This window comes from Cephaloticoccus primus (assembly GCF_001580015.1).
Classification (GTDB): Bacteria; Verrucomicrobiota; Verrucomicrobiia; order Opitutales; family Opitutaceae; genus Cephaloticoccus; species Cephaloticoccus primus.
Window position 1 is genome coordinate 1 of sequence record NZ_LSZQ01000009.1, and the last position, 57,671, is coordinate 57,671.

Here is a 57,671-nt window from a genome sequence, read left to right on the forward strand (position 1 = left end):
CCGCGCGGCCCCGAGTACGGCGGCGCGCAGGCGATCCTCCAGATGGGCGGCAACACCAAGCTGAGCCTGTCCAACCTGCATATCGAAAACCGTGGGACGATTGACTGGGTAGGTGGCGAAGTGGGCCGGGCCAACATCCTGTGGATCGATATGCTGACCTTCAGCAGCTCAGACGCGCAGCTCTTCATCCGCAACTGGTACGAATACGAAGACATCCTGCTGGTGAAGAGAGCCAACTTTAACTTCGCGACCCTCCCGCAAATCATCTTCGAAGGCTATCAGGACTACGAGACAACCTGGAAACCCTACGACAACAACTACATCCAGATAACCCCCTTCGGCGCCGTCCCCGAACCCACCACCTACGGCGCCCTCCTCGGCGCAGCAGGCATCGGCCTGTACCTCCTCCGCCGCCGCCGCCGCTGCCGCAAGTCCTCGAGACCAGCCCTGCGCGGGCGGCGGTGGCGTGGCGCCACGTGCCATTAAATTTGCGATTTTGCCCGTGCGCTGCGCGCCCGAACAAAATCGCAAATTTAACGGGTCATCCCCCTGTCGCGTTGCGACAGGCGGGGAATCCCAAAACGCGAATGAAGCGGGAAACCCATTGGGACGCGGCGGAAAAGTTTACGAGTTAAACTCCCACCTGAGCTCCGATCAGGGATTTCATTCAACTGTGCGGCCTCCGGTCACGGTCGGAGAGTTAACCCGTAAACTAAAAGACCTGCCCCAACGGGTTTACGCTACATTCGCTCTCAGGGAACTTCATTCAAATTTGGGAATCGGGCTCCGGTGCGAAGCGCCGAAGCCGATTCCCAAATTAAATGGCAGGGGACACCGTCCCCCGCTGCCCGCGCAGGGCCGCCCTCCCGCCCAGTGTGACGGCCCGTTCATCATGTGAGCGGTCCGGGCGGCTTGCGTCTTTAGCGGTTGGTGCGGGCGGTGAGGGGCGGGTGGTTCTGGATCCAGTTGCTGGGGTCGTGGCCGAGGGCGATCACGTCGGCGACGATGCGCAGGCTTTCTTTGAGGTGGACGTCGACTTTGGCGTAGGCGCCGGTGTCGTCATCGAGTGGGTCGTCCAGGTCTTCGTCGTCGGCCTCCGGGGAGGCGGTGTCACCTGCGGTTTTGGCATGGGTTGTGCCCGCCGCCCCGGTATCTGCGGCGGCGAGCTGGGCGCCCGACGTGGGTTCTTGAGCGTTTTCGTCGCTGCTGTTGGCCGTGGTGTCGCCTGCGTCGGCGAGTGAAGGCGCATCTTGTTGCGCGGCCTCGGTGGCGCTGCTGCTGGTCGCGGCTTCGGTGCTGGCGCCAATTCGTTCTTCGGGAGGGCTGAGCCAGAATTCGTCGTAAGCGTAGTCGAGCTCGGCCAGGGTCTTGCGTTCGGCGATGAAGGCTTTGCGCAGGGTTTCGTTTTCTTCGCGTTGCCGGCGGCGTTTTTCCAGATTTACGGAGACGAGTTTTTCTTCCTGCCGTTGTTTGAACCAATCGACGTTGCGCCGTAGGTAGTCGAATTCGGGCAGGGCTTTTTGCCGCTCCAGGCTCTCGCTGCGCAGGGTGTGCAGGAGGTTGTCGTCGATGGGTGCGCCGTCGAAGAAGGAGCTGGGCACCTTATCCCAGGTGAGCGCGCGCGGGAGCTCGGCTTCGCCGATGGGCAGGTGGTCTTCGATGGAGGGCAGGATGATGTCGGGGACGACGCCTTTGAGCTGGGTGGAGTCGCCGCTGGGCAGGTAGTACTTCTGGACGGTGAACTTGGTCGCGCCGGTTTTTACGCCTGCGCGGGCGATTTGCGGGAGGTAGCGGCGGAGTTCTTCGAGGGCCTGGACGGAGCCTTTGCCGTGGGTGGAGCTGTCGCCGACGATGATGGCGCGGCCGTAGTTCTGGAGGGCTCCGGCGACGATTTCGGAGGCGGAGGCGCTGAAGTGATCGACGAGGACGGCGAGCGGGCCTTCGTAGGCGATGCCGGGCGACTCGTCGGAGTTGACGCGGATTTCGCCGGAGTAGCTTTTCACTTGGACGACGGGGCCGCGCGGGATGAACAGGCCGGTGATGTCGATGGCCTCGCTGAGGAGGCCGCCGCCGTTGCCGCGCAGGTCGAGGACGAGGCCCTGGATGCCTTGCTCTTTTAGCTGGCCGATGAGTTTGGCGACGTCGCGCGTGGCGCTGGCGGCGGCGTCTTCGTCGTTAGGGTCGTACTCTTCGGCCGGGCCGTAAAAGGAGGGCAGGCTGATGACGCCTATCGGAATGGTGGTGGCGGTGGGCGCGGCCGCCCCGGCCTGTGCGCCGTCGGCAGTGGCAGCCGCAGCGGCGGCAGTGATGGTGTTTTTATCGGCAACGTTTACGGCTGCTGCCGCGCTCGGTACGTGGAAGAGGCCGGCGTGAGCGCGCGCGGAGTTGAGCTTTACGGTGTCGCGCACGATGACGACTTCGCGGCGGGCGGCGGGGTCGGTGGCGTTGCCGGGCTGGACGAGGAGGCGCACGGTGCTGCCTTTTTCGCCGCGGATCTGGTCGACGATTTTGCGCAGCTTCAGGCCGATGATTTCCAGAAACTCGCCGTCCTCACCTTGGGCGACGGAGATGATTTTGTCGTTGGGCTTGAGCTCGCCGCCGAGCGCGGCGGGGCCGCCGGGCACGAGCTCCTTTACCACGCAGTAATCGTCTTCGACGGTGAGCATGGCGCCGATGCCGACGAGCTCCAGCTTTAGCTGGATGCTGAAGTCCTCAAAGCTGTCGCCCGAGAGGTAGGCGGTGTGCGGGTCGTAGAGGCGGGCGATGGTGGCGAGGTAGAGCTCGCCGATGTCGCTGGCCTCGATCTCGGCGATGTTTTTGAGGAGGCGCTCGTAGCGGGAGCGCACGGCGTCCTTTGCCTCCTCGGGGCTGCGTTTGTTGAGCAGCTCGGCGATGAGCTCGAACTTGAGCCGGTTTAGCCACAGTGCGTCGGCTTCGGCGGCGCTGCGCGGCCACTCGACTTTGCGGCGGTCGATGAGGTGGTGATCATCCGTATCGAGGTCGGCGAGCGCGGCGTCGATGTTTTGGAAAACCCAATCGACGCGCTCCTGCGTGCGCTGCTCGTAGCGGGAGAAGATCTCGTAGGCGGCGTCGATGTTTCCGAGGCGGCTGACGTTCCAGTAAAGGCTGGTGGAGTGTTTTTTCTCAAAAAATATGCGGTCGTCCCTGAGGAAGATCATCCGCTGGCCGTCGAGGGCGCTCATGTAGTCGGGGATGACTTCGGCGTAGTTGGCGCTGCGGACGGCGTCGCGGTTGTAGTGTGCCTGGGAGAGGAGTTGCACGACGATGCGCGCCTCGGTGGCGAGTGCGGGCGTGGTGCTGAATTGGCGGTCGCCTTGGCCGGCGCGTGCGGTAGCGCCGCCGCGGCTCTGGGGATCGGTGCTGCTGCCGCCACTCGCCCGCGCTGCGCCGGAGTTTGTTGCGGCAGTCGTAGTCGCGTTGGTCGCAGGGGCGGCCTTGGCGGCGCGCTGGGCGCTGGCCGGGTGGGGCGCCGCAATGGTGGTGGCGACGACGGCGGCGACCAGAGCGAGGGCGAGCGACAGCAGGGGGCGTGGACGGCGAAGTGCGGGCGAAGTCATGGGAGCTGAGCTGCGGGACGGGGCGGGAGCGGAAGCGGAAGGTGAAAACGGTGCGCAGACTTTGTAACAGGAACTGTGGCGAAAAGTGGCCGCGCTGCGGGGGCGTTTTTTTACGCAGGGTGTGAGCGGTGTTGCTTAGCGGCGGCTGAGCAAATCTTTGGCACTATCGAGGAGTCGTTTTTCTTCGTCGGTCAACGCGCCGAAGCCTTTGGTGTTGATCTTGTCGAGGATGCGGTCGACCTCGGCGCGCAGGTCGGCAGGGTTGCTCATGTTGACGCGGTACTTGGGCGCGCTGGCGCCGCGCGCCGCCGTGGTGAGCCCCGCCTTCTTGTTGCGCCGCTTAAACCACCGCGGCAGCTCAAGGCTCACAGCCCCCCCCCGCCCCGTGCCCCAACGGCGCTCGTGCAGGTAGCGGTAGTAGAGCCAGCCTGTGAGCATCCCGCCTAGGTGCGCTGAGTGCGCGATCCCGAAGGGCGAGGCGGCCCCCATGATTTCGTAAAACAAAAAACCGCAGGCCGAGAGCCCCAGCGCGATAAAGGCGAGGTGCTTCGGCTTCACCGACAGCGGCATTATGAAAAACAGCAGCAGTGTGATTCGCCGGTCGGGGTAAAAGCAGGCGTAGACGGTCAGCAGCCCGTAGACCGAAGCCGAGGCGCCGAGCAGCAAGCTGTAGTCGCGCCCGAGCCAGTGCGTGCCCAGCCACAGCAGCCCGCCCATCACCGTCGCCGCACCGTAGAAAATCAAAAAACGCCGTTCGCCCATGACCGGCAGCAGCTCGCGCCCAAGGAAATACAGCCCGAGCAGATTACCGCCGATATGCAGCAAATTCGTCGGATCGTGCAGAAACGCGTAGGTCAGCAGCGGCCAGACCTGGCCCGCCTTGAAGCCCATCGGGCTCAGCGCGAAAAGCTGCGTAAACGTGCGATTGACGCCAAACCAGCGCGAGAAAACCAGTTGCAGGACGAAGCCCGCGATCACCGCCGCGATTAACCAGACCAGCACCGATGTCTGCCTGTTCCGGTAGCTGCTATCCCGCATGTAAGGCCGGTCGTATAACATGAGCCGCGCAGTTAAGGGCTCCGCCCCGCGCAACACAAGGGGGCTTCGCTGCCTTTTTCGTCGTAGTCGCTGCGCGCGGCTGTTGGGCGGGGGAACTTGGAGGCTGCGGGCCGCGTTTTTGCGGTGCCTTGCGAGGGCGAGCGAGCGGGCGGTCTTCGCGTGGCGCTCCGCGCGCCGAAAATCCAGCAAGACCCAGAAGCCCCCGTTATAGGTGCGACGTAAAAAATAAGCCCGACACGGCTTCTTGAGTGGTTGAGTAGTTGACTCTGCTTAAGCGCTGTTTTTGTGAGTCGCACGACCTATGGCCAACAAAGCAGACAAATGGGAGAACAACGTGGCAGGCGCCTTCTACGTCGATCAGCAATGCATCGACTGCGATTTGTGCCGCGAGACCGCGCCGGATTTTTTTAACCGCTTCGACGAAGGCGGCTACTCCTTTGTCTACAAGCAACCCGAGAGCGAAGACGACATCAGCCTGTGCATGGAAGCACTCGAAGGCTGCCCCGTGGAGGCCATCGGCAACGACGGCGCCGCCGCCTGAGCGGCTCGCCAGAAAGCCGAGTCGAAGACTCCCCCGCGGGGCGGTGGCGGGTCGCCACTTCCATTCAATTTGCGATTTTGCCCGTGCGCTGTGCGCCCGAACAAAATCGCAAATTTAACGGGGCCTCCCCCAGTCGCATTGCGACTGGGAAGAAACTCAAAACGCGAATGGAACAGGAAACCCACTTGGGCGCGGCTAAAAAGTTTACGAGTTAAACTCCCACCTGCTCCAGTCAGGGAGTTCATTCTACTGTGCGGCTTGCTTGGCGGGCGGAACGCCCGACGGCAAGCCGCACAGTAAATGGGTGCAGGCGCCGCCTGCCGCCCCACGCGCAGTGGGAGTCTTAGACCCGTTTTATTGGCCGCGCGTCAGCTCTGCGTGTTCCGCCGTTACGCGGCGAGGCGGATTCGGGGGTTGATGTGGGGTGGGTTTCGGGCTGCGTTGGGCGGCATGCCGACTGAGTGGACGCCCGTTAAAACTTACAGCGATATTGTTTACGAGAAGTGTGCGGAGGGGATTGCCAAGATCACCATCAACCGGCCGGAGAAGCGGAACGCGTTTCGCCCCGAGACGGTCGCGCAGCTTTTCGAGGCGTTTTGCGATGCGCGCGAGGATCAGCGCGTGGGCGTCGTGTTGCTCACCGGAGCGGGACCACACGCGGATGGGAAGTACGCGTTTTGCGCGGGGGGCGACCAGAGCGTGCGGGGCAGCGCGGGCTATGTGGGCGGGGACGGCGTGCCGCGGCTCAATGTGCTGGATTTGCAAAAGCTGATCCGCTCGATGCCGAAGGTGGTGATCGCGCTGGTGGCGGGCTACGCGATTGGCGGCGGGCATGTGCTGCACCTGGTGTGCGACCTGACGATCTCTGCGGACAACGGCGTCTTCGGGCAGGTGGGGCCGCGGATGGGGAGCTTCGACGGCGGCTTCGGGTCGAGCTACCTCGCGCGGATCGTCGGGCAGAAAAAGGCGCGTGAGATCTGGTTTTTGTGCCGCCAGTACGATGCGCAGCAGGCGCTCGACATGGGGCTGGTCAACGCAGTCGTGCCGGTTGCGCAACTGGAGGAGGAGGGGCTCAAGTGGGGACGCGAGATCATGCAGAACAGCCCGCTGGCGATTCGCTGCCTGAAGAGCGCGTTTAATGCGGATGTGGATGGGCAGAGCGGGCTGCAAGAGCTGGCGGGAAATGCGACGCTGCTCTACTACATGAGCGAGGAGGCGCAGGAGTTTCACCGCGCGCAGCGCGAGAAGCGCCCGCCCGATGCGGGGCAGTTTCCCTGGTTGCCATAGCGGCGGGGAGACGGCCGGGCCGCGATAGCTGCGACACCATTTACCGGTGAAAAAAATCCGGCTATAGCGGGAAACCATTAGGCCGGGTTGAAGCAATTTACCGGTAAATCTTCTGCCCGACCAAGGGGCGGGCGTTTCCAACTGTGCAGCTCGTATATCGCGCGGAGCGTGATACGCGAGCCGCACGGTAAATGGGAGCAGGCACTGGCTTGCCGCCCTCCCACTCCCTCGCGCAGTGGTGCTGCCTGAGCGCGCCCGGCAGCTGCTTGTCCTCTCGCGCGGCTTGAAAAAAATCCCCTGCCTTTTCGGTTGCGAAACCGGGTCGTAGAATCTCGATCCTACGTAGGCTCTCTAACCGCAAGTTGCTCGCGCGAGGTGTGGCCCGCCCAGCAACCCATTCGTGAACGCTATCCTTTTAGAACTTCTGGTTATCTTTCTGCTGCTCCTGGCGAACGGCGCTTTTGCGATGGCGGAGATCGCCATCGTCTCCTCTCGCAAGGCGCGCTTGCAGGCACTGGCCGACGAGGGGGCGCCGCGCGCGCGTGCCGCGCTGAAGCTCGCCAGCGAGCCCACGCGCTTTCTCTCGACCGTGCAGATCGGCATCACGCTGATCGGCATTTTGGCGGGGGCCTTTGGCGGGGCGACGCTCTCGGATCACCTCGCGGCGCCGATTGCGACGATCCCGCTGCTTGCGCCTTACGCGAAGGTCTTGGCGATTTTCATCGTGGTGAGCGCGATCACGTATTGCTCGCTGATCGTTGGCGAGCTCGCGCCGAAGCGTATCGCGTTGGGAAACCCCGAAGCGCGCGCGATGCTCGTTGCGGGGCCGATGGCGCGGCTTTCGCAACTGGCCGCGCCGTTTGTCTGGCTGCTCACCATATCGACGAACGGGCTCCTGCGCGTTTTGGGCGTGGGCAAGGAGACGGAGCAGCCGCCTTCGGAGGAGGAAATCGCCAACCTCATCGAGGAGGGGATGAACGCCGGCGTGTTTCACAAAGCCGAGCGCGCGATGGTCGAGGGTGTCCTCAATCTCGACGAGATGCCCGTCACCGAGATCATGACTCGCCGCCCGCAGATGGTGTGGTTGAACGTGGAGGACGAGGACGAGATCAACTGGCGCAAGATCGTCACCAGCGGCCACTCGCAGTTTCCCGTTTACGAAAACACGCGCGACCAGGTGATCGGCGTCGTCACGGTGAAATCGCTTTGGGCAAATGCCGCAATCGGTGTCTCCAACAAACTGCGCGACCACCTCACTACGCCGCTCCTCGTGCCCGAATCGGTGAGCGCGATCCAGCTCCTCGAAACATTTAAAAAGACGGGCCGCCACCTCGCGCTCGTGACCGATGAGTTTGGCGGCATCCAGGGGCTCGTCACGCTGATCGACGTCATGGAAGCAATCGTCGGCGACATGCCGCAGCTCGGTGACCGCAAAGACCCGGGCATGGAGCAGCAGCCAGATGGCTCGTGGCTCGTCGATGCGGCACTCTCGATCGAAGACCTCGACCAGGCACTCGCCCTCCAGGCGGCCTCGCCGACGGCCAGTTACGAGACCGTGGGCGGCTTCATGATTCACCACTTCGGCCACGTGCCGACCGTGGGCGACGCCTTTCTCTGGCAAGGCTGGAAGCTGGAAGTCGCCGAGCTTGATGGGCACCGCATCGACAAGGTCCGCGCCCAGCCACTGGTCGCGCCGACAGCACCCGCGATTGCTGAGCCCTCTGCGCCTGCTGCTGCTGCGCCTGTAAGCGCGCCCAAAAGTATCGTCCCTGCAACGCCTCCCACCTCGGTGAAAGGCCTCTGAGAGTGACCCTACGCGGGTTTGATTGATGGACTTGCAGACACTCCACTACGCGTGGGGCGGCAGGCCGGTGCCTGCACCCATTTACTGTGCGGTTTGCGTGTGCCGTGCGGAACGCACGGCACACGCAAACCGCACAGTAGAAAAAGCCCGCGACTTACCCGTAAATCATTTCGCTTCGCCTAAACGGGTTCCCTCCCTATCTGCGTTTTGGGCCCTGTTTCCTGTCGCAGAGCGACAGGATGCGAAATGTGGGAATCGTGCTTCACTGCCGACGAGCCGCCAGCGAGCGGCTCGCAAATAAAACGGGTCTATGACCCCGCCCCACGCGCAGTGGAGGCTTTGCCTTAGTGAAACTTGGGCTTCAGGCCTTTGCCGCTACTGTGTGAGTTGAGGTGCTGCTTCACGTGGCTCGCCTTGTGGCTGGGGACGTGGTTGCGGTAGTGGTGATGGCTTGGCCGATGGTGGTAATACGGCGGTGCGTAATGGCGCGGGTAGTGGCGGTAGCCGCTGTAGTGCGTGTAGCCTATGCCGATGTGCACCGCCGGATAGCTGCTGTAGTAGTAAGGCGCAGGGGTGACGATGGTGGGCTGGACGACGACGGGAGCGGAGCTGTGAATGACACCACCGCTTACCCAGACGCGCTCAACGTGAGTGACGTAGTGGCCGGGCTCGTAGCGGCGCACGGGGAAGCCGTAGCGATCGTAAGTGGTAATCCAGCGTGCAGGCACCCAAGTCTGGACGGGGCGCTCTTCCCAGTAGCCGCCGGAGCCGCCGCGGGTGACCACGGTTTCGGTAGTGGTGGTGACCGTCTGGGGTGGGGGCGGTGTGGGCACGTTTTCGACGGCGGCGTCTTCAGGTGCGGGCGGCAGCTCACCCGGGACGGTCGTGCGCTCGATGACAACGGTCTCGGTGGTGTGCGTGTGGGTGCTGCCGACCTGGCTGCCGACGATCATGCCTCCGATGAATCCGCCGATGGCGGCAACGCCTTCACCGCCGGCGACTGCGGCGCGCGGGGCAAGCAGCAGGGCGGTGGCTGCGAAAAGGGGGAGTATGTTTTGGGTCTTCATGGGGTCTCCTTGTTGAGGTGAAAGTTCGTCGGCCAAGACGATTCGTTTTGGCGAAGGTTCCAAAAAAATGTTCCGCCCAGAAGATACGAAAAAACGCGCACCAGCAAGCTGATGCGCGTCAGATCTCTGACGGAGAATGAGATGCGGAGCTCTCGGCGGCTTAGCTCGCCAAGGACTTGCGCAAGTCTTCGAGCTGGCCGGAGCTGCCGAGGAAGTCGTTTCGCGAGGCGATGAACTTCGCGTACTCGGCCATGAAGATCTTCCCGGGCGGGCGGAAGTCGAACTGCTCGGGGTTGTCGCGGAAAAACTCGCGGTGGACGCGCGTCCAGACGAGGCGCCCGTCAGTGTCGATGTTGACCTTGGTGACGCCTAGCTTGGCGGCCGGGAGGTACTCGTTGGGATCCACGCCCATCGAGTCCTGGATGGAGCCGCCAGCGGAGTTGATGCGGGCGACTTCGTCCTGAGGCACCGAGGAGGAGCCGTGCATGACGAGCGGAAATTGCGGCAGGCGGCTCTTGATTTGCTCCAGCACGTCGAAGTGCAGCGACTGGCGGCCCTTGAATTTGAAGGCGCCGTGGCTGGTGCCGATGGCGCAGGCGAGCGAGTCGCAGCCAGTTTGTTTCACAAACTCCTCGGCCTCGGCGGGGTCGGTGAGGCAGGCGTTTCCTTCGTCCACCTTGATGTCCTCTTCGACGCCGCCGAGCATGCCGAGCTCGGCTTCGACGGAGAGGCCCTTGGCGTGTGCGCGATCGACGACGCGCTTGGTGATGGCGACGTTTTCCTCGAAGGGATCGTGCGAGGCGTCGATCATGACAGAGCTGAAGAAGCCGGAGTCGATGCAGTCGTAGCAGGTTTGCTCGTCACCGTGGTCGAGGTGGACGGCGAAGATGGCCTCGGGGTAGATCTCCGCTGCGCTGCGAATGATGGCCTCAAGCATGCGCTTGTCGGTGTATTTGCGCGCGCCCTTGGAGATCTGGATGATGAAGGGGGCCTGCGAGTCGATGCAGCCTTGGAACAGGCCCATCGCCTGTTCCGCATTGTTGATGTTGTAAGCCCCTACCGCGTATTTTCCGTAGGCGTGCTTGAAGAGTTGGGCAGTCGTAACGATCATGGAGCACCTAGGCAGGCGCACTCGCCCGTGGCAGACAAGATTATTGTAGGCGTGGCTACGACTGGTGAAGCCGCGCTGCTGGGCCCGAGTAGCCCGAGCGATAGGTAATGGGCGCAGGCAAGCCCTCCCACTGCGCGTGGGGCGGTGGCGTGGCGCCACGTGCCATTTACTGTGCGGTTTGCTTGTCGGGCGTCCCGCCCGACAAGCAAACCGCACAGTAAGGGATGACCGACCTTCGGTCGGGCAGAGATTTACCCGTAAACTTTCTTGCCGCGCTCAAATGGGGTTTTCGCTTCATTCTCGCCCCGCTCTGGGGACAGCTGACGAGCCGCCAACGAGCGGCTCGCCAAATAGAACGGGGCTGCGCTCCTAGCAACGCGACGGGGGAAGTTCCTTAAATTTGCGATTTTGCCCGGGCGCTTTGCGCCCGGGCAAAATCGCAAATTCAATGGAAGTGGTCACTGACCACCGCCCCACGCGCAGTGGAGCCTTAGGTTCTTCTATTGGCCGCAGCGTTGTTGCCGCGGTTCGCGCGCAAAAAAAGCCGCCTCTGACGCGGGGAGGTGTCGCCGAGGCGGCTTTTTTAGAAAACGGAGCAGGGCGGCGCGGCGGGGCTGCAAGTGCCCACGCGCTGCCCTGCTTCGCGTGTGGCTTACGCGCTGGCGAGTGCGGCCTGGGCCGCCGCGAGGCGGGCGACGGGCACGCGGTATGGCGAGCAGCTCACGTAGGCGAGGCCGATCTTGTGGCAGAACTTCACCGACTCGGGGTCGCCGCCGTGCTCACCACAGATGCCGAGCTTGATGTCGGGGCGGGTGCGGCGGGCCTTCTCGATAGCGATTTCCATGAGCTGGCCGACGCCGCTTTGGTCGATGGAGGCGAAGGGGTTCTTCGGCATGATTTCCGACTCTTGGTAAGCGCCGAGGAAGGAGCCCGAGTCGTCGCGCGACATGCCGAGCGTAGTCTGCGTGAGGTCGTTGGTGCCGAAGCTGAAGAACTCGGCGGTCTCGGCGATCTCGTCAGCGGTGAGCGCGCCGCGGGGGACTTCGATCATGGTGCCGACCTGGTAGGAGAGTTTTACTTTCTTCTCCTTCTGGATGTCGGCGGCGATCTCGTGGACGAGCGCGACTTGCTGATCGAGCTCCTTCTTGAAGCCGACCAGCGGGATCATGATCTCGGGCTTGGCCTTGAAGCCTTTTTGCGTGGCCTCGGCGGCGGCTTCGAGGATGGCGCGGATCTGCATGCGCGTGATCTCGGGGTACTTGACGCCGAGGCGGCAGCCGCGGAAGCCGAGCATGGGGTTGAACTCGTGGAGCTCGTGCACGCGGGCCATGACCTTCTCGACGGGCACGCCGATCTTCTTGGAGAAGTCGAGCTGCTGCTCCTTGCTGTGCGGGAGGAACTCGTGGAGCGGCGGGTCGAGCAGGCGGATGGTGGCGGGGAAGCCTTTGAGCGCCTTGAAGATGCCGAAGAAGTCCTTGCGCTGGTAGGGCAGCAGCTTGGCGAGGGCGGCTTCGCGGGCGGCCCGATTGTCGGCGAGGATCATCTCGCGCATGGCGTCGATGCGGTCGCCCTCGAAGAACATGTGCTCGGTGCGGGTCAGGCCGATGCCTTCGGCGCCAAAGGCGAGTGCCTGGGCGGTCTGCTCGGGCGTGTCGGCGTTGGTGCGCACCTTCAGCTTGGTGGCTTTTTTGCACCACTCCATGAGCTGCACGTAGTTTTTGAACTTCTCGGTCTTTTGGGCGGCTTTGTTGTTGTTGAGCAGCCCGTCGATGATCTCGGAAGGCGCGGTCGGGATCTGGCCCGCGTAGACGGTGCCGGCCGTGCCGTCGATCGAGAGGAAGTCGCCTTCGGCGAAGCTCTGCCCCTTCACGGTGGCGATGCGGCGCTCGTAATCGATCTGGATGTCGGCCGCGCCGCAGACGCAGACCTTGCCCATCTGGCGGGCCACGAGTGCGGCGTGCGAGGAGACGCCGCCGCGCGCGGTGAGGATGCCCTCCGCGGCGATCATGCCGCGCAGGTCTTCGGGCGAGGTCTCGATGCGGACGAGGAGGACTTTCTCGCCCTTCTCGGCGGCCTCGACGGCGCGGTCGGCGTTGAAGTAGATCTTGCCGGAGGCGGCGCCGGGGCCCGCGGGCAGGCCGGTCGCGATGGCCTTGGCTTTCTTGATCTCGGCGAGGTCGAAGATCGGCGCGAGGAGCTGCTCAAGCTGATCTGCGGGGTTGCGCTGGACGGCGGTCTTCCAGTCGATCAAGCGCTCCTTCACCATGTCTGCGGCAAACTTGAGGGCCGCTGCGGCGGTGCGCTTGCCGTTGCGGGTTTGGAGCATGTAGAGCGTGCCTTCCTGGATGGTGAACTCGACGTCCTGCACGTCCTTGAAGTGCTTTTCGAGGATCTTGCGGACTTTGAGCAGCTCGGCGTAAGCCTTGGGCATGACGGCCTTGAGCTTGGAAACGGGCTCGGGCGTGCGTACGCCGGCGACGACGTCCTCGCCCTGCGCGTTGACGAGGAACTCGCCGTAGAACTCGTTTTCGCCGTTGGCGGGGTTGCGGGTAAAGGCGACGCCGGAGCCGGAGCTCTCGCCGGTGTTGCCAAAGACCATCGCTTGAACGTTTACGGCGGTGCCCCACTCGGAGGGGATGTTGTACTTGCGGCGGTAGACGATCGCGCGGTCATTCATCCAGGAGCCGAAGACGGCGCCTGCGGCGCCGCGGAGCTGCGCCCAGGGATCGTGTGGGAAGACCTTTCCGGTGCGCTCTTTGACGAGGGCCTTGAAGCGCTTGACGAGCTCCTGCTGGTCTTTGGCGGTGAGGTCGGAGTCCACGATGTCGCGGCCGTAAGCCTCCTGCTTGTAGTGCTCGATGACGCTCTCGAAGGGCTCGTGATCTTCGCCCTCGCGTTTCTGCACGCCGAGGACGACGTCACCATACATCTGGACGAAACGGCGGTAGCAGTCCCAGGCAAAGCGGGCGTTGCCGGTCGCGTTTTCGAGCGAGCGCACGGTGTCGTCGTTGAGGCCGAGGTTGAGGATCGTGTCCATCATGCCCGGCATCGAGTCGCGCGCGCCGGAGCGCACGGCGACGAGCAGCGGGAAGCCCTTTGCATCGCCAAACTTGTGGCCCATGACCTTCTCCATGTTGGCGATGCCAGCCTGCATTTGCGCCTCAAGCTCCTTGGGGTAGCTGCGCTTGTTGGCGTAGTAGTAGGTGCAGACTTCGGTGGTGATCGTGAAGCCCGCAGGCACGGGCAGGCCGATGCGCGTCATCTCCGCGAGGTTGGCCCCCTTGCCGCCGAGCAGCTCCTTCATCGTGCCGTTGCCATCGGCCTTGCCGGCGCCCCAGGTGTAGACGTACTTGGGTGCCTTGGTGGCTTTCGCCTGAGTGCTGCGGGTGCTTTTCTTGGCGGCTTTTTTGGCCGGAGCTTTCTTCGTCGTTTTAGATGCCATGTGTAGTTTTGTAGTTTTTGAGAGAAGGGTGTGTTCGGGAGACGCAGAGCAATGAATGCGCGTCGGGCGCAAAGGGCCCGCGAGTAGAGGGGCGCCCGAGGGACTGTCAACGGTCTGCTTCGCCGAGCTGCTGTGGGGAGGGGGGCGCTGTGTGTGGCTTGCGCTGGCCGATAGGGCGTACTGCGCGCCCCTCGAAGAAAATGTGCATCAGCCGTTGCATTGAGGCGGGCCGCGCGGCAAGGCTGCCGCCTCTTTTGCTCAGCCCCTTCCCACCACTTGAAGAAAGACGAAGACATCTTTTCCGACTCCGCTGCCGAGCCCGAACTCGTGCGCGGAGGTAAGCCGATGGGCTTTTTCGACCACCTGGAGGATCTGCGCTGGACGCTGATCAAGTCCGCTGCGGCGTTCCTCGTTTTTGCGGTGCTGATCGGCCTGTTCATGCGGCAGTTTAACAATGCGCTGCTGTGGCCGCTGCGCTCAGTGCAGGAGGGGCGTCCCGAGCTGGCGCTCGACCTGGGCACGGTGTCGATCATGGAGGGCTTCACGGTCGTGCTTCAGATGTGCTTCATGGGCGGGCTCATCCTCGCCGCGCCATTTATCCTGCTTTTTGTCGGGCAGTTTGTGAGCCCGGCGCTGACGCAGCGAGAGATGCGCGCGGTGCTGCCCCTGTGTGTGGCGGCGCTCGTGCTGTTCTTATGCGGAGCGTGCTTTGGGTACTTCGTCCTCGTGCCGAGCACCTTGGCCGTGTCCGTCGGGCTAAACGAGTACTTCGGCTTCGTGATGCGGTGGACGCCGGGCAGCTACTACGGGCTGCTCATGTGGCTGGTGCTCGGTGTGGGCGCGTCTTTCGAGTTTCCGCTGCTCATCGTGCTGCTGGTTTATATGGGCCTGATGAGCACAGCGACGCTCACCAAGTACCGCCGCCACGCGGTCGTCGCGATCTTCATCATCGCGGCAATCGTGACCCCGACCCCCGATTTTGTGACGCAAACGATCTTTGCCGCCCCGCTATACCTGCTGTTCGAAATCGCAGTCCTCGTCGGCAAACGCGTGGAGCGCAAACGCCACTCCCGCGAAGCCCTGACGGACTAAAAGGTGCCCGGTTTTGGGAGCCGGAGAGGCAATCGCCCTGTGCTTCTAGTCGCTCGCCGAGTTGGAGCAGGGGTGCTTCGTCCTCTTTCAGAAACACGTTTCGAGAGATGAGTTTTAAAAGTCGGTTTTGGTAGTAATGAAGCAGGCGTAGGGCCTCGGGTTTCAGGACTTCGGCGTCGTAGAGGTTGTGTTTCTCGGCGTAAGCACGAAGGGCGATCGCGACGTTGGTGATGTAGGCATAGGCGATATTTGTGTAGGGGGAGGAGGGGCGCCGTGGTACGTTGGGCGCCGCCTCAATATAAAGCGTGCCGGAGGGCTGGCCGCATACATAAGGATCGGGCTCGTGGTAAAACGGCTCCTGCCAGAGTGTTTTCACTGGCGAGAGGATCATCGTTTTGCGCCACGTTTGCTCGGCGACTTCGGCCGAGGTATAGAGTGCTTTGGCCATTTCCCAAGCCTCCTCAATGTGTGCGCTGTATTTATTGATCCCGATCATGCAACCGCCTCGTGTACTGGTGCGACGACCGCCTTTGTGAAAGGCAGGCAGCGGCATGAGCTTGAGTTTCCCACCGAGCTGTGGGTTCTCGATTTTCCAGATGCCCAGCATCCAGTCGGGCACAGTCGTGCCGATGACGAGCCCATCAAGATGCTGGCGGTGCCCCGACCCGTTGAACGGCACATCAATGGCTACACGCCCGGGCCCGGTAATCCATGTAGTGATGGTAGCGAGCGTTTCGGCATTGCGTTCGTTAGCGAAGACAGGGGAGTCGCTCTCATCAAAAATCTGTCCATCGTTTTGGAGAATCAGGATGCTGATCATGTCCTCTCTCATCTCCGAGAGATTGAGCAAGTAGCGGTCGGGCCGCCCATCGCCATCGCGGTCTTCCATCAGTGGGCGCATGAGGCGAAAGTAGTCGTCCCAAGTCTCAATCTGCGACACGTCGATTCCCGCTGCCTCCACAATATCTGCCCGATAGGCGAGTAGAACCGGGTGCACATCGTGAGGGAGTCCGAAGTGCCGCCCACGCGAGATTTGTTGGGAGAACGAAGGCTCGTTGATTTGCTCATAAAGCCCTTCTGCATGGAGCCGGTCGGTGATATCCAAAAAGCCGATCTGCTCAACTGGCCCGAGAAAAGCTTTTGGAAAGACGCCTTCATGAACCTCCAAAAGGTCGCCGACTGGCGTGCCTGAGAGAAATCCCGAGAGCATCCGTTGCTCCAACGCACGATCATGCAGGAGTGACATTACGAAGGGGTTTTGAGGGTGTTTGCGGTTCCACTCCTCAACTTTTTGGATGTAAGAGTCGCGTTGTATAAGAGAGAAGGTCCAAAACTGGATACCCTGCGGCTCATCCGCAGGCAGCAGCGCGACGATCAAGCTCGTTGCCAATGCCCCGACCAAGATGGCAAGTACGCCGGGAGAGCCGAACTTTCGCATGGTCGGAAGAGTGGGTTTACGCGGCGATGATAAACCGCCTTGTTGCAGCTTAAAACTTCATTGTTGTCTGGAGGCGGACGTTGCGGCCAGTGGCAGTTTCGATTCCGCTCTGGGAGAAGCGGCCACCTGAGCCCTTCACATAGCCCTTGTCGTCGGTGAGGTTGTCGACCATCAACCGGAGCTGGTAGCGGCTCCATGTATAAGCCCCACCTGCATTCCATGTTGTGTGACTTGGGACGAAAAAGCTGTTCTGTGTGGCCACGCCAAGTGGGGTGAAATCAACGCTCGGTGTATCGCCCGCCCGTTCGCCTACGTAGCTAAAACCTGTGTACAGGCTGAGCCCTTTAAGGAGACCTTCATTAAAGCGATAATTGACCAAGGCCGCGCCAAGCTGATCCGAAACCGAGCGCACGTGGCGCCCGAGCGAATCGCGCATCCGTAGTCTGGTGAAACTCCCCATAACGGAGAGATTGCGTGTGATTGCACCGTTGATCTCCACCTCGGTGCCGTGGTTACCGAAGTCGGAGAGGAAGGAAGGGGGCTGGCTCAGGTCTCCTGCGTAATACTCTATATTTGGAGTCGAAACATTGGTTTGGTTGATCTCGAAATAAGCGAGGTTCACCGCGAGGCGACGGTTGAAAAACTCCAGTTTTGCGCCCCACTCGTGCTGTTTTCCCTCGCGCCACAGTGGGGTGAAGTTGACCACAGCAGGCTGTGCGTTGGTCGAGTAGCTATAGTAAATGGATGCGGCAGGCGTTACTCGAACGAGGAGGCTTGCCAGGTACATATCTTTCGACTCGTCTAGCACGTCCTGCGGGTTGCTGGTAGCTTTATCGAGCGACTTGGTCTCTGTGTTATATCGCAGGTAACCGCCTGAAAGCGCGAAGCGGTCTTCCCAAAAAGTTACTCGCTGGTTGAGGTAGACCTGCCAATTGGTGTTTTCGTTTTTAACGTCACGGAAAAGCACTGTATCCCAAGCCACGCTGCTGTCTTGGTTGGCGAGGTCGAAGAGATTGATCGGTGCGAGCGCACCATTGACCCGTTGATCTACCAACTCACCGTACACGTAGGCAAAGCCTGTGACTGTTTGTAGCCTCGCGAGCGGCGTCTCAAAACTGAGTGCCCAGTCGTTTTGGACCGCGTAGTTTTCAACTTGGGCTTTAATAATCCGCTCTCCGCGAATCGGTACCGCGCTGGGGTCGTAATAGGGCGAAGAGGTTGCGATGTACGGGTTGAGCACTTCGTCGTAGTCGGCATTCGGATTGGCGAGCCCCCATACCTCGTCAGGCGTCGCGATACCTGTATAGGGATTGTAGCGAGCGGCCATACCAGGGGGGAAGAGAAAGGCTTGGTCGGAATACTCGTCAAAACGTTGGACGCGTCCCGCCAAGCGCATGACCAGGTATTGATTGAAAGAGGTGCTAAATGAGAGCGACAGACTGTGCTTCTGAAATGCGAGTCCGCTCCAGGGCGGCGTGCCGTTTAAGCCTTTGGGGCGAAAACCTGGGCCAAGGATTGGTTCTTGGCCGCGCCGTGTTACCGAGGAGTCTATGATCAGCGCGGGCTCGCGAAATACAGACGTCTCAAGGTAGTCGTAGCGCGCTACGAGTTCGCTCGTGGGGCTAACCCTCCACGTGAACTGTGGAGCGATTAGCTTGCTTCGCAGTTTCGCACTGCTCGCCCAATAGCGTTCTGTATCTTGGTAGGCAGCGATCAAACGGTAGGCAAAGTGATCGGAGCCAAACGGTGCAGTCGTATCGAGCGTAACTTTCTGCGCATCGAAGTTACCGATTAGGGCAGTAAGCGAGTGTTTGGGGATAAACTGTGGGGATTTGGTTACGATATTGATCGTGCCGCCGGGAGGGCCTCCGGGGGAGAGGATGGCGTTGGGCCCTTTGCTCACTTCGATGCGCTCAATGAGAGACTCGTCGTAGTTGTGTGCACCGATGTCGCCGAAGTTATCGACTGTGCGGCTAAATGCCGACTCAAACCCGCGAATCATTATTCGGTCGCCATACATCGTACCTTCTCCGTCTTGGATACTTGCAATGTACTTAGCCGCATCGTGTATCCGTACAGGTGCGACGTCTTCCATAAAATCACGCGTAAGGACGCTGATTGAGCTCGGTGTTTCAATTAACTGCGTGCGTATCCGCACCGCAGAGACAGCCTCTGCCGCACGATAACGATCAATCGTCTCGCTCGATACATTGAAAGCCGAGAGCACAACGAGCTCTTCGGCCTCTGGCTCGGCTTGTTCAGGGGAGTAAGGGCTCGGCTGGGCGCGCAGCCCGGCAGAAGTGGCAAGGGCGCAAAGGCCGAGCGCGAAGGGGACTAGCTGGGGGTATTTCATCGGGGTTTTGGGGTTTGGGGTTGTGGCTGCGTGCTCAGTAGCGGGCACAAAAAAGCCAGTCACGGCGAAGGGCCGTCACTGGCTAAAAAACGGGAGTGTCTATGAGCGTAACTTATTTTTAATAAATTACTTGACAAGCTGGCGCCGTATTTTACATCAGCTTTCGAGCTTTCGAGCTTTCGAGCTTTCGAGCTTTCGAGCTTTCGAGCTTTCGAGCTTTCGAGCTGATAGCGACAGCAGACGCGAAGCGTCTGCTCGCTTAGTCGGCGTGGGGGTGTGGGCCCGAGTAAACATTGCCAAGAGGGGGCTACGGCCAAACGGGTGTTTCGGTGTCGCCTGAATGCAAATCCGATTTTGAGCGGACGCTTTTATCCGCCCGAGCCAACTCCACGTACTACCTGCAAGCTATGGATTTGCAGGTTTGGGATGACGAGATGGCTTTTTACTATGCGTAGGAGCGAAAGTGACCTGCGCGCAAAAAATCAAGAGAGCATCATCGTAAGTGGAGTTCGCCGTCTCGCGCACTGACGCGGTTACCGGAGGGGAGCGGGGTGGGGTGGGGGCGCTTTTTCGCTCACAGCGCACGGAGCCCAGCAGCATGATGGTGAGGACGAGGGCCAAAAGCTGGACGGGCAGCGCGATGCGTTGCCAATGGGAGCGCAGCGGAGGCGGGGCGGGTGTGCTCAGTGGTGAAGGCGTGGGTTGCATGAGCTGAATTGGCCGCAGCGGTGCGTACGTAATTGAGGGAGGGCGATTGGCACGAGGGCGGGGTGATGCTTGGGGAAGCGCGTCTCGCCCTCTCGTCTTTGGCTTTCCTGGCTTTATTTCTCTATTGCGGGTAGCCCCCGCACAACAATGGGCGCGTGCCTTAGCCCGCCACCGGCTCTGCTGGCGCGGGTGGCGTGAGCAGGGTGTGCTGCCCTGTGCGCAGGGCGGCGTATTCGAGCGCGACGGCAAAGAGGGCCGTAAAGCTCAGGTCGCTAAGGAGCGAGTTTCTGAAGAAGGATAAGGTCGAGGGGTACTCGGGGTGGCCGACTGTCAGTGCCTGCCACCAGCCTGCGAGTGTCTTGGCGTAAAATCCGTCTTCCGCCCAAGCCGCCGTGTTGGTGACGAGGTAGAACAGGAGCGAGGCCGCAAAGGCGCCGCCAAAGAGCGTGCCCCACGATTTGCGCCGCGCGATCAGGCAGCCGATGCCGATTGCGGCCACAAAGCAGAGCATGCGCAGGGCTACGCTGCTCCAGGGCATCTCGAAGAAGTCATACTCCGTGGCGTAGTGGTAGTTGACGTAGAGGTCGGAGAGGCCGAGCGCGGCGAGGGGCACGAGCCATAGCCAGCGGTTGCGAAAGTACACGCCGCCGCAAAAGGCCAGGGCCATGAGCGGGGAAAAGTTTGCGAGCTCGGGGTGCCAAAGCGGGACGACTCGCCAAGCGGCGGCGAGCACGATGATCATTACTGCGTGCAACATGAGGGGCGGAATGATGAGAAGAAGGGGGGAGTGTTTGGGGAAGGCGTGTGCGCTGCGGCGTTTGTTGATGGGTGGAGCGTTTGCCGTAGGGCAGGCGGTTTTGCCTTTTTGTCTCCGCGGCGCGTGGTGATAGCTCCTCGGGCGTTCGCGCGGTCACTCATGGGCGGGTGGCGAGACAGGGGGCGCGGGAGAGAGGTGGCGCTGATCAAAGCCGAGAGGAGAGAGCGGACAACAGGGATCGGACAAATAAAACGCCTTTCCGCGCCTGACCTAAGCGGGGATCTTGGCCGCCTCTGCGAGTGTGGCGGCGTTTTTCTCGGCCTCGGTCGCCTTGGCGAGTGCCTTGATTGCGGGATCGACTTTGGTGCGGCTGCGGCGATCCAGCCGGTCGATAAAGAGCGTGCCCTTCAGGTGGTCGGCTTCGTGCTGGATGCAGCGGGAGAGCAGCCCGTCGGTTTTCAGTACGTGGGGCACGCCGTGTTCATCCTGGTAGTGGACGGTGATTTTGTCGGGCCGCTCGACGTCGGCGCGGATGGGTTTTTCGCCGACCTTGGGGAAGGACAGGCAGCCTTCCTCGTAGATCGTGATCTCGTTTTTCGGGGCGAAGGTGATCTGCGGGTTGGCGAGCACCATCGGCATAAACAGGTCGAGCGGCGGGCGCCCGCCATCGAGTTCCCAGTCGAAGTCGATCTTCGATTTGCGCACATCGACGACGCAGAGCTGGATCGCGCGGCCTACTTGCTGGGCGGCCAGCCCGATGCCGCCCGACTCCTGCATAGTCTGGATCATGGCGGCGGCCAGCCCGCGCAGCGCAGTGTCAAACTCGGTCACGGGCGCGCCTTTTTCGCGCAGCACGGGGGAGTTGTAGTAAGCAAGCTCGAGGGTCATAGGGAGTTTCTTTAATTAAATGAGGCAGCGTTGCGTTCATGCTTGGCGCGGAGCAATGCAATTGCAAAACCCGTGTCATCTAGGATGAGTAAATTTACTCAGATTGCTGCTGTGGCTGCTTCCGTTCGCTTGCTTGCGGGTCTGGGGATCGGTGTTTTGGCGTGGCTGCTGCCGGTGAGTTTCAAGTCGCTTGGCCTGCCGCAGCTTGAGGCAGCGGGGCGGGGGACGCCAGGCCTCGCGGCGCTGGGTGAGCGTTTCGTGCATACGGAAAAACTGGGCCCTGCCCAGATCATCCTTACGACGGCGCGCGAGATCGGCTCGCCCGAGGCTGGGGCGATTGCGGAGTCGTTGGGCGGGCTTGCCGAGGCGCAGCCTGCGCTCGTGCGCTGGGGCGGCTGGGCGCCTGCGCTGGAGCCGCTCTTCGGGCTGGGGCTGGATGCTGAGCGCGGGGGTGGGGCACCGCTCGACGAGGCGGGCCACCTGCGCAGTACGCCCGTGTTTGAGCTGCTGGCGCCGGAGTCGGCGCGCGGGGCTCTACGCGCGTCGTTGAGCGGCACGCGCTCGCTGGGCGTGGCGGCGATTTTGGCGACGCGCGAGGTGGCGCAGGCGGGGCGTTTCGTGCCCGCGCTGCAACCCGGCGGGCAGCCGCTCGATGCGGTGATTTTGCTCACGGCCTTGCTGTACCAGGGCGAGCAGTTTTCGCCGGAGCTGCGCCGCGAGCTGCGCGACCTGGCGAGCGCGGCCAATCAGCAGGATGCGCTCGGGCATCTGGAGGAGGTTTACATCGACCTGCTCTCGCTCGCGCAGCGGCTCAACTGGGTGCAACTGGCGGAGCTGGTGAGCCGCAGCAGCACGAGCACGACGCTGGGCGAGTACGCGCACCTGGCGCGAATCGCGCCGGACGAGCTGCCGATCATCTACACGGCGGCGCTATTTACCGACTCGGCGGACCGCGTGGCCCGCTACCTGATCCGCTACGGAAAAGCGGGCGCGGCGGATCTGCGCCTCGCGCTCGCGCTGGGCGGCGGCGCGGTGCAGCAACTGGTCACCCACCAGGTCCCGATCAAGCACAGCAGCCCTGCGCCCGTGTTTAGCGCAGCGGCGGTTTTCAGCCTGCGCTACCCCGGGCTCACTCTGGCGCTCAAGTACCTGGGCTACCTGGCCGCGGCCTTCCTGCTGTTTCGCGGGGTGGAGCGTGCGTTGCTTTCCTCGGTTTTGGGGCCGGGCGCAGATGTTTGGGGCCGCTCCGCCGTGCAAAGTGGTGTGCTCGCGATCTTTGCGGCAGGGCTCCTCATCCTCGCGACCGAGCCCTACCTGCTGGCCGCCAGCGAGCCGTTTTCCGAGTACCGTTTTCGCCTCTCGATCCCGCTCTTGGCCAATGTCGCGGCACTGGCCGAGTCACCTGAAACCCTCCCCTCCCCGTCTATGAATAGCTCGACCCTCATCTCGATTGCGATCTTCGCCCTGCTGCAAGTGGGGATCTACTTCATCTGCCTGCGAAAGATCGGAGAGATCCGCGCGCAGCCCCTCGCCCCGCTGCTCAAGCTCCGCCTCGTCGAAAATGAGGACAACCTCTTCGACAGCGGCCTGTACATCGGGATGATGGGCACGGCGACGGCCCTCGTCCTGCAAGTGCTCGGCGTGATCGACCACAACCTGCTCGCCGCCTACGCTTCCAATCTCTTCGGCCTCGTCTGCGTGGCCTTGGTAAAAATCCGCCATGTGCGCGGATTTAAAACCCGCCTCATCCTCGAAGCCGAGGCTGCCGCGAGTGCCGCCGATAAAGGCGCCGCCACCGAGCCCGCGCCCGCTGCTTGAGTCAGCCCGGTCCTTCGCGGCCCCCCTGCTCTCCCTCCCTCGCTTTGGCCCAACTAAACCCTGCTGTGCGCGCGGCTCCGCGCTTCCCCTCACGCGCGCAGCAATAAAGCCCGTCGAAACCTGTGAACAAGACGCTGTTACTGATCATCATCGACTTTCTCTTCCTGAACCTCATCGCGCTCACGCAGTGGGAGAAGCTGGAAGTCTCGCGGCCCCCCGTCCGGCTCGGGCCGCAAATCCCGGCTGAGCCGGGGGACGGGCCCGACCCGATTGAGAGCGACCTGGTCGCTGCGATGCAGCTCTCGCTGGCCGATGAGGCCGCCCGCCGCGCTGCGCTCGCCGCCGAGCTCGATGCAACCGCGCAAGACCTCGCTGCCCGCGAGGCGCAGCTTGCCCGGACGCAGGAGTCGCTCCAGCAGCGCGAGGCCAACCTCCAACACCTCTCCGAAGCGCAACGCGCCGCCGAGCTCGCCCGCCAGCAACGCGAGGCCGAGGCCGCGCTGCTGGCCGAGGAAATCCAGCGCGCGCTCGCCCAAGCCCAGCGCGACGCCGCGCTCTCGCGCGAGCAGATGCAGCGCCTGCGACTGGAGCTTGAGGCCAAGGAGGCCGAAGCCGCCCGCCAGGCCGCCGAGATGGCCAAACTCGAAGAGCAACGCCTCGCCGCCGAGACCCGGGTCGCCGCAGCCCAAGAGCAAATCCAGGGGCTGAGCGTGGCCGTGCAAGTCGCCGAGCAGGAGAAGCAGTTTCTCCAAACGATGGCCGAGACCTTTCGCAGCCAGGCCGACGCCGAGCGCGAAGACCGCGTCCGCGTGCAGGAGCACAGCGTGCGGCTGGCTCAGGGCATCGACGAGCTCGCCGAGGAGGCCGATGGCCTCAAGCGCGAGATCCGCGAGCACCGCCCGATCAACGCGAACCTCATATACGACGAGTTTCTCGCCAACCGGATCTCGGTGCGACTGCGGGCGACGCGGCAGGGCGTGTTTGGGAAAAACACGCGCGACAAGTCTGCGCTGACCATCCTCGTCAACGACGGGCAGCAAACCTTCGTCCTGCTGCACGTCGAGGACACGCCCTTCTCCGTGGTCGAGCAGGGCAGCGACTGGGAGCAGCTCAAGCTCTCGCTTACGCGCCCGCAGGAGCGCACACGCGTGGAGCCCGCGCAGCTCGCTTTTCTGGACGTGGATCCGCGCCTCGTCGCGCTGCCGATCAGCGAAGAAGAGGCCGCCAGCCTGGGGGTAAAAATCTACACGCTGGCTACGGACGATCCCTTCAAGTTTCCCGAGGCCGTCCTCATCTCCGGCGGCGGTAAAGGCTACGGCGAAGTCCCCTTCAAGCTGAACCCGGCTTATGCGAGATATGTGAAGCTGGACAACCGGCTGATCAAACGACTGCTGGGCAATTTCTCCCCCTCGCGCGGCGACCTCGTGTTTAGCAAAAGCGGCCAGCTCCTCGGCATCATGGTCAACAAAGACTACTGCGCGCTGGTGACCCAGCTCAGCACCCGGCTGCGCATCAGGGCGGGCGACGACATCCGCGCCCAAAAAACCAGCACGATCCTGAATGCCGCTGGCGCCCGCTACCGCGCCCTCCCCGTAAACTTGTACTGAGCCCCGCGCATGATAAACCGGTCAACGATCGCCACTGCGCGTGGGGCGGTGGTCAGTGACCACTTCCATTTACTGTACGGTTTGCGTGTTGTGCGGAACGCACAACACGCAAACCGTACAGTAAGGAACTCCCGACCTCCGGTCGGGCGGAGAAGGCCGATGGGGAACCCGTTTGGGCGAATTTCGTTGGTTAACGCGTAAACGCTGTACCGGACGCGGCACAACGAGGCCGTCTTTATAAAGAGGTCTGAAGCCCCTGTCGCAACGCGACAGGGGGAGTTCATGTAAATTTGCGATTTTGTTTGGGCGCGTAGCGCACGTGGCAAAATCGCAAATTGAATGGCCGTGGCGACCCGCTACCGCCCCACGCGCAGTGGGAAGAGAGGGGCGCGTTACTGGAATGACTCGATTGCGCCGACGCGGATCATGTGGATGGCGATGGCGGCCAGCAGCATGGAGACGATTTTGGAGATGGCGCGCAGCCCCGTCTGGCCGATCTGGCGGCCGAGCCAGTTACTGTACGCAAAGGCCAGTGCCATGATCCCGAGGTTGGCGACCAGGCCGCCGAGCGTCATCCACAGGCCAACCGTTTCGGAGAGGAGCAGGAGCGCGGCGATGGTCGCCGGGCCGGCGATGAGTGGCATGCCCAGCGGCACGACGCCGAAGCCCTCGGCCAGCGGTTCGGGCTTCTCGGCGGCGGAGCGGATCAGGTCTCGCGCGGCGAGGATGAAGAGGATCAGCCCACCGGCGACCTGAAAGTCCCTGACGGAAATCCCCAGCGCGGTGAAAATGCTTTTGCCCAGGAACAGAAAAACGAGTGCAACGCCGCCGCCCGTGAGGATCGCGTGGCGGGCGATCCGCTGCCGTTGGCCGATCTCGGTGTCGCGCGATAGGGCGATGAAAATCGCGACCAGCCCGATCGGGTCTGTTGCCACAAAGAGCGGGATAAACGCTTGAGCAAAGTGTTTGATCATAGAGGGCTCAGCATCGGGCTCCGCCGATTGCGCGCGCAAGGGGCCTCGGCGTCTTAAGGACGCGTCTCATTTTGGCGGCTGCACAGCGCGCCGGCTCTGCGCGCGCGTGGAGGGATTTCTATACCAGCCGCCCCCGCTTAACATTTCCCCGCCGGCTCTGCGTGCGCGGGAGCGGGTATCGCGTTGTGCGCAGCGCTTTTTTGTGCGGCTGGAGTTGATAAAGGCCGAGTCGCCCGTTGACGCAGGCGCGCGCGGCGGCTTGTGGTAGCGGCCGGAGTGTCCGCGCGCTTGTGGCGTGGCCCCGCCTCGCTGTGCGTGCGCGCTCACTGCGCTTTGCCAGTAGCCTCCCCCATTTCCTTGCCGTGAAAATCGATACCACGCTCACCCCGCAAAAACTCCAGAAGAAGGTCGCTCGCGTCTTCGATTTGGCCGCCCAGAAAATCCGCTCCATCGACAAGTCCTGGGACAGCGCCAAGGGCACGCCCGTCTTCACGGTCAAGGGCCGCTACACGGCGCGCGGGTGGACGGAGTGGACGCAGGGCTTCCAGTTTGGCATGGCGCTGCTCCAGTTCGACGCGACGGGCGAGGAGGCGTTCCTCACGCTGGGCCGCGAGAAGACGCTGCGCTTCATGGCCTCGCACGTCTCGCACATCGGCGTGCACGACCACGGGTTTAACAACGTCTCCACCTACGGAAACCTGCGCCGCCTCATGCTCGAAGGCGCCATGCCGTTTAATCAGGACGAGCTCAACTATGCGGAGCTCGCGCTAAAAGTTTCTGGCGCGGTGCAGGCCGCCCGCCACGCGCCGACTGATCAGCGCGAGCCCTGGTCGCCACTCGTCGGCCAGCTGCCCGGGGGCACGAAGTCGGCGGCAAAGTCCGCTCACCGGCGGCCCGCGCCGGGCCTCGTCCCCAGTGGTTATCTCTACTCGTTCAATGGCCCGCAGTCGCTCTTTGCCGACACGATCCGCTCGCTGCGCGCACTCGTCCTCGCGCACTCTCTGGGGCACGCGCTGATGGGCGAGGGCGACCGGCGGATAAACCTCCTGCACCGCGCCATCGAGCACGCGGCGACGACCGCCCGCTACAACGTCTTTTTCGGCGCGGGCCGCGACAGCTACGACCTGCGCGGGCGGGTCGCCCACGAGTCGATCTTTAATCGCAACGACGGCCAGTTCCGCTGCTCCAGCACGCAGCAGGGCTACTCGCCCTTTACGACCTGGACGCGTGGCGCGGCGTGGATCATCTGCGGCTACCCCGAGCAACTGGAGTTTCTTGAAACCATCGACGATGCCGAGCTGCGCGCAGTCGGCGGGCGGCGCGCCGTGAGCGAGCTTTTCCTCGAAACCGCCAGGGCCACGAGCGACTACTACATCGACGGCTACTCCGCGCTCGACGGCGTGCCCTACTGGGACAGCGGCGCGGCCAGCATCCACGCGCTCGGCGACTACCGCGCGCGCCCGGCCGATCCCTACAACCCGCACGAGCCGGTTGACAGCTCGGCCGCCGCCATCGCCGCCCAAGGGCTCATCCGGCTGGGCACTTATCTGGCGGACAAGGGCGAGCCGCGCGCCGCGCGCCGCTACATGCAGGCCGGCCTCACCGTCGCCAATACGCTTTTTGCCGAGCCCTATCTTTCCACCAATCCGCAGCATCAAGGGCTGCTCCTGCATAGCGTTTACCACCGGCCCAACGGCTGGGATCACATCCCCAAGGGGCAGAAAGTTCCCTGCGGCGAATCGTCGATGTGGGGCGATTACCACGCGATGGAGCTGGCACTCCTCATCCAGCGTCTGGCGGAGGGCGAGTATTACACCTTTTTCTAAAAAAACACGCGGAGCTGCTCGCGGGTTGTAAAGGTCGGCAAGCGCGTCACTGCCATCTTGCCCGAGCAAATACTTACGCTTTTCCCCGACCAGTCACTCCAGCCCTGAATACACAACAACGCTACCTCTATGAATACTATGGTCCGCCTGCACAGGGTAGTTATCCTCGCCCTGTTTCTTGCACCATGACTCGCCTGCCCGTTGATTTGTATTCGCTGACGCGGGCGGAGCTGGGCGAGTCGCTGGCCGAGTGGGGCGTAAACCCCGTGCACGCGGGGCCCGTGTGGCGTGCGCTCTATTGGCACTGCGTGAGCGATTTTCGGGAAATGGAGGCGACCGCAGCCGTGCCGCCCCGCGTATGCGCGGTGTTGGCGGAGCGCGCCCGCCTTGGCGTTTTGCCAACTGTGCAGGCGGTCGATTCGAGCGATGGGTTTACGCGGAAATTCCTCCTCGGGCTGCACGATGCCGAGCGGATCGAGACCGTCCTCATGCGCTACACGGGTCGGGTGACGGCCTGCGTGAGCTCGCAAGTCGGCTGCGCGATGGGCTGCGTGTTTTGCGCGACGGGCCAGCGCGGCTACACGCGCCACCTCTCGGCGGGTGAGATCGTGGCTCAGGCCGTGCACGTGCAGCGCGAGCTACTCCGCGCTGCCGCCGCTGCCGATGGTGCCGGCCAAATCGCGGGCGGCTCTGGTGCGGCGCGTGCTGGGGAGCAGCGGTTGCGCAACATCGTGCTGATGGGGATGGGCGAGCCCCTGCACAATTACGAGGCCGTCATGCGCGCCGTAGACATCCTCAGCGACGGCACGGGGCTGGCGATTGCGGCCGAGCGGATCACGCTCTCGACCGTCGGTGTGGTGCCCGAGATCTTGCGGCTCGCGCGCGAACGGCGTCGGGTGCACCTGGCGGTTTCGCTGCACGCGGCGAGCCAGGCCGAGCGCGCCGCAATCGTGCCCACCGCGCGCAAGTGGCCGCTGGAGCAACTCATCGACGCCTGCCGGATTTACAGCGAGAGCACTGGACGGCGGATTTTTTACGAATGGACGCTGATCGAAGGCCAAAACGACTCGCCCGAACAGGCGCGAGCCGTGGGGCGCCTGCTCGCAGGGCTGCCTGCGCAGGTGAACCTGATCCCGCTGAATCCGACGCAAGGCTACTCGGGCGCGCCCACACGCAGCGAGGCCGCCCGCCGCTTCCAGTCCGTGCTGATCGACGAATTTGGCATCCCCTCAACCGTGCGCCAACGCCGCGGGATCGATATCGCCGCCGGCTGCGGCCAACTGGCCGGCCCAAGTCCCGTTCCGCCGTTGACCGATTAAACTCACTCCGTGGCTCGGTTCCTATCGCCTTTCCACTACAGGCGGACGCAGCGTGCCCCCTTGGTTTACCTACTGGCTGAGGCAGAGGGGCAGGGAATAACAGGCGGGAGAATCAAGCGGTCTGCTCTTCGGGGAGTTTATAGGGACTGATACGTATTTGGTGTAAAAATACTTGTCATCTGGGTGTCGGATTTTACCGAGTGCCTACGCTTCTCCTAACACCTGTCCCCGCCCCAATGTCTTCTGTCTGGATAACTCTATTGAGTTGTTTTTCCCTGCCTGACCGCTTGCGTTGCCGTTGCGGCTGCGGGCTGCGGGCTGCGGGCTGCGGGCTGCGGGCTGCGGGCTGCGGGCTGCGGGCTGATTTTTGCGCCTTTATTAGCGCGTCAAGTCTATATTTGCCGGACAAGCGGGAAGCGGGCGGATCCCAAGCGGTTTATTTTCGGGAGCTTAGCCGTATTGGGGCGCCCTTTTTCAGGCCTGCCATGCTCGCTGTTTATAAAGACGAGTAACGGATCTTTTGATGCTTTCCCTACATCGCCCTGCTTTGGGGCGATAGCTAGTAACATAAAACCCTAACTAAAAGCGTATGACCCTACATCGAGTATTCACCCTGCTTGCAGTGGCTGTGCCTCTGACAAGTTTTGCTCAAAATCCCCCATCGAATCAATATATAGATCAGGCCAATGAAGATGAGATGGTCTATTTATCTCCCTTTGAGGTTTCTTCTGATCGGGTGAGTGGCTATCGAGTGACTGACTCGGCTTCGATGCGTCTTCGCCGGGCACTGATTGATACACCGGCGACCATCAATGTTATTACGAGTGATTTTGTCGATGATATTGGCGCGGCCTCAATCCTGGATGCGACGCAGTATGTATCCGGGATGAGCACGCCTGTGCTTGGTGGCATAAATGGTATTCAAGAGCGGCAGACGGTGCGTGGCTTCGAGATCTTCGGGGCCACAGTGGATAACTTTACCGGCCTGGGCTCCTTCACTGCCAACATCGAGCCTCAGCTCATGGAGCGCATCGAGGTGTTCAAAGGCCCCAATGCCATCCTCGCTCCCAATGGTGTGGTCGGCGGCTCGACCAATCTGGTGACCAAGTCGCCCAAGTTTGAGGATCCCGCGCACGTCGCCCGGGTGGAGCTGGCCGACCAGCACTATGGCAACCGCCTGAGCCTGGACTCGACTGGTCGCGTGCCCGGCACGGAGCGTTTTGCCTATCGCATCGTCAGCAGCTATCGCGATGCGCCCTCGGTCGTGCCCGGGCGGCTCAAGAGCAAGACGTTTAACCCGATGCTCACCTGGGCGATCTCCGAGAAAACCCAGATCAAGCTGAAGGGCTTTCTCTTCAACTGGGGCCAATACGGAGCGACGGCGGCCAACGCCAATAACCTGCGCCTCAGCCACGACCACCCGCATGGAGAGGTGGTTTCTGTGGGCAGCCTCGCTCCGGGTTACGAAATCGGCAGCTCCAACGGGCAACCGGAGTGGACGGTGCGCGAAAACAAGATCCGCCGCGGCACGCTCGAAATTTTGACCGCGATCGGCGAGCACCTCAACCTGCGTGTCGCCACCCTCCAGCATTACTCGCATACCTACAATGATGGCGGGGAGGTCTTTTCGTGGCGGCCGGGGGACTGGAATGCCCGGCGTATTAACCCCGAAACCGGCGAATACAGCAATGTGGACTGGCAGCTACAGGACCCCACCCAGCCGTGGCACGAGGTGACCAATCGCTACGTGGGTAACGCCATTGATTTCTCGCCCGAATACAGCCCCAGCGCCTATGGCCCGGCGGCGGCGTGGGCGCGCGAGAGCTATAACCACGACTGGGCGCGCGAGGCGCATTATCAAGTCGACCTTGCGGGCAAGTGGGAGTTTGGCGGGGCCTCGGGTGGCGTCCCTTTTGCTACGCTCAACACGGTCACTGGTGCCGCCCGCACGCGCAACTGGACGCATGCCAAAGCCTACAAAGTGCAGGAAGACCCCGTGCCGAACTACGATTTCAGCAAGCCCTTCTTCCCCCAGCCGCCGCGGCCGACTGGCACTCTGGGGCCCACCGTGATGGATCGGCACAATGGCCACCTGCGCCGCACGAAGAACCAGCTCTACGCCCATGCTCAGGTCGATACCTTCCGCGGGCGGCTGCTGCTCAGCGGCGGTGTCTCGTATCAGGAGCGCAACTACCGTGGTAACTACAACCGGCTCTCTGGCTCCGTGGGCAGCAAGGCCAAGGGCTCGAAGAAAGACCCTTCCTATGCCGCACTCTACAAAGTGACGCCCTGGGCCTCCGTCTACGGCAGCTACTCGACCAACTCCGACGTGGTGAGCGTCAATGGCAGCACCGGCGAAGTCAGCCTCTGGAGCGACGGCAAGCAGCAGGAGGGCGGCCTGAAGTTCGAGTTTTTCAACCGCCGCCTCTCGGTGACCACTGCCTATTACGAGCTGAAGAAAACCAACGTGGCGACCCCGCACCCGCTGCGCTGGCTCGACCCGACGCTCCCCGACAACCTGGCCGACATCACCAACGAAGGCATCGAGTTTGATGTCGTGGGGCAGGTCACGACCAACCTCACCCTCATGGCCAGCTACACGGACATGAAGATGCGCGATCAGGTCGGCCGCCGCCGCGCCAACGTCCCCGACGTGATGTACAACGCGCTGCTCCGCTACGGGTTTTCGAGCGGCCCGGTGAAGGGCCTCAATGTGTACATCGGCTTCACCCACTCCGATGACTCGGTCGGAGAGAATCTCTCTGAGGATCGCACTTCGCTCGGTGAGATTATACAGCCCAGCTTCCGCCTCCCGGCGCGCACGGTCTGGAATGCGGGGGCGAGCTACGACTTCGGCTCGCTGCGCTTCCAGCTCAACGTGGAAAACCTGATGGATAAGGAAGTGCTGATGTCCTCGGGCGGTCGCCACGCGATCGGGTTCCTGCCCGAGCGCAACATCCGCCTCACAACCTCGTATAGCTTCTAAAGGCGAAACCCGGGTGGCGCGTTTCCGCTGGAGCGCGCCGCCCTTGTTGAGTGCGCCCTGACTCGCCTCGCTCTTCTCCCCGGCGGGCTGCTGTGAAAGGCGGCCCGCCTTTTTTGTAGGCAAAGGACTGAGTGCGCGCTTTCAGCGCACTCAGGCCATTTGGGAGGTGCGTGCGCCCCCTTGGTTTACCTACAAGTCGAGCGCGCTGAGGGCTTGGGTGAGGAGGGGTTGGAGGGGCGGAGTCTCGGGGCTGTCGGACTCGCGGAGGGTGGCGGTGAGCTCTTCGAGAGTGGCGGGCTCGGCGGTGCCGAGTTCGCGGGCGCGGGCGAGCAGGGTTAGCGCGGCGAGCGCGGTTGCGGTTTCTTCGGGCGTGCCGCGTGTGCCGGTGGCGTGGTCGACGGCGGCGCGTAGCGGGGCGTCGAGCGGCGGGACTTGCCCGCGGTCGAGCACGTTTTTGCTCGCGAGGAAGAGCGTGAGTGAGGTGCCGAGTGTATCCAGCCAGCGGCTGGGCTGCGTGGGCGCGGCGTAGCGGAGGGGAGCGGCGGGAGGGGAGCCGCCCTCGCTCGCCCCTCCCTCCTCGGCTTCGCGCCCCTCCGGCCCTTCCCGCCACTCCATGAACTGGCGCAGGTAGGCGTGCAGTTTACTGAGCTCGGCATCGGCGGTGGCGGGCGTCCAGCGCAGGACGATTTTCTTGCGCTCGCGAAATTTGCGCACTTCCCACACGCGCAGCGTGAGCGTGTAGTCGCCGCTTCTTTGCTGGAGCGCGCCGGTGAAGATGTAGTCAAGCCCTCCCGCTCCTCCCGCCGCTCCCTCTTGGGCCGCCGACTCGACGAGCTGGCGGAGGTTGTCGGTGGTCCACTCGTTGGCGAAGAGCGCGTAGTGGCCGGGCTGGCCGGGCGTCCCTTGCACGCCGATTGCGGCGAGTGGCGCGTAGAGCGGCGAGTAGCTAAAAGTCTCGGCGAGCCATAGCGGGATCGCACGGCTGAGGCGGCCCATTTCTTCTTCGGGCTGGGCGGCCAGTGTCATGATGTTCTCCAGCCCCGGGAGTGCGAGCTGGGCGAAGGCCACGCGGCGCACGCCCTTCGCGCCTTCGCGCGCGGGGAAGAGCTCGCCGAGGGCGTCTTCCAGTCCGTAGCTCCAGATGGGTTTGCTGATGGTGACGAGGTTGACCCGCGCGGTTTCGTTTTGCTGGGTCGCCACCGAAGCGTCGAGGGCCCCGCCCTCGGGGCCAACGCTGGGGGAGATGGGACCGTCGCTCGCGAACTGGCCCTGCGCCATGAGCTCGGCAATCGCGTTGGAAAAGCCGTGGAGCCGCTCTTCGAGCTCGGGGCGGCCCAGGCCGAAGAGGATGTCGAGGATGTGCTGCGCGGCATCGACGTTGCGCAGCGCGATGTAGGCTTGCAGGAGGTTGAGGCCGGTGGCGGGGCCGTGTTTTTGGGCGTCGTAGCGCGGGCCCACGATTTCGGTGATCTCGCGCAAGTGGCCCGTGCTGCCGAGATCGCCAGAGATGGTGACGAGCACATCGGCGCGTGCGCCCGCGCCGCCGGATTCGTCGGCGAGGAGCTCTTCGTAGATGGCGAGCGCGGCGGCGCTGTCTCTCGCGTCGAGCCGTTCGCGGGCCTCGACCAGCCGTTGCCGCGCGGAGCCTCGGGCCGTGCTGTGTGTCTCGGCTTCGCCATCGGTGCTGGCCGTGGTGTCCGGGCTTTGGTGCGCAGGGGGCACGGTGGCTGGGCTGCTTGCCTGTGAGGTCTGGCCTGCCGGCGCGGGAACCGATGCGCGCAAGGCAGGAGGGGCTGGGAGGGAGGGCTTGCGCGGGGTAAAGAGGCGGTCGAAAAGTCCCATAGGTTTTTGTACCCAAAGCAGCGGCGCCCCCGGCTGGCAATCCGCGTTTGACCGCGCCGCCGCCCACCCGCTTAAAGCTCTGCTTTTTTTCGAACTCCAACCAGCCGGAGCCCTGTCTCGGCTTCCCGCCCTCTTCTTCCTCCCAGTGAACCGCGTCTACATAAAAACCTACGGCTGCCAGATGAATGAGCGCGACAGCGAGGCGGTGGCGGCGATGTTGCGCGGGCGGGGCTACCGGATCGTGGACGATGAGAACGCCTGCGACATCATGCTGCTCAACACGTGCAGCGTGCGCGACGCCGCCGAGCAAAAGGCGCTGGGCAAGGCGGGCTACGTCTCCGCGCGCAAGAAGCGGCAGCCGGACTTCGTGATCGGGATCCTGGGCTGCATGGCGCAGAACCGTGGCGCGGCGATTCTCGATACGTTGCCCGACGTGGATCTGGTGATCGGCACGCAGAAGTTTCACCAGGTGCCCGACTACCTCGACAACCTGCGTGCGGCGCGCGAAGCGGGCGTGCCGATCGGCAGCTCGATCGTCGATATCGCCGAGGAGGCGGGCTCGCAAAACACGATCCGCGACCACCTGATCGATACGGCGGATGCGGGCGCGGGCCCCGACGGCGAGGGCCCCCCACCCGCGCCGCAAGTCAGCGCCTTCGTCTCGATACAGCAGGGCTGCAACATGGACTGCCACTTCTGCATCGTCCCGAAAACGCGCGGCGACGAACGCTCGCGCCCGATGGAGGCGATCGTCGCCGAGTGCCGTTCGCTGGCCTCGAAAGGCGTGCGCGAGATCACTCTGTTGGGCCAGATCGTGACGAGCTACGGGCGGCGCGACTACGCGCACACGGGCGGTGTCAGCCCCTTCGTCCAATTGCTGGAAAAGGTGCACGAGATCGAGGGCATCGAGCGGATCCGCTTCACCTCGCCGCATCCGCGCGGGTTCAAGGCCGACCTGGTCGAGGCCTACGCGCGGCTGCCCAAGCTCTGCGAGTACGTGCACCTGCCGATGCAGAGCGGCAGCGACCGGATCCTGCGCGCGATGAACCGGCCCTACTCGCGCGAGCGCTACCGGCAGATCGTCGAGGCGCTGCGCGCCGCGCAGCCCGACATGTATTTCTCGACCGACATCATCGTCGGCTACCCGGGCGAGACCGAGGCCGACTTTGAGCAAACGCGCGAGCTCTTCGAGGCCTGCAACTACGACATGGCCTACATCTTCAAGTACTCGATCCGCAGCGGCACCGTCGCCGCCGAGCTCGCCGACCAGGTGCCCGAGGCCGAGAAAGAGCGGCGCAACCAGGTGTTGCTCGACATCCTGCGGCGCAACTCCGGGCGGCGTACCGCGAGCCTCATCGGCACCACGCAAGAGGTGCTCGTCGACGGGCCCGACAAGACTGGCCGCCGCTTCACGGGCCGCACGCGCGGCAACCGCGTGTGCATCTTCGACGCCGATCCGCGGCTCATAGGCCAGCTCGTGCCGCTGCGGATCGAGCGCGCCTCGGTCAGCACGTTGTACGGCTCGCTCGTCCTCGCCGGTGTGGACGCGACTGCTGCCGAGGGAGCTTCCGCCGCGACTCCGCTTGGCGCTGCGCGTTCTCCCCACGTTTCTGCCGCTTGATAAAAACTCACTCCTCCGCCCTCTCGCTCTCTTCACGCTCTCGCCGCACTTTTATCCAAACGAACCATGTCACTCACGCTCGCCACACTGATTCCCGCCGCCCTGCTCCTCGGCCTTGGCCTCGCGCTGCTCAGCGGTCGGGCGATTGTCGCCGCCCTGTGCAAGCAGTGGCCGCGGTCGAGCGCGGCGGCGCTACTGCTCTTTGGCGGCGCGGCACTGTGGTTTCTCTACAAAGTGTGGCACCTGCCGGAGGCCGACTTCGGCAGCCACCGCACCTTGCTTGCGATTGGGTTTGGGGCGATTGCCGCGCTGTCCTTCAAGTACGTGCCTGACTTTTTGGCGGTGCGCGGGGTGGCGATCCTCGTGCTCCTCGGCGCCTCGCCGCTGCTGGATGCGGCCTACATGAAGTACGAGCTGCCGCAGCGGCTGTTTCTCGTGAGCCTGGTTTATCTGGCGATTGCACTGGCGCTGTACCTAGGGGCGGTGCCCTACCGGTTGCGCGATTTCTTTGAGTGGCTGTTCGGCCGCCCCGCGCGTAGCCGTGTCTTTGGCGCGATGCTCGCGGCCTACGGTGCGCTGCTCGTTTTTGTCGCCACCACATACTAAAGTCAGCGCTTACCCGTGCGGGCGATTTTTTCGGTTAACGGGATTTTTCGCCGCTGCGGGTTTTCTCTCACTTCCCCCACCGACTGACTTCCTCCCTTTTCCCGTGTCTGTGACTGCTCAAAACCGAAATCCTTTATTCGTTGTCATTGCTGGCCCGACTGCCTCGGGGAAAAGCACGCTTTGCGAGCGGCTCGTAAAGGAGCCCCAGCTCGGCTTCGAGCGCGTCATCACGACGACCACGCGCGCGCCGCGCCCGGGCGAAATCGATGGGGTGCACTACCACTTTTTGAGCCCCGAGGTTTTTGAAGAGAAGGTGCGCGCCGGTGAGTTTCTGGAGTGGGCCTGGGTGCACGGCGACCGCCGCTACGGGACGCTCGCCTCGTCGGTGATCGAGCCGCTCAGCCGCGGGCAAAACCTCGTCGCCAATGTGGACGTGCAAGGCGTCGCCAGCCTGCGCGCGTGCTGCCCGCGCTTTCCGCTGTTGGCGCGAAGCCTGGTTCCCGTTTTTATCAACATCACGCCCGAGGAGCTCCAGCAGCGGATTCGCGCGCGCGGGACGGACGATGAGGCGGAGATCGCCCGCCGGATGGCCACCGCCGAGAAAGAGCGCGCTGCGGCCAGCCAGTTTGAGCACCAGATCCACAGCGGCAGCCGCGACGAAGACTTCGCCGCCCTGCTCGAAATCATTGAGCAGGCGAAATCCCATCGGGGCTGAACTCCTGTCGCGCCCGCTCGGGTGCTGCCTCAGGCGACGCTTGGCACGCGCTGCTGAGCGATGTATCTGCGGCGTTGTTTCTTCCCCCAATACCAAAGCCCGAGGCCGATTGCGCTGAATATTTCGCCGTAAGTCGCGGGTTCGGGGAGGCCGGGGATGATTTCCCAATACGTATTGTCATACGACCTGAGGCTCCCTTTGGGAAGGTGTGTGCCTTCAAATTCTATATTCTCGAGGATATCGTCTAAAAACCAACTGTCCTTGCGAACAAACAGGCGGTGAAGCCCACTTTTCCAGCCCGTGACGAGAAGATGGCTGTCGCCCTCGAAAATCAAGTTGTCGAGGAAAAGATGACGGATGCCATCCCGCCGTGATCGGTAGCCGAATGACAAGATGCCTTCTCCTTTTATGCGGATCAGCCAAGTCGAGCATCGGCGGTGGGAATGCACGTACTTTGGTCCCAAAACGATTATCTCTGCGCTAAATCGATTATTTTAGGGGGGAAAGGTACAAAATCGATTACGGCACCGAGGAGGCGGCAATTGAGAGTCCCTCCTCTTTTTTCGAGCCGGATTTGGGGCGGCGCTACGTATTGGCGGGGCGGCCGGTGAACTCGGCTTCGCTGCCGTTGGCCACGTAGTGGCAGCCTTTGCTGATGGGGTTGAGGCTGGCGGCGCGGACGACGAGGAGTGCGGTCTCCACGGCGTTGCGCAGCTCGACGAGTTCGCGGGTGACGCGGCAGTCGCGGTAAAAACTCTGAATCTCCTCGCGCAACTCCAGCAGGATCCGCCGCGCGCGGGTGAGCCGCTTGTCGCTGCGGACGACGCCCGCGTAGTTCCACATGGTCGAGCGCAGCAGTTGCAGGTCCTGGCGGATGAGGGTCGGGTCGGCATCGCGTCTGGCGGCTTGCCAGGCGGAGGGCTCGGGCAGGCGAAAGCCCGTCGGGCCGAGCGCGGCGATTTCCTGCGCGTCGGCCAGCGCGGTAAACTGCGCGCTCGTCAGGCACTCCAGCAGCGAGGTGCTCGCCAGGCGGTTCGCGCCATGAAGGCCAGTGCAGCCAGTCTCGCCGATGGCGTTGAGGTGGCGCACATTGGTGCGGCCTTGCAGGTCGGTGTGCACGCCGCCGCAGGAGAAGTGCGCAGCGGGGACGACCGGGATCGGCTCGCGCGTGATGTCGACGCCGTACTCGGCACAGCGCGCGAGAATCGCGGGGAAGCGGTCGCGGATGAACTCGGGCGCGAGCGCGGAGAGGTCGAGGTAGACGCAGGGCTCGCCACTGGCGGCGAGTTCTTCGTGGATGGCGCGCGAGACGATGTCGCGCGGCGCGAGCTCGCCGAGCGGGTGGGCGGCCTCCATGAAGCGCTGCTTGCGCGCGTTGATGAGGACGGCGCCCTCGCCGCGAATCGCTTCGGTGATGAGGAAGCGCGGCGCGTTTTTCTTGAAGAAAACGGTGGGGTGGAACTGCACGTACTCGAGGTCGATCAGCCGAGCGCCCACGCGGTAGGCCATCGCGATGCCGTGGCCGACGCTGCCGGGCTGGTTGGTCGAGTGGCGGAAGATCTGGCCCAGGCCGCCGGTAGCCAGTACGGTTTTTTTGGCAATGATGGCGTGTACCTCGCCGCTCGCCACATCGAGCACGTAGGCGCCGAAGCAGGTGAGTGGCGCGTAGCGGTCGGCGGGCCTGCGGCTGTTGTGCGAGAGGGTGAGCAGGTCGATCGAGACCCAGCCGCTGCGGCGCGTAATCTCCGGTGTGCGCTCCACGCGCGCGGCGACCTTTCCCAGAATCGCGTGGCCGGTGGTGTCCTTGGCGTGGATGATCCGGCGGGTGGAGTGGCCGCCCTCGCGGGTGAACTCGAGGTCGCCCTGAGCGTCGCGATCAAAGGCGACGTCGAGCTCGTCGAGCAGGAGTGCCTTGAGCGCGGCGGGGCCTTCGCGGACGAGGTGCTCGACGGCGGCGGGGTTTGCCGTGCCATCACTGGCGGTGATGATGTCGCTGGCGAGCCGCTCGGGAGTGGCCGAGTTTTCGTAAATGATGCCGCCCTGGGCCCAGTCGCTGTTGGCGGCCAGCGGTGCGTCGAGGCAGAGCAGCTCCACGCGCAATCCGGCGCGTGCGGCATGCAGCGCGTAGGCCGAGCCCGCGAGGCCCGCGCCGATGACGAGGCAATCTGTGCGAATGATCTGCATGAAACGTGATGTGTTTTGGGCGAGCCGCGCGCGGGGAAGGAAGTCGGGCGCCGCTCGCTGCCCCGTTTTTATTTGTGCATGGCTCGCGTGCGGCCTGTGGCAGGCGCGGGCTTCGTTTCCCGGGCCTTCGCCTTTGACCGGGCGGCGTTGCCCTTGTTCGCACTGCGCGGCCTGGCCGTTTTTTCGGGGAGGATGTCGAGGCTCAGATCGGCGGCGCTCACGCTGTGGGTGAGGGCGCCGATGCTGATCAAGTCCACACCGGGCAGCGCGTAGTCGCGCAGCGTGTCGTAGGTGACGCCGCCCGAGACTTCGACGAGTGCGGCACCGGCGATTGCAGCGACTGCGGCCTCCACTTGCCGGGGCGTCATGTTGTCGAGCAGGACGATCTCTGCTCCGGCGTGGATGGCCTCCTTTACCTGCGCGAGCGTGGCAGCCTCGACTTCGATTTTTGCACCGTGCGGCGCGGCGCTGCGGCAGAGCTCGACGGCGCGGGTGAGCGAGCCCGCGGCGGCGATGTGGTTGTCTTTGATAAGCACGAGCTCGCCGAGCGAGAAGCGGTGGTTGTGTGCGCCGCCGCAGCGCACGGCGTACTTTTCGAGTGCGCGCCAAGCGGGTGTGGTCTTGCGCGTATCGACGATGCGCACGCCCGTGCCTTCGACGGCCTGCGCGTAGCGGCGGGCTTGAGTGGCGATGCCGCTGAGGCGTTGGAGAAAGTTTAACGCGCTGCGCTCGGCAGTCAGCAGGGCGACCGTAGGGCCGGTGATGTGGAGGACGGCGTCGCCTGCGGCCAGCGTATCGCCGTCGCGCGCGGTGAGCGTGACCTCAAGGCGCGGGTCGACTCGCGCGAAAACGCGCGCCGCGATTTCGGCGCCGCAAAGGACGAGCGGCTGCTTGGCCTTGATGAGGGCGCGCGAGCAATGCTCTGGCGGAAAAATCGCCCGACTGGTGAGGTCGCCCAGCGCGGCGTCTTCGTCGAGAGCGAGGTCGATCAGGTGGTCGGTGCGAGGTGTGAGCATGCGTGTGGGCGGGCCGGGAGGAGAGAGGCGGGTGGGCTGATGGGGCGTTTCGCGCGCGAGCGCGCGGCGCGGCCTCGGTGTGCGAAGGCGGTGCGAGTCGGGCTGGGCTTAGCTGGCAGCGGGCGTGAGCTCAAACATCCGGTCGATGCAGCGCGCGGCGCGCAGGCGCAGGTCTTCGGGCAGGGTGATGACTTGCTCGGGGCGGGGAGCGCGCAGCAGGTCGCGGATTTTCTCCAGCGAGTTGAGCTTCATGTAGGGGCACAGGCGGCAGCCGCCGATGAAGCTTTTCTCGGGGCTCTCGACTTCGAGCCGGCCCACGAGGCCGCACTCGGTGAGCATCAGGAAGTAGGGCGCCTGCGTGCTCTTCACGTAGCGCATCATCTCGCCCGTGCTGCCGACGAAGTCGGAGGCCTGCGCGACGGCTTCGGTGCACTCGGGGTGCGAGACGACCTTGAGCCCGGGGAACTGGGCGCGGGCTTGGGCGATCTGGGCGACGTCGAACTCCTCGTGCACCATGCAGGTGCCGTCCGAGGAGATGATCTCTTTCTCGATGCCGAGCTTGGAGAGCTCGTTGCGGATGTTGTCGGCCATGAGCCGGTCGGGGACGAAGATGATCTGCCGCTGGGGGAGCGCGGCGATGATCGCGTAGACGTTGCCGCTGGTCACGCAGACGTCGCACTCGGCCTTCACCTCGGCGGTGCTGTTGATGTAGCAGACGACGGCGGCCTCCGGGTAGAGGGCCTTCATCCGGCGCACGTCTTCGCCGGTGATCGAGTCGGCGAGCGAGCAGCCGGAGCCGCGATCAGGGACCAGGACGGTGGCTTGCGGGGAGAGGATCTTGGCGGTCTCGGCCATGAAGACGACGCCCGCAAAGAGGATCACATCGGCCTGCGCCTCCTTGGCCTTGAGGCTGAGGAAGTACGAGTCGCCCATGTAATCGCCCACGCCGTACACGATCTCCGGCTCCACGTAGGAGTGGGTGAGGATGACGGCGTTTTTCTCGCGCTTCAGCGCGTTGATCTCGAGCGTGAGCGGCGCGATTTCCAGGCAGGTCTCGTAATTCCAGCGGCGGCCCTTGGGGTCGCACTCGACGTTCATGAGTGCGCGCAACAGCCGCTCGGCTTCCGCTTCGATCTCGGGCGTGGTGGCGACCGCGTGGCTGGGGGCTTCGGCTAAATTGGGAGTGATCATGGCGAGGGGGGAGCGCGGAACTGAGCCGCGACTTGGGCGCACCGCAAGTGCTCAGGCCGGATTGACCGTGGCGTCGCGCTGGCTGGTGATGGCGTTATCCGCACCGATCTGAAGCACGGTGACACGGTGGGCGGTGACTTCCTCGGGTGCGAGCGCCGCGTAGGCGGCGATGATGATGCGGTCGCCCACGTTTACGAGCTGGGCCGCGGCGCCGTTGACCTGCACCTGACCGGGCTCGCCGTAGATCACGTAGGTGGTGAAGCGCACGCCGTTGCTGATGTCGTACACGCTGATCTCCTCAAACTCGAGCAGCCCGGCGGCGCGGCACAGGGCGCGGTCGATCGAGACCGAGCCTTCGTAATCGGGATCGGCAGCCGTGATCGTGGCGCGGTGGAGTTTGGCGCGTAAAAAAGTTCTGAGCATGGGAGTAAGCGCGTGGGTGGGCGGACTGCTGCGGTTTCTTTAATGGGAGGCCGCGAAGGCTTGGAGGCCGTGCAAGGTGAGCGCGGGTTCGCTTACCGTAAAGTCGCTTTCTGCGGCGAGCAAGGGGGCTTGGCCGCCCGTGCCGATCACGATTGGTTGGGCGTTGGCGTCGCGCGGCCCAAAGGCGTCGCGCGAGCCGCGCTGCACGAGCGCGCGAATCGCGCCCGCATGGCCGTAGAGCAGCCCGGCGCGAATCGCGCCCGCGGTATCGGTGGCGACAGCGGGGAGCGGTTGCGGCTGCGCAGGCGCGTGCGCCCGCACCTTGGCGACTGTGCGCGCAGTTTGGGGCGAGCGTGCCGCTGAGTGTGCAGTCTTGGGCAGCGTGACTTTGGGGAGCTGCGCGGTGGCGCGTGCGAGCGCGTCGGCCCAGAGGCCGAGGCCGGGGAGAATCGCCCCGCCGAGGAGGACTCCGTCGCGGGAGATAAAGGTCAGCGTAGTCGCCGTGCCGCAATCGACGACGATGAGGTTTTGCTGCGGGTAGAGTTTGCGCGCGCCGAGCGCGGCGGCGAGCCGGTCGGCCCCTAGTTGGGCAGGGCGGCGGTAGTTGAGCTTGAGCCCGTGCCTGGCGCGCGGCGTGAGCAAGCGCGGGCGCGTGCCGAGCGCGCTTTCGAGCGCGTCGCACAGCGGCTCGGTCAACGCAGGCACCACCGAGCAAAGGGCCAAGGGCCCTTTTATCGTGCGCGGCGTCGTTGCCGCCGCGTCAGTCCAAAGCAGGCGCGAGTGGGAACTTTGATTTCTGCGCGCTTCCGTTGGAGGCGCGTCGGCTGTGCGCGGGCGGGCATTGACGAGTTTGGCGACTTTTGCGGCGAGTGCCTGCGGGCTGTGCTTGGCGACGGGCAACGTGACGTGGGTGACGAGTTGCTCGCCCGCGAAAATGCCTACGGCGAGGGTCGAGTTGCCGAGGTCGAGCGCGAGGGTAGTGGGCGTGTGGCGGCTCATCGCTGCGGCGCGCGGGCGCGCAAAAATTGGTCGAGCCGCTGGGCGAGGGCTGCGGCGTTGGCCAGCACTGGCGGCGACTCATCGGCGCGCGTGAAAAACCGGAAGGGGTGCGGAGTGCTGCTTGTTGCCAGCTTGTTCGTAGGGCGCGCTTCGGCGCCATTCGCGCTGTGCTGCGCCTCGGCTCTGGCGGCTTCGATTTCGCTAAAATCGTTGTGGACGACGGCATCGACAGCGCTGCTGGCGAACTGTTTTTGCACGGCGGCGCGGCGCGCGGCCTCGCCCTCCCGCTCCTCCCGCCCCTCCCTTCCACCCGCGCCGACGGTGAGCTTGAAGCCGATGAGGCACAGCGGGCGCGGCGAAAACTGGCGGAGCTGCGGCAGGAGCTTGGGCACGCGGACGAGCCGCAGGGTGAGTGCGTCGCTGTCGGAGTCGATTTTACCGCCCTGCGCGGAGCTGGGCTTGGGCCGGTAGTCGGCCACGGCGGCGGCCATGATCACGGCGTCAAACGCGCCGGTGCCGAGTCGCGCCCGCAGTTGCGTTTCCAGATCGGCAGTGGTCGTGAAGCTTGGCCCGAGGGAAAGGTTGGCGTGTGGCGGCACTGCGGCGGTCGCGTACTTGCTGAGGAGGAGCTCGACCGAGTGGCCGCGTGCAGCGAGCTCGGCGGCCAGTGCGGCTCCGGTCGCGCCCGTGCTGGTGTTGGCGAGACTGCGAACGCGGTCGATTGGCTCGCGTGTGCCGCCTGCGGTGATGAGGAGCTTCATCGGAGGGCGGGAAAGGCGTGTGTGCGTGCGCTTGTCATTCGACCGGCTTTGGGGGCGTAGCGGTGTGCCCGGAGGCTGGGCTGCCATGCGCTTGCCTGAGCGCGTTGCCGCCTGCCTGGCCCGCGCGCTGGCGCAGCGCGTGCAACACCTCGGCCGCGATTTGCTCTGGATCGGCGAGCCGGCCCACACCGCTGTCGCCGCAAGCGTGCGGGCCGTCGGCCGGCTCGATGATACGCAGGCCCCAGCCGCGCAGTTTTTCGAGCGCAGCGGTGGTGCTCGGGTGCTGCCACATGTGGGGATTCATCGCGGGTGCGATCCACCAGGGCTTCTCTCTTTCCCAGGCGAGGAAGAGCGTGCCGAGCGCGTCGTCGGCGAGACCCGCAGCGAGTCGGTTGATCGTGTTGGCCGTGGCGGGGCAAACGAGTGCGAGGTCGGCGGCGCGCGCGAGGGCGATGTGGTCGAGCGCGCGGCCTTCTTCCCACAGGTCGCAGAAGACAGGGCGGCCGCTCAACCCTTCGAGCGTGGCCCGGCCGATGAAGCGCAGCGCGGCAGGCGTCGCCGCGCACTGCACCTCGACACCGGCTTGTACGAGCCGCGAGATGACGGTGCACGCCTTGTAGGCGGCGATCGAGCCGCTGAGCATGAGGAGGACTTGGGGGGCGGTAGCACTCATGAGCGGGCAATGGGCAGGCTGACGTTGTCGATCAAGCGCGTGGAGCCGAGCCGGGCGGCGGCCAGGCGGCGCGTGCGCTCGGGGGCTTCGGAAAGGTCTTCGACGTAATCGACCGCGAAGCCGAGCGCGGCGAGTCGCGCAGTGGCGCTCGCGGCATCGGGCGCGGTGCAGAGTGTTTTGTAGAACTGTGGGGCCAGTGCGCGCTCGGCGGGGCTCAGGTGGCGGTTGCGCGAGCTGAGGGCGAGCCCGTCGGCCTCGCGCAGGGTCGGGCAGGCGACGATCTCGGTCTCCAGGAAAAACGCGGCGGCCATGCCGCGCACGAGCTGGAGTTGCTGCCAGTCCTTCTCGCCAAAGTAGGCGCGGCTCGCAGCGGCGATTTGCAAAAGCTTGAGCACGACGGTGAGGACGCCGGTGAAGTGCCCGGGGCGATGCGCGCCGCAGAGCGTGCGGCTAAATTGATCTTCCTGCACGGTGTAGCGCGTGCCGGTGTCGCTCGGGTAGAGCTCCCCGACCGGCGGCGCGAAGACGGCATCGACGCCCGCCTCGGCCATGAGTGCGAGGTCGGCGTCGAGCGTGCGCGGGTAGCGTGCGAGGTCGGCCGGGTCGTCGAACTGCGTGGGGTTTACGAAGAGCGTCGCGAGGACGAAGTCGCAGTCGCGCCGCGCCGCGCTGAAGAGCGAGGCATGCCCGGCGTGTAGCGCGCCCATCGTGGGGACGAGCCCGATTTTCGCGCCCGGGCTCAGGCCCGCTTTGCGCGCCCGCCACTCGGCGACTGTGTGCAAAACGGCTGGCATGCTTTTAGAAGGATTCCGCCCCACTGGGAAACTGGCCCGTGCGCACGGCCTCGGCGTAGGCGGTGAGCGCTCCGCGGTGGATGGTCGCTGCATCGCCAAAGTGGCGCACGAAGCGGGGCTTGAAGGCGGGATTGAGCGCCAGCAGGTCATGCCAGACGAGGACCTGGCCGTCGCAGTGCGGCCCCGCGCCGATCCCGATTGTGGGGATGTTTAGCTTGGCGGTGACTTCGCGTGCGAGCTCCTGGGGGATGCACTCCAGCACGAGCGCGAAGGCTCCGGCCTCCTCCAGTGCGTGGGCATCGGCGAAGAGCGCGGCGGCCTCGGCCTGCTCGCGCGCTTGCACGCGGTAGCCGCCGGTCGCGCGGACGCTCTGCGGCTGGAGGCCGAGGTGGCCCATGACAGGGATCCCCGCCTCGACGAGCTCGCGAATGATGGGGAGCTGGCTGCCTGCGCCCTCGATCTTTACGGCGTGGGCGCCGGCGCGCAGCAGTGCAGCGGCTGCGTCGAGCGCGTGAGCGATGCCGCGCCGCGCCGCGAGGAAGGGCATGTCGCCGACGATCACGCAGCCCGGCTGCCCGCGAGCGACGGCGGCGGTGTGCAGCGCCATGATCTCGGGCGTCGCCGCGAGGGTGTCGGCGTGCCCGTGCACGGCCATCATCACGCTGTCGCCCACCAGCACGCAGTCGATGCCGCTGCCCGCGATGAGGCGCGCGCTGGGCGCGTCATAGGCGGTGACCATTGCAATCTTGGTCCCCGAGTGTTTGGCCGCAGCAAAGTCGCGGAGGGCTTCCATAGGTGGCTACTAGCCAATGGGCGAACGGACGCGAGCTTCAAGGTATCATCGCCACTTTTATTTGGTCGGAGGGCGGGGGGAGGCGGGATGGGCGGGCGGGCGCGTTTTGGTCGGTTTTTCAAGTGAGGCGAAAAAAATGAGGGGGCGGCTTGTGCGTATTCTGTGCGCTCGCCTGATCTCCTTTTATTCGTAGTAGTACGCTGCGTATCCTATGCAGTCCTGGCTAAAATTCCTCGGCCCAGTAGCCGTCGTCTTCTCCATTTTTCCGCTCCTGCTAGGGGCCTGCTCCAAGCGCGAGACGGTGGTCGATCAAGCGACCCGCGAGGGAATCATGATCGTGGGAAATGGTGTGGAGCCCGCCGTTCTCGACCCGCAGACGAATACGGGGCTCGCGGAGGGGCACATCCTCGACACCTTGTTCGAGGGACTCGTGCGCACCGACCCCGAGACGCTGGAGGCGATCCCGGGCGTGGCGACCCACTGGGAGGTCTCGGAGGATGGGCTGCGCTACACCTTCTACCTGCGTCACGATGCGTCCTGGTCGGATGGGCGGGCGGTCACGGCACACGATTTTTATGCATCCTACAGGCGGGTGCTCTCCGTGTGGACGAACTCGGAAAACGCTGAGCAGTTTTACCCGATTGCGGGGGCCGAGCTCTATCACAAGGGGAAGTTAAGGGATTTTACTCAGGTGGGCTTTCGGGTGATCGACGATCACACCCTCGAATTGCGGCTGCGCCACGCCACGCCACTTCTCCCGCAGTTGATGACGGGGCGCGCGTGGTACCCGGTGCCGATGCATGTGCTGGAGCGGCTGGGGGATCCCCTGGCCCCGGGGAATCCCTGGACGCGGCGCGTGGAGACTTTTGTCAGTAACGGCCCCTTCAAACTCAAGGCGTGGAGGCGGGGGGAGTTTCTGGAGGTCGAGCGCAATCCGCACTACTGGGGCCGCGACACCGTGCGGCTAAACGGCGTGCGTTTCGTCCCGATCAGCGGAGAGGCCGAGGAGGCGGCCTTTCTCTCGGGCAAGCTGCATAAGACGATCTCTGTGGTGCTGGGGCGTACCGAACGGTACGCGCGGGAATCTCCGTCGCCCCTGCGGTCGTCGCCTGCATCGGGGATTTACTTTTACCTGTTCAATGTGAAGCGCGCCCCCTTCACGGATGTGCGTGTGCGGCGGGCTCTCGCGATGGCTGTCGATCGGGAAAAACTGGTGAGCGAGGTCACGCGCAGCGGCGAGCGGCCTGCCTATCACTTAACCCTGGAAGAGGAGGGGACAGGCTATTCGGGCCGTGCTCGCACGCGGCTCGACTACGATGAGGCGCGGCGCCTCCTGGCCGAGGCGGGCTATGCGGGGGGGGAGGGGCTGCGGCCGATCACGCTTTTGTACAACATCAACTCGGGCTGGCACCAAAGCATAGCCGAGTCGATTGCCGAGGACTGGCGGCGCGAGCTCGGCATTCAGGTAGCGCTGGAGGGGCAGGAGTGGGCGGTGTTTGGCGAGCGGCTCAGGCTTCAACTGTTTCAGCTCGCCCGCGCAGGAATCATTATCGAGCCCTACACGCCGCTGCGCTTCTTGAAGACATTCACCTCCACCTCGGCTTTTAATAACACGAGCTGGCAAAACGCAGACTACGACCGGCTCGCTGCGGAGGTTGAGCTGCTTGATGACGAGGCCGAACAAAACGCGCGCATGCGGCGGATGGAGGAGATCTTGATGGAGGAGATGCCAATGATCCCGATCTACTATTACACGACCCAGTACCTGCTTCACCCGAGCGTAAAGGGCTGGGTAGATAACATCAGCCGGCGGATGCCCTTCGAGCGCGCCTGGCTGGAAGCACGCTAAAGAGGATGGCGGCAGGCTCTGATTTTGAGCCAATGAAGGGGAGCTCGATCCTCTTTAATCCTGATCTAATCCCAATTTTTAAAAAATTAGGATTAGATCAGGATTAAGCTTCCACTGCGCGCAAGCCGCACAGTTGGAAATGCTCCGATCTCTGGTCGGGCCTACAGGTCTGTATTTACCCGTTAACCCAAAAACTCGCCCAAGCGGGTTTTTGTTTCATTCGCGCACGGGCTGAGGCACCTGACGAGATGCTAGGCGGGAGGGCGAGCGGCTCGCAAAATGGAGCGGTCGAAGACCGTGTCGCAACGCGACAGGGAATTGTTCAGCGTTTTGTTTTCGTTTCTGCGCCGCAGCGCAGAGCGAAAACAAAACCTTGAATGGCCTGTGGCGCCCCGCCACCGCCCCACGCGCAGTGGGAGCCCTCGCTTCATTTCTTGGCGAGTCGGGCCAGGCGGCTTTGCAGGCTCTTGGTGGGGCGAAACTGGTAGCGGCGGCTACTGCGGCTGGCTTCGAGAAAGCCGCGCTCCACGAGCTCAAACAGATCATCGCGTGCCGTCTGGTGGGTGACGCCGTGACTGCGAGCATGCGCGTAGATTTCGTATGCGGCACCCGGCTCGCGCAGCGCGTGCGCGAGCAGTGCTTGTTGGCGCGCGTTGAGCTCCGGGTACTTGTCCAGAAAACGCCCCACAGCATTGAGCTCGCGCGCCTTTTGCTCGCGTTGCTTGTACCGCTCTTCAATTGCCGCGCGGATGACTCCGACCTGGTGGAGGATGAAGTAGGTCAGGTCGTTGTCATCGGTCTCGGTGTGGAGGTAGGCTCTCGCGTAGCGAGTGGGCGCGCGGAGGATCACCTGCGAGATCGAGATCAACTCAAAGAGCGGGTAGCCCGTGCGCAGCATCGACCAGTAGAAGAGCGCCCGCGCGGTGCGGCCGTTGCCGTCGTAAAACGGGTGCAGGTAAGCCAGCCAGAAGTGCAGGATGATCGCGCGCAGGACGGGGTGGATGAAGTCCGGCGCAGCGTCCTCGGCGCTGTTTGCGTTGTCTGCGTTATTTGCGGTATGATCGCTCGCGAGCGGGTTCCCCGCATTGGCAAATGCGAAGAACGCCTTCAGGAGCTTCGGCAGTTTTCTGGCATCCGGCGGGATGTGGAAATCCACTTCGCCAGTGAAGTCGCTCACGCGAATCTTCTCGCTGGCGAGGCGTAGCCGCCCCGAAGCATCGGGCTTTTCCAGTGTGTCTTGGGTCACGATCCGGTGCAGCTCCAGCAGGCGCTTCAGGTTCAGCGGCTGCGCAGCGACTTTGCGCAGGTGCTGCATCGCCCGGTAGTTGTTAAACACCATCTGCTCGCTGTTGTCTCTGGGTTTGCGCGCGGTGCGCAGCATCTCCTTGGCCACAGCGTGAGTCGTCCGTGCGCCTTCTAGTTGGCTGGAGGTAATCGCCTCTTCCACAAGCGTGCTGATCGTTGCCCGCTCGCTCCTGGCCTTCGCTTCGGTCTGCGAGTCATCCAGTGCTCTGGCGGCCCCTGCGAGCCCTTCTCCGAGGTCGAGTTGTTGTAAAAACGCACTGAGCGTCCACGGCATCCCAAACACAAAGGGCTGCCCCTTGGCGTCGTGCAGGTCGATCTCGCGGTAGCTCGCGCTGCGGATCGTCTTCAGGATGAACCAGCATTCCTCAGCGCTGAATCCTGCGGGCATCTTCTTCCTCCTGAACTCATCCCAGTGCAGGTAGCGCGCGTCGTTTTTTACCCAGTAGGCGCGTTGGGCATGCAGCTCTAGTTGCCTCGCCTTCGGTATCTGGCGGGCGAGCTCAATCCAGCTGGGCGGCGACTTCGGGAATCTCATTTCCAATCTAATCCTGATTTTTAAAAAATTAGGATTAGATTAGGATTAAACTGCAAATCCTGATTTTTAAAAAATCAGGATTAGATTGGGATCAGGCTCCCGCTGCGCCTGGGGCAGGGGGACGGTGTTCCCTGCCATCTAATTTGCGATTTTGCGCGTGCGCCCTCCCTCCTGGCGTCTCGTCAGGTGCATCAGCCCGTGCGCGAATGAAGCGGAAACCAACTTGGGCGGATTTTTCGGGTTAACGGGAAAATGCTGGTCTGACGCGGCGGCAACGACGCCGCGCAAAATGAGTTGCTGGAAGACCGCCCGATCAGAGATCGGATATTTCCAACTGTGCGGTTTGTTTGGCGGGCGGAACGCCCGCCAAACAAACCGCACAGTAAATGGCAGGGGACACCGTCCCCCGCCCCACGCGCAGTGGGAGCCTAGGACCCTGTTTATCGGGCATGCGCCCCCGAAGGGGCGCTCTCGTTTACGCCTTGAGCTGCGGGCGCGCCGCGTCGGGCCAGTCGATGTGGAAGAAGGCACCGCGCTTTTGGTCGACGCGTTCGTAGGTGTGTGCGCCGAAGTAGTCGCGTTGCGCTTGCAGCAGGTTGGCGGGCAGGCGGGCGGAGCGGTAGCCGTCGTAGTAAGCGAGCGCCGAGGCAAAGGTCGGCACGGGGATGCCGTTTTCGGCGGCCAGGCTCACGACTTTGCGCCAGTTGGTCTGGGCGTCCTGGATCGTCTTGTTGAAGTACGGGTCGAGCAGCAGGTTCGCGAGCTTCGGGTTTTTCGCGTAGGCCTCGGTGATCTTCTGGAGGAAGGCCGCGCGGATGATGCAGCCGCCGCGCCAGATTTGGGCGATCTTGCCGAAGTTGAGCTTCCAGCCGAACTCGTCCTGAGCCTGGCGCATGAGCTGGAAGCCCTGTGCGTAGGAGCAGATTTTCGAGCAGTAGAGCGCGTCGCGAATCGCTTCGATGAGTGCTTTCTTTTTGGCGGACGAGACGGCGGCGGCTTTGGCGACCTTGGGGCCTTTCAGGATTTTGGCGGCGGCGACGCGCTCTTCCTTGATGGCGGAGAGGCAGCGCGAGAAGACGGACTCGGTGATGGTCGGCGCGGCCACGCCCATATCGAGCGCGTTGACGGAGGTCCACTTGCCGGTGCCTTTTTGGCCGGCGGTATCGAGGACGACATCGACGAGCGGTTTCTTCGTGACGGGGTCTTTCTGTTTTAAAATGTCGGCGGTGATCTCGATCAGGAAGCTGTCGAGCACGCCTTTGTTCCAGTCGGTAAAGATCGCGCCCATCTCGGCGGGCTTGAGCCCGAGCAGGCCCTTCATCAGGTCGTAGGCTTCGCAGATCATCTGCATGTCGCCGTACTCGATCCCGTTGTGAACCATCTTCACGTAGTGGCCTGCGCCGTTTTCGCCGATGTAGGTGGTGCAGGGGACGCCGCCTTTTACGGGCTTGCCCGCGCTGGCGCCGAGCAGCGGTTTACCAGTCGTTTTATCGACCTTGGCGGCGATGGCCTTCCAGATCGGCTCCAGGTGTTTGAATGCATCGCGGTCGCCGCCGGGCATGAGTGAGGGGCCGAAGCGCGCGCCTTCCTCGCCGCCGGAAACTCCGGAGCCGATGAACAGGAAGCCCTTTTCTTTGAGCGCTTTTTCGCGGCGGATCGTATCCGTCCACAGCGCGTTGCCACCGTCGATGATGATGTCTCCGGGCTCGAAGACTTCGCACAGGCCGTCGATCACCGCGTCGGTAGGGCGGCCGGCCTGGACGAGGATGATCGCCTTGCGCGGGCGGGCCAGCGATTGGGCGAATTCCCTGAGCGTTTTGGTGGCGACGAGGCCACCGGGCGTGTCGGGATTTTCGGCGACGAACTTTTCGGTCTTCTCGGTCGTACGGTTGTAGACCGAGATTTTGAAGCCGTGGTCGGCGATGTTAAGCGCGAGGTTTTGACCCATCACGGCGAGCCCGATGAGTCCGATGTCGGAGCGTTCTTTGGCCATAAGTAGGCCGAGGTCACTAGAGGGCTGGCCGTGCGCAGCAACCGTTTATTGGGCCGAGCGCCGCCGCATGAATAAAAACGTATCGGCCATTGACGGATTGCGCTGCGGCTCTCGCAAATTAAACGGGTCTGCGACCCAAAATGATAGCCTACCTCCCAGCGGCGTTGCGCCGTCTTTTCAAGCTCACAGTGCCTTCGCCTCCGCCTGCCTACACACTCATCGACCAGCCGGGGCAGCTCCAGCCGCTGCTCGACGCGCTCGCGGGTGTCCCCGAAGTGGCCTTGGACACCGAGGCCGATAACATGTACCACTACAAGACCCGCGTGTGCTTGCTCCAGTTTCTGGTCGGGCGGGAGGTCTTCATGGTCGATGCGCAGGCGCCGCTGCTAAAGCTCGACCCGCTCTGGGCCGCGCTCGCCGACAAGCACCTGATCATGCACGGTAGCGACTTTGACCTGCGGCTTTTGCACGACCTGTGCGGCTTCAGCCCGAAGAGCATTTTTGACACGATGCTCGCCGCGCAGCTCCTCAATCGTCCGCGCGTGGGGCTGGCCTCGCTCCTCGAAGATCACTTTCAGGTAAAGCTCTCGAAGGACTCGCAAAAGGCGAATTGGTCGAAGCGCCCGCTTACGAAAAAGATGCTCGATTACGCGGCGCTCGACGTGTGGCACTTGCCCGCCCTGCGCGACATTCTCACGCGCGAGCTCGTGCGCCGCCGCCGCCTGGGCTGGCTCCAGCAGCAATGCGCTGCGCAGATCAAGTCGGGCCTCTCGGGCTTTTCCCCGCGCGACGAAAATGCGTGGCGGATCGGCAGGACGGAGAAGCTCCGCGATCGCGGGCTCAGCGTCTTGCATGCCGTGTGGCATTGGCGCGAAGAGACTGCCGAGCGGCTCGATGTGCCGGCCTTCAAGGTGTGCAATAACGAGCGCTTGTTCGCACTCGCGCAGGCCGCAGATGCGGGCGGTACGCTCGAATCGATCCTCGCGGGCGTCAACCTGGGCCGCCGCCACGAACGCTTGCTGCCGACCCTCACCGCGGCGCTGAAGCTGGGCCTTGAGCGCGACCCGCAGACCATTGAGCTGCGCCGCCGCCGCCGCCGCGACCCCAACAACATCCCGCTCACGCAAGCCGAGGTCGATCTCCAGCAGCGCATCCGCGAAGACCGCGACCGCGTCGCCCAAAAACTTTCGCTGGAGCCCACCCTCATCGCCAACCGCACCCAGCTGGCGCGAATCGCACGCGAGCCCCACGCGCTCGACGAAATCCTCCTGCCCTGGCAGGCCGAGCTCATCCGCCAAACGCCCGCGCTAAAAAGCGTGTAAAGCACGTGTGCGGCGCGACGGAAGACCGATGAGTGTGGAGGGCGGAGCAAACATCGCGCGGCACCTCACCGCGATGGTGGCGCGCGAAGCCGAAGCCATCCGCGAGAACGAGCCGAGCAGGGAAGTGGGCAGCGCCCCCTCGACGGCGGGGCAAGGGCCCACCGCAAAAACAAGCGCGTCTGCGGTTCCGTGCCAAAACGAAGGGCCTGCGACTTCGCTCTCGGCCTCGCTCTGCGCGCTCAAAGTGCCGCGCGGTCGCCGCGGTGATGGGCGGGAGGGGCGGATCGACTACCTGACACTTTCCTTTGCGCAACTGGAAGCCGAGGTCGATGCGTGGTGCGCGCGGCTGTGCGGCGGCACCCGCGCGGCGAGCCAGTGGCGCGGTGTGCGCACGCTGGTGATGCTGCGGCAGGGGCTGCCGCTTATCGCGGTCGTGTTTGCACTCTTCAAACTCGGGGCGGTACCGATCGTGATCGACCCGGGCATGGGTTTGAAAAACTTCCTGCGCTGCGTGGCGCGCTCGCGCCCAAAAGCGCTCGTGGGGATCCCGCTCGCGCAGTGGCTTGGCCGCCTTTTCTTTCGCAAGTTTCGCAGCGTCGAGTGGCGTGTCTGGGCGAGCGGCTCGCTCACGCATCAACTCAGCCGCAGCGCGAACAAGGCGGCTTCCCGCGCGGGCGATTTTTCCGGTGCAACGGGTAACCCCGCTGCGCCGACGGCCTTTCCGGCAGTGACCGTTTCCGCAGATGAACTCGCGGCGATTTTATTCACGAGCGGCTCCACCGGCTCGCCGAAGGGTGTGTGCTACACGCACGGGATTTTTGAGGCGCAGCTCCGCCTGATTCGCGAGCACTACGGGATCGCGGCGGGCGAGGTGGACCTGCCGATGCTGCCGATCTTTGCGCTCTTTAATCCGGCGCTGGGGATGACGACGGTCGTGCCCGAGATCGACCCGCGGCGCCCCGCCCAGGTCGACCCTGCAAAAATCGTGCAGGCGATTTTACAGGAGCGCGTGAGCAACTCCTTCGGCTCGCCGACACTGTGGTTGAAGATCAAGCGGCACTGCCTCGCGCGCGGCATCCAGCTTCCCTCGCTGCGGCGGATCCTCTGCGCGGGCGCGCCCGTGCCTGCCGAGCTCTGGGAGGATAACGCGCGCTGGCTGCCCAACGGCCAAATCCACAGCCCTTACGGGGCGACGGAGGCGCTGCCAGTTTGTTCGATCTCGGCAGGCGAGCTGGCGGAGCAGTTTTGCCCGCTTCGGCCCGCTGACGCACCCACCGATGCGCGACCATCGGGAGTGCGCCGAACGGGCCGGTCGGAGACCGCGCCAGGTAAAACGGCCTGCGCCCGTTGGGGCGCGTGTGTGGGGCGGCCGCTGCCCGGGATCGGCGTCAAGATTATCGAGATCGTTGATGGCCCGATTGCGACGCTGGCAGAGGTGCGCGAGCTACCGCGCGGCGAAGTGGGTGAGATCGTCGTTTCCGGCCCCGTCGTCACCGAGTGCTACGACGGTCTGCCCGAAGCGACCGCCCGCGCCAAGGTCTTCGACCTTCCCAATGAGACGGGCCGCTCGCTGACGCCTTCGCCCGATTTACTTAGCGGTGACTTGGCAGAACAGTCGCCCCCGCCTGGCACCGACGGGCGTCTAGCGGACGTGCGACCATCGGAAGCACGCCCAGTAAATCGGTCTGCGACCGCGCAAGATAACCGATGCTGCGTAGCCCACCGGATGGGCGATGCGGGATATTTGGACGAGGCGGGTTTTCTTTGGTTTTGCGGGCGAGTGGTCGAGCGCGTGCAGACGCCGGGCGGCACGCTCTACACCGAGCCCTGCGAGCAAGTTTTTCGCAGTCATCCGCAGGTCGAGCGCTGCGCCTTGATCGGGCTGGGTGAGCCCGGCGCGCAAGTGCCCGCACTCGTTGTACAGCCCCGTGAGGCGGGCGCGACCGCGGAGGCGGGAGCTAGCGAATACAGCCGCGCCGACCTCGCACGCGAGCTTCGCGAGCTCGCCCTCGCGCACGAACACACCCGTGGAATCGAGCGCTTTTATTTTCATCCGAGCTTCCCCGTGGACGTGCGCCACAACGCAAAAATCCATCGCCACACGCTCGCTCGCTGGGCTTCGCAGAGTCGGGTCGCGCGGGTCTACATCCCTCAGGAAACATGAGTGAAGCAGGAGCGACATTGGTCACCGGTGGCACGGGTTTTCTGGGGCGGCGGCTCGTGCTGCGGCTCTTGGCGCAAGGCCGCCGCGTCACCGTGTTGAGCCGCCGCGCCGATGCCGAGCTGGCCGCGCGCGGCGTGCGCTTTGTTTGCGCATCTCTTGATGATGCGGCTGCGGTGCGCGCGGCTTGTGCGGGTGTGGGCACGGTTTTTCACACGGCGGCCAAGGTCGGTGTCTGGGGCCGCTACGCTGAGTTTTATAAGACCAACGTCCTTGGCACGCGCGCGCTGATCGAGGGCTGCCGCGCGCATGGCGTGTCGCGGCTGGTTTATACGAGCACGCCGAGTGTGGTGTATAACGGGCGCGATATCGCGGGCGGTGACGAGACGCTGCCGCTCACGACCCGCTGCCCGAGCCCGTATCCGCTGACGAAGGCGATTGCGGAGCGCGAGGTCTTGGCGGCGAGCTCGGCTGCACTGCGCACGGTCGCGCTGCGGCCGCACTTGATCTGGGGTGTGGGCGATCCACATCTGGTCCCGCGCTTGCTGGCGGCTGCGCGGCGTGGGCGGCTGCGCATCGTGGGATCGGGGAGAAACCGCGTGGACATGGTGCATGTCGAAAACGCGGTTGATGCGCACCTGTGCGCAGAGGCGCAGCTCGCGCAGGACACGGGCTGCGCAGCTTGCGGTGGCCGCGCGTACTTCATTACCAATGGCGAGCCAGTCGTGCTCTGGGATTGGGTAAACGCGCTGCTCGCCGCGCTGGGTGAGCCGCCGATTGCGCGAAAAGTTTCGCTGCGCGCGGCGATGGCGATTGGTGCATTGTGCGAAGCCATTTGGCGCGTGTTGCCGCAGCGGATGCTGCCGGGCCGCGAGCCGCCAATGACACGCTTCATCGCGGCCGAGCTTGCACACGATCACTGGTTCGACATCTCGGCATCGCGTCGCGAGCTTGGCTACTCACCGCGCATCACGATGGCACAAGGCACCGCCGAGCTTGTCGCCTGGCTGCGCGCGTCGCGTTAACCTTTCGCAAAACAAAATCCGCCCCCGTTTTTCCAGAATGGCTCTCCGAACCCTTTTTTTTCCCGCGCTGGCAATGGCGGCTGTGGTGCTGCTGTCGAACTGGCTCGTGCAGTACACGATTAACGAGTGGCTGACTTGGGGCGCTTTTTCGTACCCGCTCGCGTTTTTGGTCACCGATGTGTGCAACCGGCTGCTGGGCGCGCGCGCCGCGCGCCGCGTGGCACTCGTGGGCTTCGTGTTCGGGCTCGCCAGCTCGGCACTGCTTGCGCCGATGCGGATCGCGGCGGCGAGCGGGTCGGCATTCCTCGTGTCGCAGCTTCTCGATATCTCGGTGTTTAACCGCCTGCGGCAGAAGAGCTGGTGGCAAGCGCCGTTTATCGGCTCCTGCGTGGCCTCGGTCATCGACACGGCGATTTTCTTTAACATCGCCTTTGGCGGGACGGGGGAAAACTGGCTCCAGCTCGGCGCGGGCGATCTGAGCGTGAAGCTGGCGATGGCTGTCCTGCTCCTGCCGGCCTACCGCCAGCTCATCCTGAAGCTCGGTGCCATGCCCGCGCCCGCGAGCGCAGCCTGACTTCGCGCGTGCGAAAACTCCCGATGAAACCGGAAGAACAAACAGAAGCGCTCCGGAGCCTGGCCGAGCGGCTCACCGCGCTGGAGCGACACGTCTTTGAGCAGGACAAGGAAATGCTGGCCCTGTCGCGCGAGCTGGAGCGCTTGCGCGGCGGGCTGGTGGGCCTGCGCGATTCGGTGCTTGGCGACACAGGCGAAGGAGTCGCCGGCGGCACAACTTCGCCCGCCGCCTCCGCCCCCGAGCGCCCCCCGCATTATTAAGACTCTGAGCAAGGGACGCTCCGGGGAGAGTGGAGGTCGGAGCATCCTTTGCTGTGTGCGGCGTCCTTGGGGGGCGTGTTGATCAGTCGATCACGAGGATCGAGTCCGGGACGGGGCGCTCAATGCCGTCCCCGTGCTCGAACTGGACATTGTAGGGGTGGTTGGCGACTTCGCCATTGATAGCCATTGTGGTGGAGCCGCCGCTATCCAGATGGATCGCATTGATGGCACCGAGGTGCTGAAAGATGGCGGTGAGCTCGGCGTAGCTGGCACCGACACTGCCGAGGCGCCCATCTGCGGGGGGATCGTAGGCATCGCCATCTACCGTGAGGATGTAGACTCTCCCCCCGGCATCCGCTCCCATCGCGGTACGCGAAGTGCGGTGGTAGGGGCGGCCCACTTGCACGACATTGGGCTGCCCATCACGGATTAGAACAGGGATGCCATAAGCGGCGTTTAGCCCCGGGCGTCCCGGGACGCGTAGATCGACTGGTTTCATGCGCTCGCCCGAGGTGATGGTTTGTTCGAGGAGTGTTCTTCCTTTTCCTCGCGCGAGTAGTACCAGGCTTCTGGGATCCCAGTGACTGGCACTCACGATCGGGATCAGCCTCCCATCTTCCCAAACCTGGGCAGCGAGGACTCCCTCGGGCAAGAAGTGCGAGAGCTGCGATGTCGCAAAAATTTCGGGCCGCAGCACGGTGATCTCGTCACCTCTGGGCATGCGGCCGATGCCGTTTAGCGGGGCGGTTTTTCCGCTGGCCCACTCGATTACGGGGACTGGCGGTGGATCGTAGCTGATGGAGAGCCGCGGCCCCTCTGGAGTATTTTCGATAAAGAGGATCGAGCCGCCGTTGGGCTCGTTGTACCACTCGCCTTGCATGATCGCAGTACCGGCTGGCACGCCATCAAGGTCGTCCAGCGAGAAGTGGAAGAGGCTGGCATTAATGGCTACAAGAGCGCCCCGCTTGCGCGCGAATTCCGAGGGGCGGATGCTCCGCTCTTCGCGCGCGGCGACGATTTTCCCGTGAAAGTGCTTTGGGTCGACAATGACGAGATCAAGCATCCAGGGCCCACCGTCCCAGTCGTCCAGCCCTGCACGGTTTCTTACCTGGAGCACCTCGCGAAAGGAGAGCCCCAGCAGCGCGCGCCTCGCATCAAGTTTTGTGTCAAACTCTCCAGCGAGCAGCACGCAGTAAGGCTCACCGTCTGATGGAGATTTGAACCAGTGCTCATCGACACGCCTCAAGCCCGCTTCGCGGAGCCGGTCGCGCAAGGTGGCGACCTCGCTTTTGTCGGTCATCGACCTGGATTCGAGTGCCCAGCCTCGCCCCGTCGGTTTGCGCCCACGCTCGACGTGCAGGTGGGTGACTCCGG

The 57,671-nt window shown here is 63.9% G+C and carries 42 protein-coding genes and 1 pseudogene (1 of these 43 running past the window's edge); 19 read left to right on the plus strand and 24 right to left on the minus strand.

Features of this window, described 5'->3' with window-relative positions; genetic code table 11:
- A partial coding sequence (locus AXK11_RS00370) for a PEP-CTERM sorting domain-containing protein (RefSeq protein WP_156469109.1) occupies nucleotides 1–486 on the plus strand: 486 nt, incomplete at its 5' end.
- Between the two features lie 434 nt (nucleotides 487–920).
- On the opposite strand, the gene AXK11_RS00375 is transcribed toward AXK11_RS00370, so the two are convergent.
- The gene (locus AXK11_RS00375; protein WP_068628211.1) at nucleotides 921–3,578 is read right to left on the minus strand and encodes a carboxy terminal-processing peptidase; all 2,658 of its coding nucleotides are present in this window, start codon (nucleotides 3,576–3,578) and stop codon (nucleotides 921–923) included.
- A 135-nt stretch (nucleotides 3,579–3,713) separates the two neighbouring features.
- Nucleotides 3,714–4,637 (minus strand): rhomboid family protein, encoded by a 924-nt coding sequence (locus tag AXK11_RS00380; protein WP_068628289.1) that lies wholly within the window; start codon nucleotides 4,635–4,637, stop codon nucleotides 3,714–3,716.
- A gap of 301 nt (nucleotides 4,638–4,938) precedes the next feature.
- Here AXK11_RS00380 and AXK11_RS00385 point away from each other — a divergent pair, with 301 nt between their 5' ends.
- The 3 genes from AXK11_RS00385 to AXK11_RS00395 all read left to right on the plus strand — a co-directional run bounded on the left by AXK11_RS00385 (nucleotide 4,939) and on the right by AXK11_RS00395 (nucleotide 8,269).
- Nucleotides 4,939–5,178 (plus strand): ferredoxin, encoded by a 240-nt coding sequence (locus AXK11_RS00385; protein WP_068628213.1) that lies wholly within the window; start codon nucleotides 4,939–4,941, stop codon nucleotides 5,176–5,178.
- 450 nt (nucleotides 5,179–5,628) lie between these two features.
- Complete coding sequence (gene menB / locus AXK11_RS00390) at nucleotides 5,629–6,465, plus strand: 1,4-dihydroxy-2-naphthoyl-CoA synthase (RefSeq protein ID WP_068628290.1); 837 nt, start codon at nucleotides 5,629–5,631, stop codon at nucleotides 6,463–6,465.
- Nucleotides 6,466–6,865: 400 nt separating this feature from the next.
- Complete coding sequence (locus tag AXK11_RS00395; protein ID WP_156469110.1) at nucleotides 6,866–8,269, plus strand: hemolysin family protein; 1,404 nt, start codon at nucleotides 6,866–6,868, stop codon at nucleotides 8,267–8,269.
- A gap of 344 nt (nucleotides 8,270–8,613) precedes the next feature.
- Here AXK11_RS00395 and AXK11_RS00400 read toward each other — a convergent pair whose 3' ends face one another.
- The 3 genes from AXK11_RS00400 to ppdK form a co-directional block, all read right to left on the minus strand.
- Nucleotides 8,614–9,336, minus strand: a complete 723-nt coding sequence (locus AXK11_RS00400; RefSeq protein ID WP_068628219.1) for a hypothetical protein — start codon at nucleotides 9,334–9,336, stop codon at nucleotides 8,614–8,616.
- Nucleotides 9,337–9,496: 160 nt separating this feature from the next.
- Entirely contained in the window at nucleotides 9,497–10,447 is a 951-nt protein-coding gene (locus AXK11_RS00405; RefSeq protein WP_068628221.1) for a class II fructose-bisphosphate aldolase, read from the minus strand.
- 652 nt (nucleotides 10,448–11,099) lie between these two features.
- Nucleotides 11,100–13,889, minus strand: a complete 2,790-nt coding sequence (gene ppdK / locus AXK11_RS00410; protein ID WP_068628223.1) for a pyruvate, phosphate dikinase — start codon at nucleotides 13,887–13,889, stop codon at nucleotides 11,100–11,102.
- Between the two features lie 276 nt (nucleotides 13,890–14,165).
- Between ppdK and tatC the strand changes: the two genes are divergently transcribed.
- On the plus strand, nucleotides 14,166–14,981 hold the full coding sequence (gene tatC / locus AXK11_RS00415) for a twin-arginine translocase subunit TatC (RefSeq protein WP_231865704.1): 816 nt from the start codon (nucleotides 14,166–14,168) through the stop codon (nucleotides 14,979–14,981).
- Between the two features lie 433 nt (nucleotides 14,982–15,414).
- Here tatC and AXK11_RS10130 read toward each other — a convergent pair.
- The 4 genes and pseudogenes from AXK11_RS10130 to def form a co-directional block, all read right to left on the minus strand.
- Nucleotides 15,415–16,419, minus strand: a pseudogene (locus AXK11_RS10130) (ABC transporter substrate-binding protein); the annotation flags it as partial.
- Nucleotides 16,420–16,468: 49 nt separating this feature from the next.
- Complete coding sequence (locus AXK11_RS00425; protein ID WP_082780706.1) at nucleotides 16,469–18,772, minus strand: TonB-dependent siderophore receptor; 2,304 nt, start codon at nucleotides 18,770–18,772, stop codon at nucleotides 16,469–16,471.
- Between the two features lie 868 nt (nucleotides 18,773–19,640).
- Entirely contained in the window at nucleotides 19,641–20,237 is a 597-nt protein-coding gene (locus AXK11_RS00435; protein WP_068628228.1) for a DUF6580 family putative transport protein, read from the minus strand.
- Nucleotides 20,238–20,507: 270 nt separating this feature from the next.
- Complete coding sequence (gene def, locus AXK11_RS00440) at nucleotides 20,508–21,125, minus strand: peptide deformylase (RefSeq protein ID WP_068628235.1); 618 nt, start codon at nucleotides 21,123–21,125, stop codon at nucleotides 20,508–20,510.
- 111 nt (nucleotides 21,126–21,236) lie between these two features.
- On the opposite strand from def, the gene AXK11_RS00445 reads away from it, so the two are divergent.
- Together AXK11_RS00445 and AXK11_RS00450 are read left to right on the plus strand one after the other, a co-directional pair.
- Complete coding sequence (locus AXK11_RS00445) at nucleotides 21,237–22,943, plus strand: hypothetical protein (RefSeq protein WP_156469111.1); 1,707 nt, start codon at nucleotides 21,237–21,239, stop codon at nucleotides 22,941–22,943.
- 122 nt (nucleotides 22,944–23,065) lie between these two features.
- Nucleotides 23,066–24,550, plus strand: coding sequence for a hypothetical protein (locus AXK11_RS00450; protein WP_068628237.1), 1,485 nt, complete (start codon nucleotides 23,066–23,068; stop codon nucleotides 24,548–24,550).
- Between the two features lie 392 nt (nucleotides 24,551–24,942).
- Here AXK11_RS00450 and AXK11_RS00455 read toward each other — a convergent pair whose 3' ends face one another.
- Nucleotides 24,943–25,524 carry a MarC family protein gene (locus tag AXK11_RS00455; RefSeq protein WP_068628292.1) on the minus strand — a complete coding sequence of 194 codons (582 nt, stop codon included), beginning with the start codon at nucleotides 25,522–25,524 and terminating at the stop codon, nucleotides 24,943–24,945.
- 362 nt (nucleotides 25,525–25,886) lie between these two features.
- Between AXK11_RS00455 and AXK11_RS00460 the strand changes: the two genes are divergently transcribed.
- From AXK11_RS00460 to AXK11_RS00470, 3 genes are all read left to right on the plus strand, one after another.
- Nucleotides 25,887–27,350, plus strand: coding sequence for a glycosyl hydrolase (locus tag AXK11_RS00460; protein ID WP_068628294.1), 1,464 nt, complete (start codon nucleotides 25,887–25,889; stop codon nucleotides 27,348–27,350).
- A 185-nt stretch (nucleotides 27,351–27,535) separates the two neighbouring features.
- Nucleotides 27,536–28,669, plus strand: coding sequence for a dual-specificity RNA methyltransferase RlmN (rlmN, locus tag AXK11_RS00465; RefSeq protein WP_068628238.1), 1,134 nt, complete (start codon nucleotides 27,536–27,538; stop codon nucleotides 28,667–28,669).
- A gap of 589 nt (nucleotides 28,670–29,258) precedes the next feature.
- Nucleotides 29,259–31,655, plus strand: a complete 2,397-nt coding sequence (locus AXK11_RS00470; RefSeq protein ID WP_082780707.1) for a TonB-dependent siderophore receptor — start codon at nucleotides 29,259–29,261, stop codon at nucleotides 31,653–31,655.
- Nucleotides 31,656–31,844: 189 nt separating this feature from the next.
- Here the strand turns inward: AXK11_RS00470 and AXK11_RS00475 are convergent, their stop codons facing one another.
- A complete protein-coding gene (locus AXK11_RS00475) occupies nucleotides 31,845–33,377 on the minus strand; it encodes a hypothetical protein (protein ID WP_156469112.1) in 1,533 nt (510 codons plus the stop codon).
- 265 nt (nucleotides 33,378–33,642) lie between these two features.
- On the opposite strand from AXK11_RS00475, the gene miaB reads away from it, so the two are divergent.
- The 3 genes from miaB (at nucleotide 33,643) to AXK11_RS00490 (ending at nucleotide 36,439) form a co-directional block, all read left to right on the plus strand.
- Entirely contained in the window at nucleotides 33,643–35,118 is a 1,476-nt protein-coding gene (gene miaB / locus AXK11_RS00480; protein ID WP_082780708.1) for a tRNA (N6-isopentenyl adenosine(37)-C2)-methylthiotransferase MiaB, read from the plus strand.
- Nucleotides 35,119–35,184: 66 nt separating this feature from the next.
- Nucleotides 35,185–35,724, plus strand: coding sequence for a hypothetical protein (locus tag AXK11_RS00485; protein ID WP_068628241.1), 540 nt, complete (start codon nucleotides 35,185–35,187; stop codon nucleotides 35,722–35,724).
- Between the two features lie 103 nt (nucleotides 35,725–35,827).
- A complete protein-coding gene (locus AXK11_RS00490; protein ID WP_231865705.1) occupies nucleotides 35,828–36,439 on the plus strand; it encodes a guanylate kinase in 612 nt (203 codons plus the stop codon).
- Nucleotides 36,440–36,468: 29 nt separating this feature from the next.
- Here the strand turns inward: AXK11_RS00490 and AXK11_RS00495 are convergent, their stop codons facing one another.
- The 10 genes from AXK11_RS00495 to panB form a co-directional block, all read right to left on the minus strand.
- Nucleotides 36,469–36,831, minus strand: a complete 363-nt coding sequence (locus tag AXK11_RS00495) for a hypothetical protein (protein WP_068628245.1) — start codon at nucleotides 36,829–36,831, stop codon at nucleotides 36,469–36,471.
- Nucleotides 36,832–37,024: 193 nt separating this feature from the next.
- Complete coding sequence (locus tag AXK11_RS00500) at nucleotides 37,025–38,623, minus strand: L-aspartate oxidase (RefSeq protein WP_068628247.1); 1,599 nt, start codon at nucleotides 38,621–38,623, stop codon at nucleotides 37,025–37,027.
- A gap of 68 nt (nucleotides 38,624–38,691) precedes the next feature.
- Nucleotides 38,692–39,639 carry a carboxylating nicotinate-nucleotide diphosphorylase gene (gene nadC / locus AXK11_RS00505; RefSeq protein WP_082780709.1) on the minus strand — a complete coding sequence of 316 codons (948 nt, stop codon included), beginning with the start codon at nucleotides 39,637–39,639 and terminating at the stop codon, nucleotides 38,692–38,694.
- A gap of 108 nt (nucleotides 39,640–39,747) precedes the next feature.
- Nucleotides 39,748–40,830, minus strand: coding sequence for a quinolinate synthase NadA (nadA, locus tag AXK11_RS00510; protein ID WP_082780710.1), 1,083 nt, complete (start codon nucleotides 40,828–40,830; stop codon nucleotides 39,748–39,750).
- A 51-nt stretch (nucleotides 40,831–40,881) separates the two neighbouring features.
- Nucleotides 40,882–41,253, minus strand: coding sequence for an aspartate 1-decarboxylase (panD, locus tag AXK11_RS00515; RefSeq protein WP_068628252.1), 372 nt, complete (start codon nucleotides 41,251–41,253; stop codon nucleotides 40,882–40,884).
- 39 nt (nucleotides 41,254–41,292) lie between these two features.
- Nucleotides 41,293–42,252, minus strand: coding sequence for a type III pantothenate kinase (locus tag AXK11_RS00520; RefSeq protein ID WP_068628253.1), 960 nt, complete (start codon nucleotides 42,250–42,252; stop codon nucleotides 41,293–41,295).
- Nucleotides 42,249–43,013, minus strand: coding sequence for a phosphopantothenoylcysteine decarboxylase domain-containing protein (locus AXK11_RS00525; protein WP_068628255.1), 765 nt, complete (start codon nucleotides 43,011–43,013; stop codon nucleotides 42,249–42,251). Before AXK11_RS00525 ends, AXK11_RS00520 begins: the two co-directional genes overlap by 4 nt.
- A 34-nt stretch (nucleotides 43,014–43,047) precedes the next feature.
- The gene (locus AXK11_RS00530) at nucleotides 43,048–43,686 is read right to left on the minus strand and encodes a flavoprotein (protein WP_068628257.1); all 639 of its coding nucleotides are present in this window, start codon (nucleotides 43,684–43,686) and stop codon (nucleotides 43,048–43,050) included.
- Nucleotides 43,683–44,480, minus strand: a complete 798-nt coding sequence (panC, locus tag AXK11_RS00535; protein WP_068628259.1) for a pantoate--beta-alanine ligase — start codon at nucleotides 44,478–44,480, stop codon at nucleotides 43,683–43,685. The genes AXK11_RS00530 and panC overlap by 4 nt, the downstream gene beginning before the upstream one ends.
- 4 nt (nucleotides 44,481–44,484) lie before the next feature.
- Nucleotides 44,485–45,273, minus strand: a complete 789-nt coding sequence (gene panB / locus AXK11_RS00540) for a 3-methyl-2-oxobutanoate hydroxymethyltransferase (protein WP_068628261.1) — start codon at nucleotides 45,271–45,273, stop codon at nucleotides 44,485–44,487.
- A gap of 211 nt (nucleotides 45,274–45,484) precedes the next feature.
- Here panB and AXK11_RS00545 point away from each other — a divergent pair, with 211 nt between their 5' ends.
- Nucleotides 45,485–47,122 carry a peptide ABC transporter substrate-binding protein gene (locus AXK11_RS00545; RefSeq protein ID WP_068628263.1) on the plus strand — a complete coding sequence of 546 codons (1,638 nt, stop codon included), beginning with the start codon at nucleotides 45,485–45,487 and terminating at the stop codon, nucleotides 47,120–47,122.
- Between the two features lie 427 nt (nucleotides 47,123–47,549).
- On the opposite strand, the gene AXK11_RS00550 is transcribed toward AXK11_RS00545, so the two are convergent.
- Both AXK11_RS00550 and gnd read right to left on the minus strand, forming a co-directional pair.
- Complete coding sequence (locus tag AXK11_RS00550) at nucleotides 47,550–48,962, minus strand: Fic family protein (protein WP_068628264.1); 1,413 nt, start codon at nucleotides 48,960–48,962, stop codon at nucleotides 47,550–47,552.
- 475 nt (nucleotides 48,963–49,437) lie between these two features.
- Nucleotides 49,438–50,955 (minus strand): NADP-dependent phosphogluconate dehydrogenase, encoded by a 1,518-nt coding sequence (gnd, locus tag AXK11_RS00555; protein WP_068628266.1) that lies wholly within the window; start codon nucleotides 50,953–50,955, stop codon nucleotides 49,438–49,440.
- Nucleotides 50,956–51,143: 188 nt separating this feature from the next.
- On the opposite strand from gnd, the gene AXK11_RS00560 reads away from it, so the two are divergent.
- Genes AXK11_RS00560 through AXK11_RS00580 form a run of 5 tightly spaced genes read left to right on the plus strand, consistent with a single transcriptional unit; the run spans nucleotide 51,144 to nucleotide 56,297 of the window.
- Entirely contained in the window at nucleotides 51,144–52,277 is a 1,134-nt protein-coding gene (locus AXK11_RS00560) for a ribonuclease D (RefSeq protein ID WP_231865706.1), read from the plus strand.
- A gap of 28 nt (nucleotides 52,278–52,305) precedes the next feature.
- On the plus strand, nucleotides 52,306–54,441 hold the full coding sequence (locus AXK11_RS00565; RefSeq protein WP_068628270.1) for an AMP-binding protein: 2,136 nt from the start codon (nucleotides 52,306–52,308) through the stop codon (nucleotides 54,439–54,441).
- On the plus strand, nucleotides 54,438–55,463 hold the full coding sequence (locus AXK11_RS00570) for an NAD-dependent epimerase/dehydratase family protein (RefSeq protein ID WP_082780712.1): 1,026 nt from the start codon (nucleotides 54,438–54,440) through the stop codon (nucleotides 55,461–55,463). Before AXK11_RS00565 ends, AXK11_RS00570 begins: the two co-directional genes overlap by 4 nt.
- Before the next feature lie 37 nt (nucleotides 55,464–55,500).
- Nucleotides 55,501–56,037, plus strand: coding sequence for a queuosine precursor transporter (locus AXK11_RS00575; protein ID WP_068628274.1), 537 nt, complete (start codon nucleotides 55,501–55,503; stop codon nucleotides 56,035–56,037).
- 23 nt (nucleotides 56,038–56,060) lie between these two features.
- Nucleotides 56,061–56,297, plus strand: coding sequence for a hypothetical protein (locus AXK11_RS00580; protein ID WP_068628276.1), 237 nt, complete (start codon nucleotides 56,061–56,063; stop codon nucleotides 56,295–56,297).
- An 82-nt stretch (nucleotides 56,298–56,379) separates the two neighbouring features.
- Here AXK11_RS00580 and AXK11_RS00585 read toward each other — a convergent pair whose 3' ends face one another.
- Nucleotides 56,380–57,671: the 3' portion of a phosphodiester glycosidase family protein gene (locus AXK11_RS00585; RefSeq protein ID WP_068628278.1), read on the minus strand. 160 nt of this gene lie beyond the right edge of the window; the window shows 1,292 of its 1,452 coding nt (coding positions 161–1,452); its start codon lies off the right edge, out of view; it ends in the stop codon at nucleotides 56,380–56,382.

Bases quoted from the DNA above. Each gene is read 5' to 3' on its own strand.
- AXK11_RS00500 (WP_068628247.1), bottom strand. From the start codon at position 38,623: ATGCAGATCATTCGCACAGATTGCCTCGTCATCGGCGCGGGCCTCGCG.
- AXK11_RS00400 (WP_068628219.1), bottom strand. From the start codon at position 9,336: ATGAAGACCCAAAACATACTCCCCCTTTTCGCAGCCACCGCCCTGCTG.
- AXK11_RS00375 (WP_068628211.1), bottom strand. From the start codon at position 3,578: ATGACTTCGCCCGCACTTCGCCGTCCACGCCCCCTGCTGTCGCTCGCC.
- AXK11_RS00425 (WP_082780706.1), bottom strand. From the start codon at position 18,772: ATGAAATACCCCCAGCTAGTCCCCTTCGCGCTCGGCCTTTGCGCCCTT.
- AXK11_RS00570 (WP_082780712.1), top strand. From the start codon at position 54,438: ATGAGTGAAGCAGGAGCGACATTGGTCACCGGTGGCACGGGTTTTCTG.
- AXK11_RS00380 (WP_068628289.1), bottom strand. From the start codon at position 4,637: ATGTTATACGACCGGCCTTACATGCGGGATAGCAGCTACCGGAACAGG.
- def (WP_068628235.1), bottom strand. From the start codon at position 21,125: ATGACCCTCGAGCTTGCTTACTACAACTCCCCCGTGCTGCGCGAAAAA.
- AXK11_RS00520 (WP_068628253.1), bottom strand. From the start codon at position 42,252: ATGAGCCGCCACACGCCCACTACCCTCGCGCTCGACCTCGGCAACTCG.
- AXK11_RS00580 (WP_068628276.1), top strand. From the start codon at position 56,061: ATGAAACCGGAAGAACAAACAGAAGCGCTCCGGAGCCTGGCCGAGCGG.
- menB (WP_068628290.1), top strand. From the start codon at position 5,629: ATGCCGACTGAGTGGACGCCCGTTAAAACTTACAGCGATATTGTTTAC.
- AXK11_RS00545 (WP_068628263.1), top strand. From the start codon at position 45,485: ATGCAGTCCTGGCTAAAATTCCTCGGCCCAGTAGCCGTCGTCTTCTCC.
- ppdK (WP_068628223.1), bottom strand. From the start codon at position 13,889: ATGGCATCTAAAACGACGAAGAAAGCTCCGGCCAAAAAAGCCGCCAAG.
- AXK11_RS00575 (WP_068628274.1), top strand. From the start codon at position 55,501: ATGGCTCTCCGAACCCTTTTTTTTCCCGCGCTGGCAATGGCGGCTGTG.
- AXK11_RS00565 (WP_068628270.1), top strand. From the start codon at position 52,306: ATGAGTGTGGAGGGCGGAGCAAACATCGCGCGGCACCTCACCGCGATG.
- AXK11_RS00435 (WP_068628228.1), bottom strand. From the start codon at position 20,237: ATGTTGCACGCAGTAATGATCATCGTGCTCGCCGCCGCTTGGCGAGTC.
- nadC (WP_082780709.1), bottom strand. From the start codon at position 39,639: ATGCTCACACCTCGCACCGACCACCTGATCGACCTCGCTCTCGACGAA.
- rlmN (WP_068628238.1), top strand. From the start codon at position 27,536: ATGACTCGCCTGCCCGTTGATTTGTATTCGCTGACGCGGGCGGAGCTG.
- panB (WP_068628261.1), bottom strand. From the start codon at position 45,273: ATGGAAGCCCTCCGCGACTTTGCTGCGGCCAAACACTCGGGGACCAAG.
- AXK11_RS00405 (WP_068628221.1), bottom strand. From the start codon at position 10,447: ATGATCGTTACGACTGCCCAACTCTTCAAGCACGCCTACGGAAAATAC.
- AXK11_RS00530 (WP_068628257.1), bottom strand. From the start codon at position 43,686: ATGAGTGCTACCGCCCCCCAAGTCCTCCTCATGCTCAGCGGCTCGATC.
- AXK11_RS00455 (WP_068628292.1), bottom strand. From the start codon at position 25,524: ATGATCAAACACTTTGCTCAAGCGTTTATCCCGCTCTTTGTGGCAACA.
- AXK11_RS00525 (WP_068628255.1), bottom strand. From the start codon at position 43,013: ATGAAGCTCCTCATCACCGCAGGCGGCACACGCGAGCCAATCGACCGC.
- panD (WP_068628252.1), bottom strand. From the start codon at position 41,253: ATGCTCAGAACTTTTTTACGCGCCAAACTCCACCGCGCCACGATCACG.
- AXK11_RS00550 (WP_068628264.1), bottom strand. From the start codon at position 48,962: ATGAGATTCCCGAAGTCGCCGCCCAGCTGGATTGAGCTCGCCCGCCAG.
- nadA (WP_082780710.1), bottom strand. From the start codon at position 40,830: ATGATCACTCCCAATTTAGCCGAAGCCCCCAGCCACGCGGTCGCCACC.
- panC (WP_068628259.1), bottom strand. From the start codon at position 44,480: ATGCCAGCCGTTTTGCACACAGTCGCCGAGTGGCGGGCGCGCAAAGCG.
- AXK11_RS00470 (WP_082780707.1), top strand. From the start codon at position 29,259: ATGACCCTACATCGAGTATTCACCCTGCTTGCAGTGGCTGTGCCTCTG.
- AXK11_RS00485 (WP_068628241.1), top strand. From the start codon at position 35,185: ATGTCACTCACGCTCGCCACACTGATTCCCGCCGCCCTGCTCCTCGGC.
- AXK11_RS00385 (WP_068628213.1), top strand. From the start codon at position 4,939: ATGGCCAACAAAGCAGACAAATGGGAGAACAACGTGGCAGGCGCCTTC.
- gnd (WP_068628266.1), bottom strand. From the start codon at position 50,955: ATGGCCAAAGAACGCTCCGACATCGGACTCATCGGGCTCGCCGTGATG.